This window comes from Pedobacter sp. KBW06, assembly GCF_003852525.1.
Taxonomy (GTDB): domain Bacteria; phylum Bacteroidota; class Bacteroidia; order Sphingobacteriales; family Sphingobacteriaceae; genus Pedobacter.
On sequence record NZ_QAJL01000003.1, the window covers coordinates 244,304 to 301,974 of the forward strand.

Sequence of the window (57,671 nt, forward strand, 5' to 3'; positions counted from 1 at the left end):
ACATTGTTTGGTATATCTACCGTTCTTTAAGAACCTTTTATAACAGTAGCCGACGGATCACTGTTTTTAAGATCTTCTTCCTTTTGCTGGGTTATACCATTTTGGTTTCTATCACTTTTCTGATCGGAATTGCTTTTTCAGTAGTTATGATGTAGAGAAGATAAATATATTGGTAAAAAGAGCAGAAAAAGTGTATATTTTTTCTGCTCTTTTTATATACAACATACGCCCGTTACCGTCTTTATCGAATCCTCAGAGCAACTGAATTTAGCGCCATCGGTAAATTAGATTCATTTGCCTGAAACGGTACAAAAAAAATAATTTCAATGGGAACGAATTCCTCCCTTCATAAAACAGAAGAAAAATATATTAAAATAACAGCCTGATATTTCTTTAAAAATTGCTGTATTTCAATTATAGTCCTATTTATTTTCAATAATATACTTATGTATTTTAAAAGTTAAATCAAATAACTATATTAGTAATACATTATTACATCATTAAAAGGAAGTATATTATATGAAACAATTAACGAAACTCTCATTTCTTCTGGTCTGCTGCACTGCTCTTCTCATACAGTCCTGTAAGAAAGACGATCTTGTTCAAGACCAACCTGCTCAAACCAGTCAAAAAAAAGTAGAATTAATTAACATCAATGCTGATTTTAAAGTCCTGGAAGGGATTGAGAATGATACTGCGATAACCAGGTTTTTAGCACAGTACGAAAGTAATCCTGTTTTACGTAAAAAATTCAATATCCAAAAAAGTCAATTGATGAATAACTTTAAAGGGATAGAAAAATGAAAAATATCAGCTCTCTAAATTTAAAGCCCTTCGTTATCACATTGCTCCTGCTGGTAACAATAAACTTAGCAAAAGCCCAAATCGTCTTGTCCGTTAGTCCCGGAGGTCAGAATGGTGCTGCAAATTGTGGAGCCAGAACAATTGAAGTTAATGCTTCAGGCGGTTCCGGAAACTACATGTATATATATAGCAGTAATACTGCAAGTGTAATTTCAAACAGTACTCCCAATTATACAATTAATCCTCAACCGTCAAGTCTAACGACTTACACTGTGACAGTTCTGGACCTCAACACAAATATGTTTGCAAGAAAAGATGTTGTCGTTGGCGGTGCTTTAATTGGCGAGCCAAACGTATGGATTACAAATATAATTACCCCTAACGGAGACGGAGTTAATGACCTCTGGGTTGTAGCAGATGCTGCGCGTAACCCATATGGAGAACAATATCCGATTAATGTATATAGATATCAACTTTCTGTAATATCGGCAGACAATAGGGTGATGTATTCCGAAGATGCTACTGCCGGACAAGGTGGGATAGTTTTTGGTGGCACCGGATTTGTTAGCAGGTCGATTTCCTGGGACGGCATAGATCGTTCGGGAAGCTTTCCAACTCCTGCTCCTACGGGTACATACAGGGTTAATCTCAGATTGTATAATTGTTCGTATCCCGGAGGTAAAGACTACAGTTTGTACATCACTTTATTAAGATAAATAGCTATGAAAAATGAAAAACAATCGATTTTAGTTCATACAACAGGTATCTTTTTTGGCATATTATTAATCACTACAATTTTCGGTTCCTGTACAAAAGATAAGGACATTATGGTTTTGGTGCCAATTATCGACAGCATTACGCCAAAGTACTACGCTGGCAGGCCTGAAGCAACCGTACATGGCAAAAATTTAGGCCAATCTGCTAAAGACATTACCGTAACGATAAACGGCATCCGGATACAACCAACTCCTGTAAGTGTAGGTTTGGTACTTCCGTATGCTAATGAGCTGGTATTCAACGATACGACAAAAGTAGCCAAAGTAAAAATACTGACTAATGGTTATGACCTGGAGGGAGTTTTCTTTTCAAACACCTATCCTAAAATACAATCCTTTTCCCCGGAAATAGCCAAAGAAGGACAAGAAATTACAATTTCCGGCGAGTATTTTAATGCTGATATGAATAAAAATCTTGTTGTATTTCCTGGAGCAAAGGAGTCGGTTATATCCGGCGTAATTACTTATGCAAACCATGAAACGATAAAAGTTATAGTACCAAAAAATGCGGTAACCGGACGTTTCTATCTGGTAACGGCATTTGGCCAGACGCTTAAGAATTCAGCAAAATTAGATCCTTCAAAACCAATAGCTATACAGTAAAAACGCTGTAATTAAAGGCTTATAAAATCATTAGGAAACAAAAAAGCGACCGGGTAAAANNTTTTACCCGGTCGCTTTTTTATTATGACTCCTTATCAGAGATTATCTTTCGCTGATGTCTGTAAAGTCTCTGTTGGTATGACCTACGTACACCTGACGTGGACGACCGATAGGTTCTTTATTCTCATGCATTTCTTTCCATTGTGCAATCCATCCTGGCAGACGGCCTAAGGCAAACAGTACTGTGAACATATCTGTAGGGAAACCTAAAGCTCTGTAAATGATTCCTGAGTAGAAATCTACGTTAGGATACAATTTACGTTCTACAAAGTAAGGATCGCTTAATGCAGTTTCTTCCAGTTTTTTGGCAATTTCCAAAACAGGATCATTGATACCTAATTTCTCCAGGATCTCATCACAAGCTTTCTTGATGATTTTTGCTCTTGGATCAAAGTTTTTATAAACACGGTGACCAAAGCCCATCATACGGAAAGGATCGTTTTTATCTTTTGCTTTGTTGATCCATTTCTCTGTATCTCCGCCATCTTCTTTAATTCTTTCCAGCATTTCGATTACAGCCTGGTTTGCACCACCATGAAGCGGGCCCCAAAGTGCAGCAATACCTGCAGAAACTGATGCGTAAAGGTTACAATCCGAAGAACCGACCATTCTTACAGTTGAAGCAGAGCAGTTCTGCTCATGATCAGCATGAAGGATCAGTAAAGTATTCATTGCTTTCACAACTACCGGATCAATTTCCACTTCTTCTGTACGCTGACCGAAGATCATGTTTAGGAAATTGCTAACGTAGTCGTATTTATTTTTTGGATAGATCAGTGGATGACCTAATGATTTTTTATAAATGAAAGATACAATGGTTGGGAACTTCGCCAATAATTTGATCATGGTCAGGTCCATCGTTTCCGGAGCAGAATTTGCATTTAAAGATTCCGGATAGAATGTTGACAATGAACACACCAAAGAAGCCAGTTGCGCCATTGGATGAGATTTAGAAGGATATCCATCCAAAAACTTCTTCATGTCTTCATGAATCAGTGTATGACGACTGATTGAAGCCTGAAAATCATCAAGTTGTTCTTGTTTAGGTAAATCGCCATATATAAGCAGGTAGGCAACTTCCAGAAAGGTTGATTTTTCTGCAAGCACCTCGATTGGGTAACCGCGGTATTTTAAAATTCCTTTTTCACCATCTAAAAAGGTAATTGCACTTTTTGTGGATCCCGTATTTTTGTAACCAAGGTCTAAGGTAATGTGACCTGTTAAATCTCTAAGCTTTGAAATATCTATAGACTTCTCCCCTTCGGTACCTGTAATAACGGGAAATTCATAGACTTTTCCGTCAATCTTAATTTCTGCAATATCTGACATATATATATCTTAAATTTATAATAAACAAAACTAACTAATCCATTTTGATTAGCCTTTAATCAGCTATAACAAAGCTGTTAAATAATTATTAAATGTGAGTCAAATCCAAGTAAGAATCCGAGATTCTATTTGGCAGGTTTTAGTTCTTCGAGAACCGCACCACATTCCATCATTTCATCTCCATAGTATGGATTCTGGATTTTCTTTTCTGAAGCCAGCCAGTCGCCTCCATTTCCGTTATTTGCCATTGGACAATGCTGAACGTAAATGGCTCCTTTTTCAATATCCGCATGTTTAAACAAGGCAATCAAATCGGAACTAAGGGCAGTAAAATCTTTTCTTTGGGCAGCAAGATCTTTAGCAGCGGCAATTTTCCCCGCAGTAACCGCGGTATTTTCACATCCCTTATAACCGGCCAGACTGGTTTTAAGGACGGCTGCTGTTTTTTGGGCATCTTCAAACTTTGAGCTGACCAGCGCATTCTTTAAAGAGATATAGCCATTGTAAATGGACTGTACACTGGCATCTTTGAGCTGAACACTAACCGTCGCCGTTTCGGCTTCTTTGCTTTTAGCAGTGCTGTCTGCGCTTAAAGCCACTTTTTGATTAGTGTTTGTACAGGATGTAGCAATCATAATTGCTGCTACAGCGAGGTATCTTTTCATATAAGTGTATTAGTTTTTATGAATAACAGATCTATGATATTCTGTTTTTTGGTTAAATTACCATTTTAAATTTAAATAAATAAAAAAGCCCCCGAAAAAATCGGAGGCTTAGTGTAATTAAGTCTTTTCCAGACCTATAATTTAAAGCCATAAGCCAGACGTAATGCCACCTGCCCCGTGTTCAAACCATCTTTAGGCAAACCTTCGTACTTTACACCAAGGTCCAGGCCATTACTCCAGGCATAACCTATTGCAGGAGAATAAAGGAAGGATGTGCCAGAGTTTTTAGTCACCCCAAAGGCTGCACCGACCTCTGCCATACCATAAAGGCCAGATCCGCTGGGATCAAAAAATACCTTTACACCACCTTTCAATGGAATATATCCGTAATCAGGGATATCTATATTGTTAATTGTTTTGCCAATAAAGTGTGTGTAACCCGTGGTTACCGGAATAGACACCTGTTTGGAAACGTCAAATTGCATTCTTGCATCGGCACCAATTGCGAAACTGTAACCGTCGCTGGTTGGAACACCTAAATTAACACCTACACCGAGTTTTTGCGCATTAACATCCGTACTTAAAAATAAGGCTACCGCAGCTACTGCTGAAGCCATAAAGGTTGTAGACTTTTTCATACCATGATCTTTACAAAATGCATGCCATGGACTCATTTATGCCGTTTAAGAGGTCTTCCAGCGGATATAAGCCTCCATCACCTCCTTAAATAACCGATCGGAATCCTGATCAGTATCAAACCAGTGAATCTCTACCCCATCCTTTTCCATTTTTCTAAAAAAGGTCATTTGACGTTTTGCAAACTGACATATCGCTATTCCCAGCTGTAGTTTTAGTTCAGTGTAATCCAGCTTTCCGGACAGATAAGCAACGATAAATTTATATTCCAGTCCATAAAAAGTAAGCACTTCAGGATCCACTCCATTATCCAGCAAGCCTTTAACTTCCCCGATCATCCCCTCATCCAGTCTCGCTTCCATTCTGCGAAGGATTTTCTTCCTGCGCAGACTCACATCGGAAGTCAGCCCTACTACAAATGGCTTGATCAAAGGCCTCTTTACAGCGATCAGTTCATGATGACTTAAATATTCTGCAATCTCTATGGCACGAATCAGCCTCTTGAAGGAAGACAGGTCTGCATGTTGCGTCAGCTCCGAAGGATAGCTTTTCAGAATCGTTCTTAAACCTTCAATGTCCTTTAATCTTAAATCTCCCCTCAGCGGCTCGTTTACGGGAATGGCCGTGTACTCATGGTCCTGAAAGATACTGTGCATATACATTCCTGTTCCACCGCAAAGGATGGGCAGTACTTTCCTGGTATTCAAATCTTCAAAGACACGGTAAAAATCTTCTTTGAACTCATTTACGTTGTATTTCCCTCCGGCTTCCCGGATGTTGATCAGGTGATAAGGAATCTGCTGACCATTCAGTTCGTATTCCTTCAGGTCTTTTCCCGTACCAATGTCCATATCTTTGAATACCTGTCTGCTGTCTGCGCTGATCAGTTCTCCCTGAAGCGCCTCAGCCAACCGTACTGCGAGTTTCGTTTTTCCGGATGCTGTAGGGCCTAACACGACCAATAGTGGGTATTCCTGCTCCATTTACAAGTATAATATGTATTTTAAATTTCCGGTATTAAAAACCGGTATATAATCATTTTCCAGAAGGTATTCTTCCTGTTCTTCCTTATTCAGTTCTTTCATCCCGGCCAGAAGCGCTGCCGGCAACCGATGCGTAAATGTCCTTTTGAACGATGTTCGGTTCAGCCAGATGGCTACAGCCGGAGATTCTTTCACAAGTTTAAAGCCTGATAAATCGTAGGCATTCCCCAAAGACCAGTCTTTGTCGGCATAACTCATCAGGTCATTCGGATGGACCAGGTTAATAAAGTATTTTAGCAGTTTACTGAAACCACCGGTAACCGTAAAACCAATGAGGCTGGCAAAGCGGACCAGTTCATAGGAGCGATAATCCGGGCCAATCCTGTTCATCGGTCTTCCGCCGCTGAATAAAGCCACAGCGACCATCTCACCATCTATATGTAAGGCGAATTTATATTTAGCTTTTGCTGAGGCTTGCAAATGGTTCTCCCGGAGAAAATGATCAGCCTCTGCCTGATTGATCACGAGCACCTTTGCTTTACGCCCGTGAAGTGTTTTATTTAATCCGAGAATAGAACCGATTCTGCCCAATACCTGATGTCGTCTGGTTTTCCAGATGTCTTCCCATAAATGAACGAGGTAAATGTTTTTCTTTTGATAATCCGTTTGAAGAGCGATCAGCTTTTCAGGATCAATATCCCTTTGTAAAGAAACCAAGTTGACTGCTACCTGCCCTTTATCCAGCAAAACCAGCGTTTGCCGGCTGTCTTCTTTAAAGGTAATGCCCTTTTCTTCCAATGCGGCAAAAAAATCCAATTGCCAGTCTGCTGTTATGCTACCCAATCCTTTTCCTTATATAATTTATATCCCTCTGCCAATGCACTTTCGATCATCGACAAAAGTTCTTCATCCAGCTTTTTAATATGAAAGCAGGATTTTCCTTTTAATAGCTTCAACAACTTCGGATCAAAAACCTTTTTCATATCAGGTTCCGCATACACAGGCATGTAGTAAAATCCAACATGCCCCTTCTGAATGACCACGCTGGCAAAAAACACTTCTGTTCTTTTACGGCCTTCGATCACTACATTTTTATCACTCCACAACTCGTATACGGTTTCACTATTCACGCGGTTACTAAATCCTAAAGTTGCATAAGGCTGTAATGCCGCCCTGATCGTTTGAAATATTTCTACAAAATCCGTTTTCATGAGCATAAGTTTTATTTGAATAACAGGTTTTTTCAGATATTGTTTAGCACTCCTCAACAGAAAAAATAAAATCAGGGCTTCCTGAAGCAATGGAGTAAAAATACAGAAAATAAGGGAAAGATGAAGATCGTCTAAGCCCTATCCTGTTCTCCTTCGGTCCTTGTTCGACCGTCACAGTTAACTGGAACGTCCCACGGACGTATCAGGAACGTACCAGGAACGTCTTTTTGGACGAAAAGACGTTCCTGACATATTTCAGGGAGATCTCCGTGACGTTCCAGTTAACTGTGATATACCAAGGAAGACAGTAGGAGAAAAGGTTAGTCAAGATACCATTTACCCGATGGATAAGACTTGTCTAAGATTAAAGGTTCCCCCAACATCGGTGTGCTGAGCTGAACTCCCTCTTCTTCTGCCTTTTTAACAGCCCTCATGATCGGTTCGTTCCAGTCGTGCGTTGCCAATGTAAACTTACCCCAATGTACCGGAAGCAAAACTTTCGCTTTCAGATCTATGGCTGCCTGCACCGTTTGTTCCGGAAACATGTGAATGAGTGGCCAATGAACATTGTACTGCCCACACTCCAGAATCGCAAGATCAAAAGGACCGTACTGTTCCCCATCTGCTTTGAAATGAGTGTCATAACCGGAATCGCCACCCAGGTATAATTTATGATGAGGGGTCTGAAGGATGAAAGCAGACCATAATGATTGATTTCGCTTAAATTTCCTTCCGGAAAAATGACGGGCAGTTCTTGCCAGAAACTTCAATCCATTGATTTCTTTTTCCTCTCCCCAGGCCAGCTCAGTAATTTTATCTGCAGGAATTCCCCAGCGCTCCAAATGCGCACCCACTCCTATTGAAGTGATGAAATGTTTCGTCTTACCCTTTAACATAAGTATGCTTTGGTAATCCAGATGGTCATAATGGTCGTGACTGATCAATACCAGATCGAGCTCAGGAAAGTCTTCCACTTTTACAAAGTCCGTACCCTCATAATTCTTTGTTCCGATAAAGGAAAACGGAGAAGTTCTTGCACTGAATACCGGATCCACCAGAATCCGGATGCCATCCACCTGCAGCAGGTAAGAGGAATGCCCAAACCAGGTAATCTTTATTCCTTCAACTGCCGAAAAATCAGGTACCAGATGAGGAAGTGCCTTTTTAGGCCTTGCATTTTTATTTCCCCTGAGCATCCCAAGGATGATGTCCCAGTAAGTGACTCCATCCGGTAACATGGGAGTTAAAGAACGGTTGGTCAGTTCTCCATGCCCATAATTCTGAAGGGTCTTAATTTTTATCAGCCGTTCCTGCTCAGGCAAACTTCCAAAGACCGGCAAGTTTAGCGTCCAAACGCTAAACAGGATCAATGCAACAATAATGATAACCACATACATAAGCCCTTTCTATTAAATTTTAGGTTGCAGCCGGTGTTTCCGCTGGTTTTTCTTCCTTCGGCGGACTTAATTTCGCAGCCAGACCATTCCCCGCCAGCAACATCTCGTGGGTAATCGCTTTGGTATATTCTGTAATCTCTGCTTTAAAATCTGCCACAGAGGCACCCGATCGAATTTCTTCCAGGCGTTTCTCCCACTGTCCGGTTAATTCTGCCTGTGCAATTTTCTGGTCTTTCACCACATCATATACTGCAAGTCCCTTTGGAGTTGGTACCAGATTTCTCTTTTCACGAAGGATATATTCCCTGTTGATCAGCGTTTCGATAATGGAAGCCCTGGTAGCCGGAGTTCCCAGCCCGCTGTCTTTCATCGCATAACGCAGTTCCTCATCCTCAATGTCCTTACCTGAAGTTTCCAGCGCTTTAAGCAGCGAAGCCTCATTGTACATTGGTTTCGGCTTGGTCTGTTTTTCCATAAAGGCTTTATTGACCACCGGTAATTCCTCTCCTGCTTTTACTTTAGGTAAAGAAGGATTTTCCTCGTCTTTTTTCTCTTCGTCATTCTCATTGAACACAGACCTCCAGCCAGCAGAACGGATTACCGTTCCATTCGCAATGAATACAGAACCGGATTCCACAGATATTTTGGTGATTTCTTTCACACATTCCTGATGAAATGCTTCCAGCATGCGGCCTACAACCATGTCATAGATCGCCTGTTTATCCCCACTCAACTGATAAGCCGATTCTCCGGTAGGAAGAATCGCATGGTGATCCGTTACTTTTTTAGCATTTACACTTCTCTTGCTCAGTTTTGCGGTACTCAGGAATTCTGCCTGTTTACCGAAATCTTTATGTTCTTTTAATTTATCAATCAGATTGGGTACGCCGGCAAAAACATCGTCGCCGATATACCTGCTCCCCGTACGGGGATAAGTCACGAGTTTACTCTCATACAAGCCCTGTAACAAGCTAAGTGTCTGATCGGCAGTAAAACCCTTGCGTTTATTTGCCTCCTGCTGTAAGCTACTTAAATCATGCAACAGCGGAGGTGGCTCTTTTCTTGGTTTGGCCTCCACGCTGAGGATTTTACCTCCGTTAGGGAAACCACCCGCCACATCCTGAATCTGATCAAATAAGCCCTGCGCCTCTTCCTTGTTGTTAAAGTTACTTACAGAAATGGCTTTAAAAAGCTGCCCGTCTTTATCCAGCTGGATGGCCAGCTGGTAATAGGTCTGCGGAACAAAGTTCTTAATTTCCAGAAAACGGGAGCAAATCATCGCCAATGTAGGTGTTTGCACCCTGCCCAGCGACAATACAGAACGGTTGCCCGCAGAAATACTCAAAGCCTGAGTGGCGTTCATTCCAACCAGCCAATCGGATTCCGACCTGCAATGTGCCGAGTTAAATAAAGTATCATAATCTGTCCCCGGTTTAAGGTTACGGAAGCCCTCTTTTATCGCCTCATCAGTTTGGGAAGAGATCCAGAGCCGCTTAAAAGGCTTTTTACATTTCAGAAAATAATAGATATAACGGAAGATCAATTCACCTTCCCTCCCGGCATCCGTCGCAACAATGATCTCTGTCGCCTCATCAAAAAGCATTTTTATGATGTCCAGCTGCTTTCTTACTCCCGGATCTTCCACCAGACCGTCTTTCGTCTTGATCTTGCGGATCGCCAGTTTAAATTTCCTGGGCAGCATCGGCAAATGTTGCCTTCTCCATCCTATAAAACCATATTCCTGTGGCGGAGCCAATTGAAGTAAATGCCCAAAGGCCCAGGTAAAAGAATACCCGTTTCCTTCTATATATCCATCCTTTCTAGTGGTAGCACCGAAGACTTTCGCCAACTCACGCCCTACAGAGGGTTTTTCTGCAATTACAATCTTCATAATTATTCAAAAATATCTAAACCAATCTTAAATGTATTACAATGTGCATCCACAATGTCTTTTATGTTTGGAGAATAACCTCCGCCCATGCTTACCTGTACCGGCAAGTTGTGGTCTTTGCAAAATTGCAATACTTTCCTGTCCCGTTCTTTACAACCTTCTTTCGACAAAGCCAGCTTGCCAAGCTTGTCGCTTTCCAATACATCTACGCCCGACAGGTAGAATACGAAATCCGGCTGATGTGCCAAAAGCAAAGGAAGTGTTTCTTCCAGTTTCGCCAGGAACGCTTCATCTGTAATCCCGTCATCCAAAGGAATGTCCAGGTCTGACCTTTCTTTTCTGAAAGGGAAATTCTTATCCCCATGCATAGAAAACGTAAACAGCCGGGCTTCATTATAAAAAATTTCTGCCGTTCCATTTCCCTGATGAACATCTAAATCTATGATTAAGATTCTTGATGCCAATCCGGCATTCAGCAGGTAATTTGCCGCAATCGCCTGATCATTCAGCAAACAAAATCCTTCTCCCCAATTGCTCCCCGCATGATGCGTCCCTCCGGCCACATTAAAGGCAATCCCATTTGCTTTCGCATAGAGCGCCCCATCAATAGTCCCCTGGGCAATTCTCATCTCCCTTTCCAGCAGCTGTGCCGTTAAGGGAAAACCGATTCGCCTTTGCTCCCTCGCCGGAAGGGTTAAATCCCTGAGCTGTTCCCAGTACCCCTGCTCATGACTTAACAAAATGACCGCTTCTGAGACCCGCTCAGGCGCAAACAAATGGGAAGCACTAATGACACCTTCGTACAACAACTGCTCCGGGATCAATTCATATTTGATCATCGGAAAGCGGTGTCCCTCAGGTAAAGGATGTGCAAATAAATGATGCCAGGCAATCTTAACCATTTAATTTAAGATCTCCCCTACATGTTTTTCAATGTTGTTGCAGATCTCATCCACCGGCAAATCATTCGCATCCAAACCAAATGGATCCTCAATCTCTTCTGCAATCAGCTCTAAACTCGCCAGTACATACAAGATAAAAGGCACAATAGGAATGACAAAATAACCCAGGCTAAACACCCATCCAAAAGGAAGCGTAATCACATAAATGAAAAGGAATTTCTTAATAAAAGCACTATACGAATAAGGAATAGGTGTTCTCTTAATCCGCTCACATCCACCACAGATATCTGTAAATTGATGAACATCTGCATTAAGTATAATCAATTGCTCCTGGCTGATCTTTCCTGCCGCCTGCAAATCAAAGATCCGGCTGGAAATACTCGTGGCAACCTGGTTTGGAATGTGTTTTCCGGCATCTACTTCGATCAGTAAACTGTTCTTACCGAAGTACTGTTTTTCCCTTAAATGCTCCTTCAATGCGAAAGCATATTTTGGGATGGCATAGTCAAAAAACTCATTATCTTCCTTGCTCATTCTTAATGCCTTGATCTTTATCGCGAAGTTACGGCTGATATTGGTCAGGGCACCAAGCAGTCGGCGGCCTTCCCACCACCTGTCGTAAGAGGTATTGGTCCGGAACACCAGTAACATGGAGATCACAAAGCCAAGCAGGCTATGCATCATTCCGATATTCTTCACATAGGAGCTCTCCGAAAGCTTCAGGTAATTGAGTTCCAGATAAGCGATGGCACCGGAGAATATGGCTACACTGATCATCAGCGGCCATAATTTTCTGAAGGTATCTGCTTTATCAAAATGAAAGATAAAGGTGATCCAGTCTTTGGGATTATAATTGATCATCGGCGCAGCTCCTTACTTATTTTAAGCATCAGCTCCGCGCAAAGAAATACATCTTCAAAAGAGTTGTACATCGGAACCGGACTTAAACGGATCACATTAGGTTCCCTCCAATCGCCCAGCACATTGTGTGCAACCAGCTGCTGAAAGATTTCCTTTCCATCCTCTTTCGCGATGATGGAAACCTGTGCACCGCGGTCTTTCTCTTCCGCAGGCGTAATCACCTTAAACTGCTCTTCTCCCAGCGCGCTATTCACTTCATTTATAAGGTAAATCAGATAAGAAGTTAAAGTTTTACTTTTAGCTCTTAAAGGCGCTATAAAGCCTGCTTTTTCAAAATTCAAAAGTGAGGCATGGTAGAGCGCCATGGGCATCACCTGCGTACAGCTGATCTGCCAGCCATCCGCACCTGCTTCAGGAACAAAACCCTTCTCCATCTTAAATCGCTGCTCTTCCTGATAACCCCACCATCCCGCAAAGCGCTGAAGTGTCTGATCTCCGAAATGCTTGTCGTGCACAAAGATTCCGCTGATACCGCCGGGACCTGAATTCTGGTATTTATAAGAACACCAGCAGGCAAAATCTATGTTCCAGTCGTGCAGTTTCAAAGGCACATTCCCAGCCGCATGTGCCAGGTCAAACCCGACAACTGCACCTGCTGCATGACCAGCTTTAGTGATCGCTTCCATATCAAACCATTGTCCGGTGAAATAATTTACACCACCAAACAACACAAGGGCAATCTCTGCCCCATTTGCTTCAATCTCCGCAATAATATCTTCCGTTCTAAGCGTATACTCACCCGCCCTCGGGCTCACTTCAATTATGGCATCTTTAGGATCAAAGCCATGAAAGCGAACCTGACTTTCGATCGCATACTGATCAGAAGGAAAAGCGCCGGCCTCCATGATAATTTTGAAGCGACTGCCTTCAGGTTTATAGAAACTGACCATCAAAAGATGAAGATTTACCGTCAATGTGTTCATTGGACAAACCTCCAATGGAGTCGCACCAACGATAGGTGCCATCAACTTTTTAAGCTCCTTATGGTAAAACATCCAGGGGCTTTTTCCTTCAAACCAACCCTCCACGGCAAGGTTCTCCCAGTTACTCAATTGCAGTTCCAGCACTTCACGTGCTGCTTTAGGCTGCAAACCTAAAGAGTTACCACACAAATAGATAAAAGGTTTTCCATTTTGTTGAGGAAACAAGAAATCGTTTCTTCGATCAGAAAGCAAATCTGCCTGATCCAGGCTTTGCGCAAAAGCTAAAGTGTTCTCAAATTTCATTGTTTCAAATATCAATAAAAAAGGCAGATAAATAAACTTACCTGCCCTTTTGTTATCCACAACCTGTTTTTATCCAGGCGGATCAGCTCCTTGGTTTGCTCACATATTTATTGCCTTTGACATAATACCTCCAGGGCAACAATGCATGATCTCCGGCATAATCTACGCCGATTCTCGGCCCGGAAACGGTTTCGTTAATGTTCCAGCCGGGAACGGCATCTTCAATCCAGATCTCCTCTCCGGTAAGGTCTTTGGCATTCAGGAGACGATCGATCCCCATGGCTTTAGCCAGGGCCCCCGGTCCGGCGGTGATATTAGGCTTCAGCACCGACATCCCCCTTCTTTCCATCATCAGCTCCAAACCCGTCAGCGGCTCCAGTCCCCGGATCAACACCGCATGCGGCGTCTTCTCCGGCCCCGTCACCACATTAAACAGGTAATGAATTCCATAACAAAGGTACACATAAGACAACCCTCCGTTCTCATACATCACCTTGGTGCGGTCCGTAAAACGTCCGCCATAAGCATGGGATGCTTTGTCCTCTACTCCTTTATACGCTTCAGTTTCCACGATGATTCCGGCAGTCACCTGTCCGTCGATACGGGTATACAACCGTTTCCCCAACAGCTGCAGTGCAAGCGCATTTACATCATCATTCTGGTAAAAAGAAAAAGGCAGTTTAGGCATCCAGCAAACTAATTATTTCCTTTAAGTATTTCGCATCAACCTCATCAAAATGAGCCAGATGTTCACTATCTACATCTAAAACACCGATTACCTCCCCATCCTTAAACAAGGGCAGGACAATCTCCGAACGGGATGCTGCTGCGCAGGCAATATGACCGGGGAACGCTTCCACATCAGGAACGATTAAGGTCTCTTCCTGTAACCAGGAAGCCCCGCAAACTCCTTTTCCCTTTTGAATTCGGGTACAGGCAACAGGCCCCTGAAACGGTCCCAAAACCAGTACTTCATTCTTCACCAGGTAAAAGCCTACCCAGAACCACCCGAACTGCTCTTTCAGCGCCGCGGCAATATTTGCCAGATTCGCAATCTGATCGGGCTCCCCCTCAATCAAAGCCGCGATCTGAGGAATTAAGGAACGGTACTGCTCCTCCTTACTGATATCTGTAACAATCTTTAAATCTTCGGCCATATCAAATTTCATTATTTTTTAATACCCAAAGATACAAAAGCCCGATCCTAAATGTTGCCAAAATTTTATCTAAGTTTGGGGTTTCATAAATAAACACACCATCGAAATGAATAAGAAAACCTTATTATTTACTTCACTATTGGCACTCGGAATCCTCCAGTCAGGCTACAAACCCTGGGACGAAGGAATGTTTCCGTTAAGCGAAATTCACAAACTAGACTTAAAGAAAGCAGGCCTGAAGATAGACCAGAATGAAATCTATAATCCCAAAGGTACTAGCCTTGTAGATGCCCTTGTTAACGTAGGCGGATGCACAGGATCATTCGTATCCAGTGAAGGTCTGATCATCACCAATCACCATTGCGCATTCAGCGCGGTACAGCTGGCGAGCACTCCGGAACATGATTACCTGACCAATGGATTTGTAGCCAAATCACATGAACAGGAAATTGAAGCAAAAGGCTTAACCTGCCGTATTACCGACAGTTATGAAGATGTGTCTGACAGGATTCTGGGTGCAGTAGCTCAGATCGAAGATCCCGCTTCCAGGTTAAAACTCATCAACGATGCCATGAAAAACATCGCAGTAGATGCAGAGAAAAAAGACCCAGGCATTAAGGCTGAAGTATCAGAAATGTTTATCGGAAAGACTTATGTGCTATTCCGCTACAAGACCATCCAGGATGTCAGACTGGTTTATGTACCTAATCGTCAAATCGGTGAATATGGCGGCGAAACAGACAACTGGGTATGGCCACGCCACACAGGAGACTTCTCTTTCATGCGTGCCTATGTGGCAAAAGACGGTTCTCCTGCAAAATATTCAAAAGACAACGTTCCATATACGCCTAAGAAGTTCTTAAAAGTAAACCCAAGCGGCACCAATGAAGAAGATTTTGTATTTATCTTAGGATATCCTGGAAAAACCTTCCGCCACCGCCCTGCTGAATTCATCCAGTATCAGCAACAATACGTTTTGCCATATGTATCTGAATTGTACGACTTCCAAAACAGCACGATGGAAAACGCAGGTAAGAAAAACAAAACCACGGAAATCAAACTGGCCACCAGAATCAAGAGAAATGCCAATGTATTGAAAAACTACAGAGGAAAACTTCAGGGATTAAAAGGCATCGACCTCATTTCACAAAAGAAAGAAGAAGACGCTTCATTGGCGCAGTTCATCAATAACAACGTTGATGTAAAAGCAAAATACGGCAACCTGATGAACGACATTGATAATTTATATAAACTCATCAATGGAGACGCACAGAGAGATTTATGGTTTGCCCAAATCTACAACTCCACCAGTTTATTATCTGTATCAAGAAACATCAACAACTTCAAAGCAGCTCTGGATGCACAACCTGCAGCAGAGAAACAAAACTTCTTTGACCAGAACATCAGTAGCTTAAAACAATCATTGAGCAACACTTATGAAGCTTACGAAATAGAGGTAGACAGAAAGATCTTCAAAAGAATGTTGACAGATGCCGCAGCGTTTAATCCGAACCAAAAGGTAACTGCAGTAAATAAAGTCAGCAGCAAGGGAGCAAACAGCAATGCAGTGATAGATCAGTTCATTGAAAACACCCTTGGCCTCAGTAAACTAAAAGATGAATCGTACGTCATGAATACGCTTTTAAAATCTCCTAAAGCCATTGCCGACTATAACGACGGGCTATTGTTGTTCGAAAAAGACATCGCCAGACAAATCGCGGAGATCAAACCTGAAAAAGACCGTAGGGAAGGCTTATTAAACAAGTTAATGGGCGACTACGTGAATGTAAAAGAGAAATTCAAGAAAAAGGACTTTATCCCGGATGCCAACAGCACTTTACGCCTTACTTACGGCTACGTAAGAGGATATTGGCCTGCAGACGCCTCTTATATGAGACCATATACCACCATCAAAGGAATTCTTGAAAAAGGGACAAGTGGAAACCCGGAATTCGATTACCCTGCCCAAATCAAGGCCCTATGGAACGCTAAAGACTTTGGTCCTTTTGCTAAAAAAGACCTGAATGATGTTCCGGTATCCTTCCTTTACAATATGGATACTACCGGTGGAAACTCCGGTTCTCCAATCATGAATGCTAAAGGTGAGCTGATTGGTGTCAACTTTGACCGCGCTTATGGAGCAACCATTAACGATTATGCATGGAACGAAAGTTACAGCAGATCAATAGGTGTTGACATCCGTTACGTGCTATGGGTAGCCTCCAAAATCGACAAAGCAGATTTCCTGATCAAGGAAATGGGCGTTAAATTATAACAAGAAACAAAACCTGAAAGCCGTCGTTCATATAGAAAACGACGGCTTTTTATTAAAGAAAAAATATGAGAGTAATAGCAGAACTACCACATCCGGAATTCAAAATCACCCTATTCAATATGAACCAGAAATACATTGTAAAATTTGAACAGGGAACACTGGAACAGAGTTATAAATTATCTGAATTAGACCTGAGTGGAGGAGGGGCAAATGAAATATTTCAGATGCTGGACGAGGCATTTATTGCCACTGTAGTAGAGCGGTTCAAGACAATGAGAGCCGATTTTTCAGCCGCCTACAACAGACAACAATACTAGTTGAAAGAAACAAACATAACACACTGTATTACAGATAAAATAACAACAAAACAAAATATTATTCTGCAAAAAATAGCGAAAACAAACCCAAAATTAAACTAAACCTACAGTAATATATAAACAAAACAGCATCAACAACACTGACAAACAGAGAATTAAAAAATAAAACAAAACATTATATGGCTATCATTTAATGCCAAATATTATAGATGTTTTGTGATTTAAGGCAGAAAAAAGAAGAGAAAAGAGGCTAATCAAAACTAGGAATTTAAAGGTAAAAAACAACAAATACAGCAAGATACTTTATAGACAAATCTGCCGGTTAATATGTACTTTTACATCGGCATTTTTTATCATCCGGCAATAAGTGATCACAACTATGAAAACGAACTTACTATTTATAACGGCAGCACTCTTACTCGCTTTTTCCGCCTGTAACAAAGTTACTGAGAGCATCCAGCGCGACATCATTACCAAGACAGACAGTATCCCTTTTGAACTTGCCATCAGTTCAAATACCAGCAATCCGAATAACAGCATCAAAGATCTGCCGGGACTATTAAATCTGACAGAAGAAATAAAGAAGGCCGGAGGATTTGAACTGAAAGACATTGTCAGCATTAAACTATCCAGCTTTATCATTGCCCTGGATTCTGTACCACGCAAAACCTCAGATGGCAAAAGAGACAGCAATTATGTGGACACCCTAAATAACATTAGAAATTTCTCCAGCATAAAAGTACTCATCAAAAGTGGCAGTAAAACAGACAGTCTTGCTAAGGCAATCAACATCTCCCCTGATGCCAGGGCTGCAAAGGCAACCTTATCCCCCCTCATTGTTTCGGATTCATTGAAATTTTTCGTGAATGCCGGCAATATCAAATACGACCTCAGCATACAGCAGAGACTTCCAACAACCAAGATCGTCAAGGGGAAGGTACTCACCAATTACACACTGACCCTTCGCAAATAAAAAAGTAAGGCCTAACGTCAATTGACATCAGGCCTTACTTTTTCTATACAAACAACGCTTATACTATACCTTTTTTGGAGGAAGCTCAAATGCAATCGCATCGTGCTCAAAATGTCCACGGTGTGCACCATCACAAAAAGGCTTATTGGCAGATAAACCGCAGCGACAGATAGACAACACTGTTCTTCCCTGCAGACCGTATTCATTACCTTGAGCATCGACAATTTCGAAGTCGCCATCAATCTTCACAGAGCCGTTGCTATTTATTGTTAGTTTAGTTTTTGACATGTTTAATTTTTTTTACAAAAATAGAGATTGAATCTTCAGACAAAAGCGCTCTTTGCAATTTAGATTCATTCACATTAACGCCTCAGAAAACATTTAAACAGATCCCCCTCCTGCTTTTCCCGATTTAAAACTGCGCCGGAATTGATTATGAACATAAAATTGCTTATATTTGCATCAAACGGGATATCATTACAACTATTCTCTTACTACTTACTTGCTGATCAATCCATTTGATCAGGTTTCAATTTCTCCAGGTTGCTGATCCGTTGCCTCCCGAGAATTAAATTACATTCTAGCCAGATTGATCTATAATGGAATCAACAAAAGCAGGCTTATAGAATAGGTAAAACCAGAGGAGAGAGTTATTTTTTAACTAATACATTGAATTTATGGCTAAATCTCAGGCTACCTTCATGAAGAAGCAACTAGAAAAAAACAGGCAGAAGAAAAAAGAAGATAAAGAACAACGCAAGCAGGAACGCCAGCAGAATTCTACAGGCGGTGACCTGGAAAGCATGATGGCTTATGTGAATGAATTCGGAGAGATCGTATCCACTCCACCGGAAAAGAAATAGATCCAACAAGAGAAGCTGCTTTTTAAGCGGCTTTTTTTATGCCCGATACTGGGTAAAGATTACCTCAATACCGGACAACATGTCCAGTTTACGCTTCAACTGAAGGCCATTCACATTCAGTTACAACAACTATTTTACAGAAAAAATGTAACCGAAACTCCACAGTCTCAACACCTGCCACTTTGGAAGAAAAGCCGAGTCACAGCCACTAAAAATCCACAAAAAACTAATAAAAAGGCAGTTACTAACTATGTCCCTACTGAGATTTCAGTATTAGCCATTTTTTTTTCCATACAACCTCTTCTTATTTTAGTATTTTAGAAAAATGTATAATTAGATTATAATAAAATCTCTAAAATAAGGAGAGCTATTTGAAATAGGTTAGCTAATGTTTCCAGGCTTCCAGGTAGAAGTCTATAAATAACTAATATTTTTTATCATCAATAAAGAACTTGAGATCATCGTTTTTCTAAAACTTTAACTTGGTATGCCAAATTTTCAATCTTTTCCCTTATGTCCGTAGCACCGTTCACATTAAGCCATAACAAAGAAAGCCATGTTCAACAGTTGTTTGAAATTACTGCATTGCAACATCCGGAACTTAATGCAGTGGTTTTTAACGACAAGAAACTAAGCTATAAGGAATTAGACGCCAAATCGGAGGCCTTAAAGCAGGTTTTATTAAGCATTGCCCTTGATCAGGAAATTATCGGAGTCAGTGCCAGCCGCTCCCTGGAAATGATTATTTCTTTACTGGCCATATTAAAAGCGGGTAAAGCTTACCTCCCATTGGATCCCAGCTATCCCGAAAATAGGCTTCATCAAATTATAACAGACTCAGGAGTTAAAACATGTATCGCCTTAAGCAGTGAATCCGTCTTTTTTTCCAATCTTGGACTACAGCCTGTTCATGCAGCGCAAACTGCATCAGAAATAGATCTTGCCCCAATAAAATCCGGCCTAAATGGCTGTGTGCTTTACACTTCCGGTTCTACAGGAAAACCCAAAGGTGTCTGCCTGGGGCATCAAGGTTTAACCAACTTTCTAAATTGGCAGAAAGAGCACTCCCTGAGCGAAGTGGGTACCAGATCATTGCAGTTCTGTCATTTGAGTTTCGACGCTTCTTTTCAGGAAATCTTTGTCCCATTAACAACAGGAGGAACACTATACCTGATTGGAGACGATGACCGCCTCGACGGAGGTAGGTTATTGAGCTTCCTGATTCAACATCAGATCAACAAAGCATTTTTTCCATATGTGACCTTGCAATATCTCACAGAGGCTTCCGTTGCAGAAAACAAATATCCACTCCAGCTAAAGGAAGTCACCACCGGGGGTGAACTTTTAAAAATCAGCGCTACGATAAAAGCTTTCTTCTCTGCATTAACCGGCAGTAGCTTTCTAAATATTTATGGCCCAACAGAAGCCACGGTTTGTGTCACGACACTGAAATTATCAGGAGATCCTGAAGAATGGCCTGCAATTCCCACCATTGGCAGTCCGATGGCGGGTTCCTCTGTATTTATCCTGGATGAAAACCTCCAGTTGCTGGAAAACGGAAATGAAGGTGAATTATGCATTTCAGGGGTATGTCTCGCAGATGGATACCTAAACCAGAAAGAATTAACCACTGAAAAATTCATGGACTGGGTTCACCCTGTACTCGGTAAAATAAAGATTTACAGAACCGGGGATCTTGGGAAATACCTGGAAAATGGAGAGATAGAATTTCATGGACGAAAAGATGGTCAAATCAAAATACGCGGTAACAGGGTTGAACTTGGAGAGATAGAAGTTGCATTAATGCAGCACGAAAGTGTAGAACAAGCGGTAGTCCTGTTAAGGGAAGATCAGCCGGGAAGAAAAAACCTTGTGGCTTATGTGGTTGGAAACAAGCAGACTTTCGATGCCAAAATCCTGCGTGACCAGATCATGAACCTACTGCCTGACTATATGATTCCTTCAAGTTTCATCTGGCTGGAACAATTTCCAAAAACCGTTAGCGGAAAGATAGATAAAAAACTACTGCCAAAACCGGATGCTAAAAGACCGGAGTTGAACGTGCTTTATAAAAAACCGGGGACAAGGCTGGAAAAAGAAATCGCTTATCTCCTATCGGATATCCTTCAATATGACAAAATAGGAATAGATGATAATTTCTTTGAACTCGGCGGAAATTCACTACTGGCCCAAAAGGTGGTATCGGAATTAAAATACAAGCTGGATTATCATTTACCAATCACCAAATTATATCAATTCCCAAACGTTGCTGCGATAGCAAAATTTCTGGACAAGAATACCTCTGCAAGGGATAAGGAATTCAAAAAAGGAACTGCAAAAAATCAATCTGCCGACATTGCGGTAATTGGAATGGCAGGCAGATTTCCGGGAGCCAATACCATAGATGGCTTATGGAACCTGCTCACAGAGGGAAGAGAAACCACCACATTCTTTACACTGGCTGAACTGGACACCAGTATTCCAGCGCATATCAGGCAAGATCCATCCTATGTAAGTGCAAGAGGAATTATAAAAGATGCCGATCAGTTTGATCCGGTCTTTTTTGGAATTAATCCCAAACTGGCACAGCTTATGGATCCTCAACAGCGAATTTTTCTTGAAATCGCGCAGGAAGTATTGGAACAAACTGGTCATTCTGCCTCAAAAAACGATCAGAAAACAGGGGTTTTTGCTGGTAGTGGCAGCAATACCTATTATGAATATAATGTATTGCCACATCCTGATCTTATTGAAAACCAGGGAAAATTACAAGTGCTCACCGTTAATGAAAAGGATTATATTGCTTCCAGAACGGCTTATCACCTGGACTTAAAAGGCCCGGCAGTTAGTGTTAACTCAGCTTGTTCGACGTCTTTACTTGCCATTGCCCAGGCGGTAAATAGCCTCCGTTCCGGACAATGTGATGTTGCATTAGCCGGCGGCGCAAGTATCACTTCACCCATCAATAGTGGTCACCTTTATCAGGAAGGAAGTATGCTTAGTGTCGATGGACATTGTCGTCCTTTCGATGATGCAGCAACCGGAACTGTATTTAGTGACGGTGCAGGTGTGGTCCTCTTAAAAAGACTGGAAGATGCCCAAAGAGATGGCGATACGATTTATGGGCTGATCAAAGGCGTAGGCATAAATAATGACGGCTCTGGTAAAGGAAGCTTCACCGCTCCAAGTACAGAAGGACAAGCAGATGCCATCGCTCAGGCGATCGAAGATGCTGGAATTGAAGCTTCGGAAATCAGCTATATCGAAACGCATGGAACAGGCACCCCAATTGGTGACCCCATAGAATTTGAAGGACTCCAGACCGCCTTTGGAGCACAAAAAAAGCATCAGTTCTGTGCAATTGGTTCTATCAAGAGTAATTTTGGTCATTTAACACAGGCTGCCGGTGTAGCGGGTCTGATAAAAACCTGCCTGGCATTACATCATAAAAAAATCCCGGCCTCTCTTGGTTATGTCAGCCCCAACCGAAATATTGATTTTGCCAATAGCCCGTTTTATGTTAACCATTCCTTATCGAAATGGGATGCAGACAGGAAAATTGCCGGAGTCAGCTCTTTTGGTGTTGGCGGAACCAATGTCCATGTGATCCTTGAAGGCTATGAAAACAAACCTTCCCGCTCATCAGCGGGCAGGTCTTCCGAATTGATTGCCTGGTCCGCAAATTCAGAATATAGCAGGGATCAATATGCCAAAGCCCTTTCTGCAGATCTGAAAGATCGTGGAGAAGTCAATATTTCCGATATCGCCTATACCCTGCAAAAGTCAAGGACGGATCTTCGTTTCAGAAGGTTTCAGGTCTCAGGTGATGCAACGCAGCTACAACAGGCACTTTCTGAAGAGAAACCAAGTCCCACCGGTGCCCACCAGCTGATAGAGCTACCGGGAGAAGTGGTATTTACATTTCCTGGTCAAGGTGCACAGTATTTGAATATGGGAAGGGAACTTTACCTGGAAGAGCCGGTATATAAAGCCGCAGTAGACCAATGTGCAACATTACTTACTCCATACATTCAGCTGGACATCAGAGACATTATCTTCCCACCTGAGCCATCTGACTCAGCCTCTGAAAAACTGAAAGACACGAGATATACCCAACCTGCATTATTTGTAACGGAATATGCTTTAGCAAAACTCTGGATGCACTGGGGAATCCTTCCAACACTATTTTGTGGACACAGTATTGGAGAATATGTTGCAGCACACCTGTCGGGTGTATTTTCACTGGAAGAGGCATTAAAGCTAATTGCAATCAGAGGTGCAATGGTAAGCACGCTTCCTTCAGGAAGTATGCTCTCCGTAAGAAATGAGGCCGAATCCGTTTCTGAATTGTTAACCGGCGACTTATCCATCGCAGCAATCAATAGTCCAAAACTCTGTGTGGTTGCAGGCCCGGATGATCAGGTGATGTCATTCGCAAGGTTACTGGACACCAGAGAAATTGCCAATAAATTATTATTTACCAGTCATGCTTTCCACTCTTCAATGATGGATCCTATTGTGGATGAATTCAGAAAGGTGGTTTCTGGTGTGGCCCTTAAAGCCCCGGAAATCGCAATCGTTTCCACGGTTACAGGAAATATTCTGACGGCTGCTGAAGCTACAGACCCTGATTATTGGGCAGGGCATCTTAGAAAAACAGTGCGGTTTAGCGATGCAATTGAGACGATTCTTGAGCGGGAACTTCCACTTTTTCTGGAGATTGGTCCGGGAAACGTAACCAGTACCCTGATTAAACAGATTGCGGGTTTTAAAGCGAAACAGGTTAAAGCCCTCTCTAGTTTAAGTAATAAAGAGAAGGAGAATTCCTCCATATTAAATGCATTAGGCCAGCTATGGCTTCATGGCTTAACTCCAGCCTGGAGTAATTATTTCGAAGGACAGGAAAGAACTTTCCTTAACCTTCCAACGTATCAATTTGACAGAAAAAAATACTGGGTCGACGCAACAATGGCGATACATCAAACTATTGCTCCTAACGAAGCCGAAAACCCAGCAGTAAATGAGCAAGAATTAATGAATACTCTTATGATGAGAAAAGACAACCTAGCAGCAAAGATCAAACAAGTATTAGAAGATGCCTCCGGGATAGAAATGAATGGCATTCCAACGGACAGCAATTTTCTGGAAATCGGACTGGACTCGCTATTGCTTACCCAGGTTGCAATTTCCTTAAAGAGAGCATTCAATCTGCCAATTACCTTTAGAAAATTAAATGAAGAATACCCCAGCATAGACGCACTGGTTGATTACCTGGATAAAAACACTGCTCCTGACGAAGTAAGTACACCACGGATTCAATCACAGCCTTCCCATGCCTCAAATCATCAACCGGTAGCACTACATCCTACAGCGCCTGTTAATGACAGCGCATTGGGACTCATTGCCCAACAATTGGAGATCCTGTCGAAACAAGTGATGTTAATGCAGGGGAACCAACCTTTGGCAGCCTCGAATACGGTTCCGCTGGTACATGCAGCGCCCGCTTTTGTCCGTTCTGAATCCTCCGAAAATCAGGAGTTAAGTCCTCAGGAAAAAGCAGAGATCCAGAAACCCTTTGGAGCAACACCTAAAATAGAGCGCAATTCCTCAGACCTGAATCCAAAACAACTCCATTTTCTTCAGGAACTGACCCGTAGTTATACCGCTAAAACATCAAAAAGTAAGGCTTATGCTGCAGAAAGCAGGTCGTTTATGGCTGATCCACGTGTGGTCTCAGGTTTTAGGCCACAAACTAAAGAACTCATTTACCCGGTGGTAATCAATAAATCAAGTGGCAGTAAAATGTGGGACCTTGATGGAAATGAATACATTGATGTTTTAAATGGCTTTGGATCTAACCTCCTGGGATATCAGCCGGAAGTGATCAGGAAAGCAATGCATGATCAGATAGAAAGCGGTTATGAGGTAGGCCCACAGCATGAACTCGCTGCAGAAGTCAGCAAGCTGGTTTGTGAGTTTACCGGTTTTGACCGTGCCGCGTTATGCAGTACAGGTTCAGAAGCCGTCCTTGGCTGCATCAGAATTGCCCGCACGGTAACCGGACGCTCCTTGATTGTCGCATTTACCGGTTCGTATCATGGCATTATTGATGAAGTGCTGGTTCGTGGAACGAAAAAATTAAAATCCTTTCCTGCAGCCGCAGGAATCATGCCCGAAGCGGTACAAAACATCCTGGTGCTGGATTATGGTACAGAAGAAGCATTGGCCATCATTAAAGAACGTGCCGATGAAATTGCGGCGGTACTGATTGAACCAATCCAAAGCCGGAGACCAGAATTCGTGCCGATAGAATTTATAAAACAAGTAAGAGAGATTACCACAGCTTCCGGAACGGCTTTGATTTTCGATGAAGTGATTACCGGATTCAGAATGCATCCTGGCGGTGCACAAGCGTTATTTGATATCCGCGTTGACCTTGCTTCTTATGGAAAAGTCGTAGGTGCAGGGATTCCAATCGGAGTCATCGCAGGAAAAAAAGAATTCATGGATGCCCTGGATGGCGGAACCTGGGAGTACGGTGACCAGTCTTATCCAGAGGTTGGAGTAACTTATTTTGCGGGTACTTTTGTCCGTCACCCTTTAGCTTTAGCTTCGGCAAAAGCATCTCTGAACTATATGAAAGAAAAGGGACCTTCTCTTCAACAACAGTTAAATGAAAAGGGAAATTACATTGCCGCCAGTCTAAATACAGAAATATCAAGAAGAAAACTTCCGTTTTTTGTTGCAAATTATGGTTCCCTATGGAAAGTAAAATTTAATGAAGAGGTTCCCTACAGCGAATTAATGTTTACCTTGATGAGAGAAAAAGGCATTCACATCTTAGATGGATTTCCTTGCTTCATTACTGAAGCTACCTCCGATGCGGACATCGCTCAGGTGATTAAATGTTTTACGGAAAGTATGGACGCCATGATTGAGGCTGATTTTTTCCCGGCTGCCATAGAAAAAAACGAACCCGTTAAGGAAAATGCAATTGTCATCAATGGAGATCAGCCTCCCGTTACAGGGGCCAGGTTAGGAAAAGATGAAAACGGCAATCCGGCATGGTTTGTAAAAGACCCTAATCAGGATGGAAAATATCTTCAGATTGAAATTAACTAATTATTATGATTGATCAGAAATCAGACCTTAGTTTTAACGAAATCGCCTTCAATCCCTTTGAAGATCAGAAAGATATTGAAAAAATTGTAGCCATTAACGAATCGCAGCGTGAAATTTGGCTATCCTGTGTCATAGGCGGTGATGAAGCCAGCCTTGCCTATAATGAATCGGTTTCATTAGACTTTGCAGGAACTTTTCAGTTCAATGCCTTCAAACAATCCCTTGAAATCATTGTAAGACGCCACGAAGCACTAAGATCTTCTGTGAGTGCAAATGGAGAGAATTTCATCATTTACAAAGACTTCCCCTTCAATTTTGAAATGGAAGACCTGAGCAGCTATGATCACCTTGAACAGCAACAACAGCTCCGGGACTTTGTAACCGATCAGATGAACCTTACGTTCGACCTGCAAAATGGTCCTTTATTCCGCGTACACCTTCACAAACTGGAAAAAAATCACCATTATTTCACATTGGTCATCCATCATATTATTGGGGATGGATGGTCTATAGGCATCATCTTAGAAAACCTGAGTAAACTTTATAATGCGCATTTGAAGGGTTTACCTGCAGTTCTGGACGAGGGACCTCAAATCAGCACTTATGCTTTAGAACAACACCACTTTCTTCAAAGTGAAGATTTCAGGAAAGTAGAAAACTATTGGCTGGACCTTTATAAAGGCAATATCCCCGTGTTAGACCTGCCAACGGACTATGCAAGACCAGCAATGCGTACTTACAAAGCCCATCGCATCGATCATCCTCTTTCTGTTTCGCTCATTAGCCAGCTGAAAGCAATGGGAGCGAAAGCCGGATGCAGCCTTGTCAACACAATGCTGACTGCCTTTGAGGTTTTTCTATACCAGCAAACAAGACAAAGAGATATCGTTGTTGGCCTGCCTACGGCCGCGCAATCTGCTACAGAAAACTTTGAATTGGTTGGACATTGTGTGAACCTCCTGCCTTTAAGAAGTATTATTGATCCGGAACTCTCCTTCCTGCAATACCTGAAACTCAGAAAATCAGCTTTTTTCGATGCTTATGAACACCAGCAGTTTAGCTTTGGACAGCTGGTAAAAAAACTAAACGTAAAAAGAGATACTTCCAGAATCCCCCTGGTTCCCGTAGTTTTCAATATGGATATGGGCATGGATAACGCAGTGTTTTTTGATACCCTTCAACACCATCTCGTTTCAAATCCCAGGGCCTACGAAACTTTCGAAATCTTTCTTAATCTAACCGGATCGAAAGACAGTTTTATATTGGAATGGACTTACAATACCCAGCTTTTCAAAGCCGCTACCATAGAGCGGATGACAAAGGAGTTCGAAATCCTTCTTGAAAAGTTGGCACAGCAACCTGAACTTCAGCTGAAGCAATTCTCCAAGGCAGATAAAAGGGGACCATCTGAAACATTGAAGTCTGCTGAATCTGCTTTTAAAAACACGATCGAACTGATCAATGAGGCTGCTGACCGTTATCCGGATAAAACTGCTGTTTCCTTCAGGAAGGAACAGCTGACCTATAGGCAGCTGATGGAGAAATCCAATCAACTGGCCTCCTGCTTAATTGAAAAGGGAGTCCGTGTTGGCGATATAGTTGGATTGTCAACAGAACGGTCCATGGAAATGATGATCTCCCTGCTGGCCATTTTAAAGGCTGGAGCAGTTTATATCCCCCTGGATCCGGAATATCCCCATGAGCGGATAGAATTTATGCTAACGGATTCTGCAGCAAAAACATTACTAACCTCGCGACAAAATAAAGGCAGGTTCCATACGGATGCCCTGGAAATTGTAATAGAGGAAATCTGGCAGGACCTTAGCAATTATCCGGTTCATCAACCTCAGGTACAAACAGGTCCAAATGACCTCGCTTATATACTCTATACTTCAGGCTCCACCGGAAAACCCAAAGGAGTAAAAATTACTCATAGGAACCTCTCTAACTTTTTATTGAGCATGCAGGTTGCTCCCGGTATGACTTCAGAGGACCGCCTGCTTGCCATTACCACGATTTCTTTTGACATCGCTGGTCTTGAGCTTTACCTGCCCCTCATTTCTGCTGCAGAGCTAATCATTGCGGATACAGAAGAAACAAAAGACGGAAGACTGTTACTCGGCATAATCGAGGAAAGAACGATCAGCATGATGCAGGCCACGCCTTCAACATGGCAAATGATGATCGACTCTGATTGGCAAAAAGCGTATCCGATAAAAATACTTTCGGGAGGAGAAGCCTTAAAAAAGGAACTTGCAGATCAATTGCTCAGACGATGTGCTGCCCTATGGAATATGTACGGTCCAACGGAAACTACCATTTGGTCAACCATCAAAAAAGTAAGCCCGGGGGATCAGCAACTCAGCATCGGTCATCCGATTAACCAGACAGAGGTCTATATCATGGATGAATTGGGAAGGCCTCTGCCTCCCGGTATGCCCGGAGAAATATATATTGGAGGAGATGGTGTGGCTGATGGCTATTTAAACAGGCCTGAACTGACCAATGAGAAATTTGTACAAGGGGATGAACCCGGTCAGGTATTATATAAAACCGGGGATCTCGGTAAATTATTAGAAAATGGCGAATACCTCTGTCTGGGAAGAATTGATCAACAGGTTAAAATTCGTGGACACCGGATCGAATTAGGAGAAATTGAAACCATCATTACTGCCCAGGAAGAAATTAAGCAGGCAGTCGTTCTGGCAAGAGAAGATACGCCTTCAGATAAGCGGTTGATTGCTTATGTCCTTCTTGATGACAAAACTGATCAGGATAACCTTTCCTGGAAAGATCGCTGGGATGCGCTTTACGATATGGGGGCAGCGTCCAAACAAGACCTGGCACTTTCCGGGAAGAATCTGGACGATAGTCTACTGGAGCATTATGAAAATAGTGCTGATTTAGCTTTGCAGGCCGCCGAATGGCTTCATTCCTCCGCAGAAAGGATTAAGCTGCTCGGTTCAAAAAAAATCTTTGAAATCGGCAGTGGTGCAGGGCAGCTCCTCTTTGAACTTGCCCCTGGAACCGAATACTATATGGCCACAGATTATGCACAGACGGCCATTCATAATTTAAACGAAAAATTGGCTGAGGCTCCTGATCAATGGCGCCATGTGAAGGCGAAAACAGCTGCAGCAGATGACTTTACGGACATTGTAGATACCTCATTTGATCTGGTCTTAATTCATAGCGTGGCCCAATACTTTGCCAATGCAGATTACCTGATTAAAGTGATAAAAGAAGCCGTTAAATCGCTCAGATCAGGTGGATGTATTTTTATCGGTGATATGCAGGGTAAGAATTCACTCAAAATGTGTCATGCGATGGATCACCTCCCCCATGCTGCTGATTCAAATACCTTGTCTTCATTTATCGAAGCTGTTCTCAACAGAGTCCGCATAGAGGATGAACTTGTTGCAGATCCGGGATTCTTCTATAGCCTGCCGGGGATTATCCCGGAAATTACCGGGGTAGATGTACAGCTTCGGAAAGGCCGGTCTTTAAATGAGACTACAAAATATCATTATGACATCTGGCTATATGTTGGAGTTCCATCACATACTACAGGCCCTGACCACCAGGTCGTCTGGAAAAATGAAGATTCTATACTTGAAACAGAGCGTCTGCTCTCTGCCAATCCATCACAGGTCCTGGAATTAAAAAATATTTTAAACGAACGTACCGCCAGGGACTACCGGTTATTGCAGCTCATGCAGAGCGGAGATCCCAATAGCCTTTTGAAAGAAATCAAAACTGAAGTGGCACAGGTAAACGAGGGTTGTGCTCCGGATTTTTTCTGGGACCTGGGAGAACGTTTAAACTTCAATGCACATGTCAGGTGGACCAGCGATGGAACAGATGGCCTGTTTGATGTGGTTTTTATTCCTTCCTCTCGTAAAGCAACGCTCCCTTATTTTTCTGCTGCTGAATCCTTAAAATCAAACTTGTATCATTACGCCAGGCTACCCTTCTCGAAGAATGAAATCATCATCTCTAAAGAGCTGATAGGAAAATGGAAAGAAAAGCTTTACAAAGCCCTGCCTGCCTATATGGTTCCTGAAGATTTCATAGCCCTCAAAAGCTTTCCTTTAACCGCCAATCTAAAAATCGATAGAAATGCATTTCCGAAACCTTACGCCAAAAGGTCGGATGATGGCAGCAATAAACAGAGCGGCGTAGTACTCACAAAAAATGAGCAGCTGGTTACAGATATCTGGTCAGCTGCACTGGGCCTGGAACACCTCAGTCTTACAGATGATTTTTTTGAACTTGGCGGACATTCCCTGCTGGCTGTAAAGGTGATGATAGCGATAGAAAAAGAAACAGGAAAGCGCCTTCCTTTAGCTACGCTATTTAACAATTCAACCATCCAAAAACTGGCCGCACAACTCTCTGCAGGCGAAGCTAATGAACTCTGGGAATCACTGGTTCCCATTAAAACTACAGGCAAAAAGGACCCTTTATTTATGGTTCATGGAGGAGGCTTAAATGTTCTGGTGTTTAAATCCATCAGTACTTATGTAAGTGAGGACCAACCTGTTTATGGTTTGCAAGCTCTGGGATTAAACCAGGAAACCCAGCTTTATGCCAGTATTGAAGAGATTGCAGCGGTGTATGTTTCAGAAATTATTAAAGTAAATCCGAATGGCCCTTTTTGTCTGTGCGGTTATTCTCTGGGAGGTTTTATTGTTTATGAAATGGCAAAACAACTGAAGGATATGGGAAAAGAGGTGAAATTTTTAGGAATTTTGGATACTTATGCCGGAGACGCAGGCGCTTCTACAGAAACATCGGTTAAATTAATCAAGAAGATCAAACGTCAGTTCTATAAGCTTCCCTTTTTTATAAGTTCTTTTTTCAAAAATCCCGGCGAAGCCATCCAATATCAGATCTATAGACTGAGGCTAAGACTGGACCGGATTTTTTGCAACCAGGCGAAAGATTACACCATTCATTTCAGTCCCTATGAAAAAGAGATTTACCATCACTACGACAAAGCCCATGACAACTACAAAATGGAACCTTCGGATATTAAGATCAGTCTTTTCAGAGTGAAAAAGAGACTCTATTATCTGGATGACCTGGTTTATCTTGGTTGGAATAAATTTGCAAAGCAGGGAGTAGAAACTCATGATGTTCCCGGAGATCATGAAACCTTTTTATATCCGCCAAATGACGAGGAATTTGCCAGGATTCTGCAAAACACATTGGACAAAATTTAATTTAATGGAACAGGTAGAAAAAAGCTTATTGACAGGGAACCTGAATTGGGTCCCTTATTCAGGACAAGGGCTGTCGGCAACAGACTTTGTCCAGGTTTTTAAAATCAGCGCTGGCAATTACTTTCGGCATATTGACGCAGCAGCCACGCTTTCAGCAACTGAGTCGGCTAAAGCTTCCCGGTTCCCGCATCAACAGAGCAGAGAGAACTACACGGTCCGCAAGTACCTTCTGCGACAGCTCCTCTCCCGTTTTCTTCAGGTTCCTGCGGCCGAAATTGTTTTTCAAATGCAGGGTAATAAAAAACCCATTGTTGATGGGGTTTCGTTTAATGTTAGCCATACTAAAGATCATATTGTAATGGCCTTCAGTGAAAGCGCTGTGGGAATTGATGTTGAATACATCGACGCTCATTTCCAATATCGGGAGGTCATAGATACTTGCTTCAGTCCTGCTGAAGCAGATTACATAGAAAATTCAGATACTCCGCTCCTCAACTTTTATACCCTCTGGACCAGAAAAGAAGCTTTATTAAAAGCAAGTGCAGAAGGTCTGGTGGATGAACTTAACAAAGTCCCTTCCCTAGCCCCTTATGTACTTAGGAACGCAGCGCAATACAAAATCGATAGCCATATGGCCACAAAAGAATCCCTCCTTAGCATTGCTGTATCCGGCCGGCCTAAAGAGATCAGATACTGGGATTTAGCAGATCCACTTATTTTCTTTTAGATTTCTCCCAGGCGGCGCTTTGATTCTTTTGATAATACCTGAAAATCCCTGCGATGACCGCATAATTCATTACACAAAAATAGTAAGGAACAAATAAGGCCTTTATACGGATATTCCTGTTTTCGAAATAAAGTCCGATGAGGCTGAGCAGGTAGAACAAAATCTGGAAAACAAATAAAGTCTGGTAAAACAAAGATCCGGTATCCAACGCAATCCATGCATTCATGATCAAGGCAAGAATCAGTAAAAAGGGGGTAATCGTCCAGCGTAAAACCCTATGGCTAATGTATTGAAAAGTAAAAACAGGATAGTGGAATGGGTTTGCTGCTTTTTTTAACCGCAATATAGATTGAATCCCGCCGGCGGCAATTCTTATCTTGCGTTTCAATTCTTCCTTCACATCTGCTGAGGCCGTTTCCATGGCATATGCCGCAGGTTCATAGGCAATGATATACCCGTTTTCTGCAATTCGCATAGCAATCATATGATCATCAATAATCGTATCAGATTCTACAGGCTGATACAATGCTTTACGGATGCTGAACAGTTCACCCGCAGCACCCACACCAGAGTACAAAGCATAGTCCCACTTTTTCAAAAGAGATTCATACTTCCAGTAAAACCCTTCTCCTGCAGAACTGGCATCAGCGGTTTCCTCAACCAGAATTCGCTTTTCTCCTGCAACGGCCCCTACTTTAGGATTCTGATAGTGTTTTACCAATTCCAGAAGTGCATCTTTATTCAAAAAGGTATTGGCATCCGTGAAAACGATGATCTCCATTTCCAGAAATGGAATGGCTCGTTTAATGGCCGCCATCTTTCCTTCCCTCGCGTCACTATGGAGCAGGGTAACCTCAGAATAAGCGCTTACCTTCTCAGCGGTATGGTCCGTAGATCCATCGGTAACAAAAATAACCTGGACTTTATCCTTGGGGTAATTCAGTGCCAGCGTATTCTTGATCTTTTCCTCAATAATATCTTCTTCATTATAAGCGGCAACCAATACCGATATGCCCGGCAAAGCGGTATCGTTTTTGAAGGCAAAAGGGGTAGAAAACAAGTTTTTAACCTTGACCAGGAGATACAATACAAAACCATACCCAACAAAGGTATATACAATCAGAAAAATGCTGATCCAAAACGCTATTATCATCAATATTTATATTTTAAAACCTAAATCGGCACTTTGATTTGAATGACTGAAATTCCAGATTAAGCCTTTCATTACCCACTTAATTAAATCTGTCCGGCCTTTTTTCAGGTAAACAAGCATTTGTTTTGGACAGGCAATGAAAATGTAAAACAAACTAAATAGTAGGGTATTTAGCCAACCCGTGTTGCGACGGATAAAAAGCATCCGGTTCCGGGTCATGAAATAGGTCTTGATACTACTTTCCTTTCCTACACTTACAGACTCTTTGTGATATACTTTTGTCCGCCCGCTGAACCAGATTTTCATGCCTGCTCTTTTAAATTTTTCGCACCAGTCCAGTTCTTCATAATACAGGAAATAATGTGCTTCCATCAAACCTACCCTTTCCAGGTCGGTCCTCCGGCACATCATTGCTGCACCATGACAAAATGCAGTTTCCCTGCTGGCCTGATCGTATTGTCCGGAGTTATGCTCCATATTACCTATTCCTTTATTTCGGCAGGTCAGGTAGTTCATCTCTGTAAATCCCGCATACTGAATCAGGTCAGGCTGATCATAATAAAGCAGTAAAGGCGAAATCAGACCTATTTCAGGATTCCGGTCCAATTCCTCACTGAGTACAGGTATCAAATTGGGTGTAATTTCCGTATCGTTATTTAACAAAAGGAGAAAATCTCCCGTTGCCCGCTCAATCCCTATATTATTACCACCTGCAAATCCAAGATTCTCTGCTGACCGGAGGTAGATAAGCCCCGGAAAAGTGGCTAGAAACTCGGGTCCATGATCAACTTTGCTGCCATTATCAACCAGAATTACTTCAAGCGGAATCTCTCCCGCGTGTTCCTTAACAGACTTTAAAAAAGCAATGGTTACTTCAGGTTGGTTAAAGTTGACAGAGATTATGGAGGTCATTTTCATGTTTTGTAAAAGTAATACTTTGATTTATCTTTTTTGTCTCAATATGACGATCAAAAAAGCTATAATTGTACCAGTCTTTTATTGAACCATCAATAACTGGATTTCCGGGGAATAATTCTATTGATTTGATACCTAATATTGATAGGATTGGTCATATGTGCAGAGAAATAAAAAAATGTCAATGTTAAGTATAATATCCACCTTATTAAAATATGTTGGAATACTCATCAGTATGTCATTTCCGCAACGCCAGCGTCCGGTTAACACCAACAGAGAAATTAATCCGACCTTCATTGCAGTTTCCGTTAAAGAGTTCGGAGATAGCACGAAACTTGTCCGCAACGATCTTCCTGCCACCATCTGTTATGTCTCCCGTAAATCGTCTCATCAGCTTTTAAAAACCAGATCTAAAAAGAGCATCGTTACCTCTTCTTACCAGCAATATAAGCATGATGGTAAAAAAGGACATTCAGATCTCTGCGGAAGCCGGAGTTATGGCTTTCCTGAGCAACTGAAAATATGGCAAATGCTGAAGCGGAATGAGCTGAGGCCTGTTAGGACGCACCATCATCGCATGCAGCGCGGTGATGTCGATAAGTCTGATGACCCCTTGTTTAGCCTGTATATCTAGGAGACAGGATCCACCGCGTTAATTGCCTGGAACCTCGTCTTCTGATGAATACACAGAATAAAAAATTTGTTAATATTCCAGAAAAAAACCACCCATTAATGGAACATTTGGAATATTGGCACCATATTTTCACTGCTAAACATTTATTGTAAACATGCGCATTGCCCATCTGATCTTAACTTATACCAATCCACAACAAACCGAAAGGATGATCAGGAACTTATATCATGAAAATTTTGACTTTTACATTCACGTAGATAGAAAATTCGATATCAATCCTCATCTTTTTTTAAAAACACTGCCTAATGTCTATTTCATAAATAACCGGGTTGACGTAAAATGGGCCGGTTTTAGTACAGTTATTGCTACTTTTGAGTGTATCAAGGAAATTGTAGCTACAGGAATCCCTTATGGCTTTATTAATTTTCTAAGCGGACAGGATTATCCGCTTAAACCTGCATCGACTATTTATGAATTCTTTGAAAATAGCGCAGGTAAAGAGTACCTTAGCTACCGGGATATAAAAAATGACTGGAAAGAAGGTCTGATCCGTATGGAGAATTATTTCCTGTCGGGCTATCACTTTCCCGGAAAACACAGGCTCGAAAAAGTGATCAATAAAATCCTTCCGAGAAGGAAACTGCCTTATAAATTACACCCATATGGGAAATCAATGTTTTGGATGCTCAGTCCGGAGGTAGCGATGTATGTAGTCAATAAAGTAGAAGGAGATAGAAAACTGAAGCAGTTCTTTTCTTTTACCTGGGCCAGTGATGAATTTGTTTTCCAGACCATCATCCTCAATTCCAGGTATAAAAATAAAGTGACTAATAACAACTATAGATATATCGACTGGTCTGCGGGAGGAGCAAATCCTAAAGTACTGGACGAAACAGATTTTGAACATTTAAAGAAAACAGAAATGTTGTTTGCGAGGAAATTTGACATGGTCAACAGCCCTGAAATTTTAGATTTAATCGACAACAACTTATTACAACATGGCACATATAATTAACATTCAGACATTTAAAGACAGCAGAGGTATTCTAACCGTATTGGACCAGGTGGTTCCATTTGAAATTAAACGGTTATTTTACATCTATGCTGTTGACGATACTGACCGCGGAGGTCACAGACATCACGAAACCCATCAGGCCGCCATTTGTATCAAAGGTTCTTGTAAAATCACCAACAATAACGGTAAGACAACTGAAATTTTCGACCTTGATAGTCCTGAAAAGTGTCTTTTTTTATTACCCGAGGATTGGCATGTTATGCACGATTTCTCTGCAGATGCAATTTTACTTGTACTAGCTTCTACCGCATTCGATCCTAAAGATTATATCTATGAGCCTTATGATACCGTATGAAAATCTAAAAACTTTAAATAAATCATTTGAAGAACAACTCAAACACAAATTTGATCTCTTTTTAGATAAAGGCTGGTATATACTGGGAGAAGAAGTATCCTCATTTGAGAAGGAATTTGCACAGTATCATGATGAAAAATACGTGGTCGGGGTAGCGAATGGTCTTGATGCATTGATCCTTTCTTTAAAGTGCTGTAAATTTAATGATGGAGATGAAGTTATTGTTCCTTCCAATACTTATATCGCCACCATTCTGGCAATTATACATTGCGGACTAAACCCTGTATTGGTAGAGCCTGATCCTGAAACCTATAATATAGATCCGGAGCAGATTAAAAAATCTATTACCGGCAAAACCAGGGCAATTATGGTAGTACACCTCTACGGTCAATGCTGTGATATGGATCCGATCCTGGAAACAGCCAGACTGCACCAGTTGAAAGTAATAGAAGATTGTGCACAGGCCCACGGCGCGAAATACAAGAACCGTCTTGCGGGAACTTTTGGTGATTTTGGTGCTTTTAGTTTTTATCCTACAAAAAATCTGGGGGCGCTGGGCGATGCAGGTGCAGTGATCTGCAAATCCGAAGCCGATTATGAGCAGTTAAGGCAACTAAGAAATTATGGTTCTGAGAAGAAATACCATAACGGTGTGATTGGCTACAACTCCAGACTCGATGAGCTGCAGGCTTCATTTCTAAGAATTAAACTCCCCCGTCTGAATGAGATTAATGAACATAAAAGGGAACTTGCAGAGATTTATTTTGAGGGCTTAAATCCCTCTTTTGTGAAACCGAAGATTCATCCTGATTTTCATAACGTATATCATATCTACAACATTCTACATCCGGAAAGAGACAGACTTAAACAGTATTTGCTGGATCATGCCATTGGAACAGAAATACATTATCCGGTTGCCCCTCAGGATCAGATTGCTTTAAAGGGGTATTTAATGAATTTCGATTACCCCATTTCTACGCATATTCATCAGCATACCTTGAGTCTGCCTTGCTCTTTTGCACATACGAAGGAAGATATTTATAAAGTAGTTGATGTTTTAAATAAATTTAACTTCTAATTTTTTCAACGCTTATGTTTTACCTGATAAAAGAGCTGATCCCTCCTGTTGCGCATAGTTTAAGATGGTATAGTTTTAAATACGGCTGGAAGGGTGACTACAAAAATTATCAGGAGGCCCAGGAAAAATGTACTGGTTATGATGAAGAACACATCCTGAACAGGATCATTGAAAGTACCTTAAAGGTTAAAAACAAAGAAGTTCCATATGAAAGGGATGGCATTGCCTATGATACCGTTCAAATGAACTTCCCCTTGTTAAAAACCTTACTGTATGTCGCTTCAAAAAACGACAACGGACTGACCATCATTGACTTTGGAGGATCGCTTGGGACTACTTATTATCAGAATTATCCTTACCTGAAGCATTTAAAAAGGTTGAGGTGGTGCATTATAGAGCAGCCGAGATTTGTGGATGTTGGAAAAGCACAGTTTGAAAACGAACATGTCCGTTTTTACCATACCATAGCAGAATGCATGGCAGAAAACGATCCCCAGCTTTTCCTGATCTGTAATGTCCTTCAATATCTGGAAAAACCATATCAGTTACTGGAAGAAGTAAAAAGTACAGGCATTCCACATCTGCTGCTCGATTTTATAGGCTATAATAATGAACAGCGTGACAGAATTACGATACAGCACGTTCCTCCGGTATTTTATGGGATAAAAGCATCCTATCCATGCCATTTCCCTGATCGTAAAAAAATCGAAAATACCCTAAATGAGAAATATAAAAAAGAATATGACTTTATCTCTGCAACTGAAAAATACTATCTCCAGCTGAAACCATTCAGGTATGAAGGTTCATTTTGGGAAATCATAAAATAAAGAATCACTCCACCATTATATCTGTTATTTTTGTGACGATGATTAAATCATTTACCGGTAAACTCCATAAGTTAAGTACCAATCTGAATCTGCTGAGGATCCTGAAACTGATCTGGTCAGCGTCAAAAACATGGACTACGGTATCCGTGATTTTCATTATTATAGAAAGTGCTTTGTTCTTTTCCTCACTATACATGCTGAAGGTATTGATTGACACCATTTCAAAGCATGGCATCAATAACCTTCAAAATGAATCGGAAGTAATTAAGTACCTGATCCTTGCAGCCTTATCGGCTACACTGTATGCTGGAATAAAAGCAATTTCAGGATACATTACAGAAAAACAATCCGGAGAAGTTGGAGAATATATTGACAGCAAAATCCATGAAAGTGCCATCGGACTTGATCTGTCTTTTTACGAAAGCCCGGAATATTTCGACATTCTTAAACGGGCCAGAGATATGGGTACCGACCGTCCTAATCTTATTGTATTCACGATTGTTGATATCGCCAGGAACACGATCAGCCTGGCCGTCATTGGCTCTATGCTGGTTTCTATCGACTGGCGGCTATTTCCGATCCTTGCTGTCTTTGTGATTCCTACTTTATGGGTGCGTATTAATTTCGCCAATAGTCAAAATGCACTTCGTATTGCCCAAACTGCACTGGAGAGAAAATCCGGTTATATGAGTACCTTACTGACGTCCGATGTCCATGCAAAAGAAATCAGGAGCTTCGGACTTGGTGCCCATTTAAGAAAAATATACACCAGCATCCGCCTGGACCTGTTGGCTGGAAAACTTAAGATCAGTAAACATCGTACCTATAAAGAGTTGATGACGTCCACGATTGCCGCAATGGGCTTTTTTGCATGTATTGCTTATATCGCAATCGGTAGCATCCACGGAACAACAAGTGTTGGAGATATCACCCTGTTTCTTGTTGCCTTTCCTCAGTCTTTTAATGTCTTACAGGGCTTGTCGACCAGCATCTCCACGCTCTATCAGAACAATATTTTTGTAAAAAGCATTTTTGAACTCTTTGACCTGAAGAGCAGTTTACCGGAAAGCCATGCCCCACTGACAATTCCCGATGATCCGAAAATAGACCTGGAATTGAAAGATCTCGGCTTTAGTTACCCTCATGCTGATCGTCCAACATTGTCCGACATCAATATTAAAATGCCCGCAGGTAAAATCATTGCCGTAGTTGGAATGAATGGGGCCGGAAAATCAACGTTAATCAAATTGATGTGCAGACTTTATGACCCGACTTCAGGACAAATTACTTTAAACGGGACTGACATCAGAAATTTTGAAAGTGCCGACTACCGGAAACAAATCTGTGCAGTTTTTCAAGATTTTGGAAAATACAATGTGACTGTGGCAGATAACATCAAATTCGGGGATATTTATGGAAACAGACATCCTGATGAAATCGCTGAAGCAGCAAAAAACTCAGGCGCTGATTTATTTATCGATACATTTCCTGCGGGATATCAAACCGTTATGGGCAGAATTTTTGAAGATGGCCATGAAGTTAGCATCGGTCAATGGCAGAAACTGGCAATCGCAAGGGCTTTTTACAGCAGTTCCCGATTTATCATTCTGGATGAGGCCACGAGTGCACTGGATGCCAATGCGGAGAAAATATTATTCGACTCTTTCCGCGAAAGAATAGGCAACCGCGCGGCTTTGATCATTAGCCACAGACAATCGGCAGTTAAACATGCGGACTATATATACATGCTTTCCGATGGAAGAATCGTAGAATCAGGAACACATGAAGAACTTATTGCCCTGGCTGGACACTATTATAAGCTGTTCAATAAAAATGCTTCACGACATCATATATAAAAAAATTACCCGCGATGAAAGAGCAATCCGGTGCCGAACAAAGCATGCTTAAAGGTGTAAAATATCTTTATGATCACCAATACCCAAATGGGGAGTTTTGCTGCTATATCGGTGATGAAGACGAAATGAAAATGTGCATTACCCACAGTAATGTTTTTCCTACTTCCCTCATTTCTCAATCCCTTCTGCATTTAAGGCACCTCCCTGAAGTAAATCAGATTTTGGAAATGGCAGGGGCTTTCCTGCAGTATCAGTCGATGAGGGCCGGGGTATGGAACAATTTCACGATATTAAATCCGCTGTTCCCGATCTGTCCGCCAGATGTAGACAATACGGCATGTGCTTCAAAGGTACTTCAGGCCTTAAATAAAGGATATCAACCCAATGAAGAAATACTATTGGCCAACAGAAATAAATCCGGCCTGTTTTATACCTGGTTCACTTTCAGGCCAAGCCTGGTTCCGATCAAAGACTTCTGGTTGCTGAACCTAAGGGCCTTAAAGCATCCGGTCAGCTATCTGCTCTTCTGGAGAAATACAGAAGCAGGACGTTATGATATTGACGGAGCAGTGAATGCAAATGTAATGTTCTACCTCGGCCTGAATGAAAAAACAGCTCCTATAGTCCCCTATTTACTGGATATTATTGACAAAGAAAAAGAAGGAGATTGTGACCTTTGGTACCGCAATCCATTTACAATTTATTACTTTATTTCCAGGAATTACGAAGCAGGTATTCAGCAATTGGAGCCCGCTAAAGAGAAAATGATAACAAGAGTGGTCAAAACAGCAAAAAACAATGGCGCATTTGGAGATGGTGTGCTGGACACCGCTTTAGGCATCATTACCCTGATTAATTGTGGTTACTATTCGCCTCTGCTGGACTCAGCTGTTCAATACCTGATCAGTGAGCAACAGTCCTCCGGCGGATGGATCAGATGGGCTGTTTATTATGGAGGGCCAAAAAAAAGATTGTGTTATGGTTCTGAAGAAATGACAACCGGTTTCTGCCTGGAAGCACTCTCCCTATATGATAAAAAAATCCCTGATCCTCATTCTCAGATTTAAATCCGGAATAAAGACCAGGGAATTATTCATCCTTTGTAGAAGGATGATTTAAGGTTTAGCCTCCACAAACACCGGCGTTTCAGTCACGTCCATTTCAATTACCCCATTAGCAGTTTTCACCTCTTTAACAGACATCGTATCAGATCCCGGTGTTAAAGTATAAACCAAAGCAGACTTCGCGTTTTGTAAGTCAAGCGTATACTTTTCTTTCCGGTCTACCTCATCAGGCACCAACAGGATATACATTCTTTTATTACCATACTGGTAAATGTCCACTACAGGATCCTGATTAATCGTATTCAAATAAGAATAATCTCCCATCAGCTTCGTCACCTGACGAATGTAATCCGATGCAGGTCTGCGCTTAGTCCGGTCCACCAATCCTGAAAATCCAAAAACACCACCTGCATCTGTTCCAGGATCATTATTATCATAGAGCTGGTAATAAAACACCTTGTCGATGCCAAGTCTGGCATATAGCAGTCCTAACCTCAATAACCAGTCTGCCTGAGTAATTTCATTCGACTTTGAACCAATAGGTATTGCCCTTTGAGGGCTACGGTCGCTCAGGTCATAGCCGGTTTCTGTTGACCATACCGGGATACCGCCCAATTCAGCACTATATGAAGTAAAGCTGTTCGCAATATCGGTCATATCATTCGTTTCCGGTGCAACGCCTCTTTTTTTACTTCTGAATTTAGCAAACCATCCTGTATAATCATTTGAATACATATGGTAATTGATTATATCAAAGCATAAATCCACCTTACCGTCTTTTTTAACTCCCCTGTTTGTCCGGCACCATTCTACCATTCTTTTTACAAACTCTACATTCGGCTTCGCAATTCCTCCCATCACTACAACCATCGTCGGATCAGCCGTTTTCACACCTACCCCTTTTCCAAGTGAACCTTTGTGTCCATCATAAAATGCAGACAGCTGAGCAGCATATTCTTCAGGGCTTTGTTCGGCATCTTTGCCCCTCCACCATTTATCCGGCTCATTGCTGCTTTCGATATATTTTACATAACCAAGTCCAATAACGGGATCAGTTTCTTTCGGAACGAGGATCAGATTTCTACTTATATTTCTGTTTCTTCCATATCTTGCAGCAAGCTGGAATCCGGCCTTTGCAATCTCTATATAAGAAGCAGGAAGGTCCCTTTTCGCTCCATGCGCTATTGGAATCAGGTCTCTTTGTCTTTTGCTTGCCGGATAAGTATTTACAAGCCAGCTTGGTGTCACCTGTAAATCCACAAGAACGGTCATACTATCGCGGAAACATTTCTGATAAATCTCATCGTAACTCCATCCGCCTTCGGGCTTATGGTTGAATCTGAACACGCCTTTTTCAGGTTCTATACGTTCCCAGTCAAGAAAATGTCTAAATCCGCTAAAATTTCTAATCAGGTTAAATTTGGTCGTATCAAAATTGTAATGAGCATCATAAAAATCCCATTCAAAACCATTGATCCCAAACATGTCCTTAATCTTTACCTTCTTATCTCTCAGCGCTTTAACTTCGATATATTCTTTCTTATCCTGCGTACAACCAACCAGAGAGCTAAGGGCCATTAATACTATACTACTGAGGAGTATATGAGTTCTTTTCATACCAGATTATATTTGTTACTAATATAGCACCAATATCTAAAACCAAGCCAATAATTTAGCTCGCCGGTAAGATTGTATTTCAGACCGCTATAAATAACAGGAATAAGCATTTCAGCTTCATTCTGAAGAAAAATAGTTTAAGCCCCAAGTTAATATTCAAACTTTGAAACAATTAAGTTCTTTTTCTTTAGATTTGTTAGATTCAAAGGGCTACTCATTCATTAACAAATCTAAAAGGTGTTTTTTTCATCTCCACATTTCAAATGGCTATTTGGTTGTTCAGGCATCAAAATGCATTCAATCAGCCAAATGATCAGGAGAATGAGATATTTATGGCTTCTGCCGGAGAACTGATATTGTTTCGTTTTCTCCCGGCTATCGACCTGATATCAATAACACGACTGTAGAAATTCTGGAAGATATTTGCCCTGATGAAATTGAAACTGTGCTTAATATTAAAAGATCAACATCGTTAAAAGTTGAAGAACGAAGATTATAAAAAGATTGCAATCATTACCTGTTGTATAGACGACTGGGGCGGCAGTGAAGAATTATGGGCAAAAAGTATCCCAATGCTGAAAAAGGGAACGGAAATTACGCTGTATAAAAATAGCATCAACCGTTCACACCCTGAATTTATCAAACTGGCCAGTCAACATATTAAATTGATCGCACTGGAACCGGAATTATCTTTCAGTCAGCGCCTGAGCCGAAAGTTCAGGCAACTGATCAAAAGAATCCGTACAAAAGATTACAGTGAAAATTACGGAATAGCCAGGTTTTATGAGGAGATAAAAACGACGAATCCTGATTTGGTCATCGTCGCTCAGGGAATCAATTTTGACGGATTAATTTATGCATGGCAATGCAAACTGCTAAATATTCCTTATGTGATCATTGCTCAAAAGGCAGTCGACTTTTACTGGCCCTATCCTACCGATAGAGCATATATGAAAGAAACATTAGCGCATGCGAAGAGGTGTTTCTTTGTATCTCAACACAACTTGCAACTGACGGAAGAACAATTTGGGCTCAGGTTAAAAAACAGCATGGTCGTGTACAATCCCATCAAAACAAAAGTAAATGCACTTCCTTTTCCCGATACAGAACATGGATATAAACTGGCCTGTGTAGCCCGTTTGTTTGTTATAGATAAAGGTCAGGACATCTTACTGCGGATCTTAAACAAAGAAAAATGGAGAGCACGCCCCATTACTGTCTCTTTCATAGGAACAGGTCTTGATGAACAAGGAATAAAGGAAATGGCAACACTTTTTAAGCTGGATAACGTTGAATTTATTGGCTTTCATGAAGACATTGAAAATGTATGGAAAAATTACCATGCGCTGTTGCTGCCTTCCAGAAGCGAGGGTCTTCCTTTATCTATGATCGAAGCCATGTCAGTTGGCCGGACAGTGATTGTGAGCAATGCAGGAGGCAACTCAGATCTCATTACTGATGGTGTGAACGGATTCATTTCCGAAGCCACTGAAAAGGATTTTGAATCTGCGATGGAACGTGCCTGGGAAATGCGAAAGCAGTGGCAAAACATTGGAACATCAGCTTCTTTATATATAACTAATCACTTCCCTTTATCTCCGGAAACGGATTTCGCGAATCACCTAAACAACTTATTAGATGAGTTATAACCCATTAGTTTCGATTATCATCCCCACTTACAACAGAGCAGATAAATTGACTGATGCAATTGAAAGCGCATTAAACCAAAGCTATAAGAATATCCAGGTAATTGTAATTGATGACGGGTCAACGGACCATACCCGGGATCTTGTCAAAAAATACCCTGAAATAGAATATCACTGGCAGAAAAACGGCGGACAGGCAGCTGCAAGAAATGCAGGGTTAAAAAGAGCAAAAGGTGCTGTTGTCGCCTCTCTGGATTCAGATGACATCTGGTATCCCGATTTTTTAACACGATGCGTTGAAAAACTGGAAACAGAAGAACTTGATTTTGTCTTTGCAAATTGGGACCAGGATGTGAAAGTGGGTGAAAGTTGGGATTTCCTGTCCAATGATCCTTTCTTAAAACCTCATCATAAAAATATTAAAAATCATTGGGCAAATCTGGACGACAAAGAATTGAGAAACCTTTTCATCAAGTCCTGCCCATCTCCTTCATCAGCTGTTGTGATTCGTAAATCATCTATTGTTTCCGGCTGGGATGAACAAATTAATATAGGTGACGACTGGTGTATGTATCTTGAAATGATCCTGTCAAAAAAATGCCATGCTGCTTATACGCTCGACAGGCTCTGGAGGAAACGAATAGACGAAATCAATATCTATGATGGCAGAAAATGGAGTGAAATTCTGGAATTCCTCTACATCGCTGATTTAAAAATCAAAATGGATAAATTCAAACACCTCCTGACCAGCGATGAGCTGAAAATATTGCAGCAAAGGTATATGGCTAGTCTGGTAGAATTGTCGAAACACAATCTCCTGCGTGAGTTCAACATTCCACATTCTTACCATTTGCTTAAACGGTCTTTTGCAATTGATGTTTCATTTACCCTTAGAACAATTCCCAATATCTTTATGAAGGGACTGGAAGGCAAGATGAAAAAATTTTTCCGTAGAAAAGCTAAACTAAATCATTAAAAATTAAGCGATTGAAATTTTTAAGAATTATAAGATCTGCAGAGTGGTGGGAGTATAAATTACCTCCTTTACTTGCTATCGGTTATGCCACAGCCCTTAATTCGGACGCTCCCTTAACCGCCACTCTCCCACATCTTTTATTTCTGCTGTTATCCTTAATCGTTGGTGCAATCTATGTGAGTATCATTAACGATGTTACCGATATAAAAGTTGATGCCGCAAGTAATAAAAAAAACAGAATGGCCGCGGTAAATCCAGCGATCAGGTGGATATTTCCAGCCATCAGCCTGTTTGCCGGCGGACTTTGTGCTTACCATCTCTATCCTGACCAGTTGTCTGTTGTCCTCTATCTCATACCCTGGATTAGTTTCAGTCTTTACTCTATTCCTCCGGTAAGACTAAAAAACAGGGGAATATGGGGAGTCTTTGCAGATGCCTGCGGCTCACATGTTTTCACCAGTCTGTTGATGATCAGCAGCATCAGCTTCGTAACACAACAAAACATAGATTGGCTTTGGTTCATCAGTACAGGGATATGGGCTTTGTGCTATGGAATGAGGGGAATTTTATGGCATCAGTTCTACGACAGAAAAAATGATATTCAGGCAAACATGAATACTTACGCGGTAAAAATTGAGCCCGAAGATTTCAGAAAAAAAGAGATCCTGATCTTTCTAACAGAGATACTGGCGATTGTCACTATGCTGTTTGCGATTCAGCAAATACTCGCTGTGGCGTTTTTATTGCTCTACCTGCTTGTCGCCTTTAGCAGATCTAAACGTCTTTTCTATACCCCAGTCCTGATCATTGCCCCCGAAGGAAAACCCTATCATATACTCATGGCAGACTTTTACCAGGTATTTCTTCCACTTTCCCTGTTAATTACCGCCGCAGCCACGCAGCCCTATGCCTGGATCATATTGATCGTTCATTTCATTCTGTTTCCCCAAAAAACACTAACGGCACTAAAGGATTTAAAGCCTTTATTTCTCTCAGCTAAATAGCAATATCAAGGCTCGCCGACCTGATCTGCAGGATAAAGTGCAAAAGAAAAGGGATTAGGCACAGGACTTTTATAAGGGCTGTACAAACCCAGATAATGAACGGTCTTGCGCTCATCTGTTTTATTTATAAAAAAATCACTGGACAAAAGATAATATTTTATCAATTCAAGAATCTGATCCGATTTTTCCCAATTGAAATTCAAATAATACATTGTTTTCCACTTAAGCCTTGATACCAGGTTATTTCCAGTTGCATTAAAGTAATCCTCTACATATCGGGACACACTTCCAGGCTCCAGTTTCAGATAATTCAGTTCCCGTTCAATGAGCAATCGGGCATACTCCTTTACGCCCGGAGAAAGGACATATAAAGATGCCGGAACCATCACACTCCCCGCTGCAAGTCCTGTTAACAATAAAAATTTCCTGCGTTTCATAATTTAAAATGCTTTATCCGCGGCAAATAATGACAATGCAGATAAGGTTAATGTTGGATTGGAAGCACTAAATGTAGTAAATGCCCCCGCCCCCAAAACAAATAAGTTCCGATACTGATGATGAATCAGGTGCTTGTCCACCACCCCAAGTTTAGGGTCATTGCTCATCCTTGTTCCTCCAATAATGTGACCTTCATTGGGAAAAGGTGCTAAATATTTCAGTTTTTCAACCGGCAGACAAGATAAAATTCCCGGAAGTTCCTTCTTCATATTTTCTATTGCTTTCAAAGTATATGACGACCTTTCCGTAAAATGAACCTCGGGCACCAATTTATCAGCAGAGTTGGTAATGTAGTTCTTATCTAAAGGCAGGTCTTCAAATAATAAGCGAAAACTCGCAATATTCAGCCACTTGCCCCGCTCCAGTCTGATGTAATAAGGAGCATTGCTGACTTCCATCAAACAGGCGGCAAAATCCTTTCTATGGTCACCATCATAAAGCATATAACCATTTGCATTCACCCAGGTGCTTCCACCAACATTCTTCATGTTGTCCAGGTAAATCAGGACCTGCATTCCCAGTTGTTCTCCAAATCCACGGCCTGTTAAAGGATTTTTGTCTCCGGCATTCAGAAGAATATTAGTGTTAAAAAAAGGATTTGCACCCAGCACAATTATTTCAGCTGAAGCTTCTTCTTCTTTCCCCTCTCTGATATAAAAGACCTTTCTGACAATATCCCCCTGTAATTCAAGACTATACACCTGAGCTCCATAAACAATGGTTATCCGCGGGTCGTTATATACGTTTAAGTTGGCATTCTCTATGGTAAATTTTGCATTGACCGGACAGGTATCACAAGTACTGGATGCCATGCAGGCATTTCTCCCGGTGGTTGACCGGCTTGCTCTTGCAGTAGGCTGACTGATGTATTTATTCCCATAGGTCTTATGCAATATTTTGTCTACCAAACTAAAGGAATGCGCTGGCAGCGGATATTTGCCTGTTCTCGGAAATGGTGTTCCCTCAGGCCCGGAAACCGCCATCAGGTCCTCTGCTTCATAGTAATAGGGATCCAGGTCATCGTAATCAACCGGCCAATCTTCTCCGACACCAAAAAGGCTTTTCATTTTAAAATCAGAGGGCATAAACCTGGGGGTACAACCCCACCAGCAATTGGAACAACCGCCATAGCCGGTAGTAAAAGGCCACCGCTTCTCCGGATTGATATTCTTAATTGCCTGCTCCCAGGGCTCTTCAAATTTCTGATAGGGCGAGAACTCTCCCTTTTTCACTTTAAGGCGCTCAGCATGAGGATAGAAGTGTCCACGCTCTAACACCAGCACCTTATGGTCTTCTTTTACTTTTGAAAGGTATTTTTTCAGAAAGAAACTTGAGGCAAAGCCCGTCCCTACCACGATTAAATCATAACTGCTATGCTTCATTTATTTTAATACAATTAATAATTATTCGCATTCTTCAGGAACCAATACAACCATGGCACATCAACAAACATCAATACGCAAAGCATGATGGTAAACAAAACCAGATAGAGCATAAACCACTTTCTGGTATAAAGTTTTTCGGAACCCTGAACAGGTGAGTCATTCAATAAACCTATACGAAGATACCAGGAGAATAATAAAGCAAAAAAGGGAAAGCTCAACAAAAGCTCAATTCTGTCTTTGATCAGAAAGATTCCCATAAAAAAGGCACAGGTAATGGCGTAGAAGAACATAGACACCAGTAAACTGTTTTCTGTATAAAACCGGAAAGACATGCGGTATTGACCCGCAATTTCAGGATTTGCGATCAGTCTGTACTCTGCGAAACGTTTGGTAGCCATTAAAAATGCCCCACCCATCCAATACGCAATAATAATACTGACCGGTGGAAGCGTATTGATCCACTCAAGATCCCATTTGCTGTCCGGACTGCCCAATGCAGGGCTAAAAATAAACCATCCTGCAGCAAACCTTAAAGGATTGTTGACCGATTCACTTAATACATCCAGAAATACCCGGTCTTTACTCCTGAAAGGCTTAACATTATAGATCAGGCCCATAAACAATAGTAAAGCAGCAGTACAAAGAAATTTAAGTGAGATACAATAAGCGAGTGTCAGTCCTAGAAGAGCCAGAACAACATACTCTAAATAAACAATAACAGGATTAATGGACTTGACCACCGAAGACCTTCGCTTTTTCAAAGGGTGATACTTGTCAAAACCGGCATCCAGGTATTCATTAATCACGTAATTTGCTGAAGCAACCAGGCAGATGCTGAAAATACCAATAATGATGCGGATAACCAGGTCAGCATTAAAAGGAGTATGAAAGATCGATAAGGCAAAAAACATTCCCGGTGCCATAAAAAGATTTTTCACCCAGTTGTCTGGTCTGGCAATGGCAATATAATCTTTCAAAGTAGCCCCTTCCCGGACTTGATCATTCGTCATAACTTATAAATTTATATTCCTGAGTTTTTAAGTTTTTCTAAAAGCCGGGGATAGAAATACCGGCTTGTCTTTTTATCCAAAAATAAAAATGGAATTCCGGCAGCTCTGGAACACTCGCCGTCCAGCTCCTCCCGATCTCCGATAAACAGACAATTCGCTTTGTTTTCAATTTTCATTTCAGATAGGATATAGGTTAAGCCATTTGGAAGAGGTTTTAAAGCGTTTATATCCGTGTGGGTAGAACTGACTACTAAATTCACCCGAATATTCATTTTTTCCAACTTATTTTTCGCCTCATAGTCTGAATAAACTGCCGTCGAAATCCCCTGCTTTTCTAGTTCTTCAAAAAAAGAATGGATACCAGGGTAACTGCATTTCTGCAGGTAACGGTTTGGGAAATCAAAAATCCATTTATCGACTACGCTTTTTACCTCAGTTAAAGAAGTGTTTACCTTCTTTAAACACCATTGATATTGCGCTTCCTGGAGATTTTTCAGTTCTGAACCGGCATTTTTTTCGCGCTCTTTCCTAAAATGATACAGAATCAGGAGATCCTTATATTTCCAGGGCCTGAGCGTATAATAACCTATGAGCGCTAGAAGCATTTTCGTTCTTAACTTCAACTGATCATAAAGGGTTCCATCCACGTCAAAAATCACGAGTTCCAAGGTTTTCCATGGTATTTTCTCCACAATCACTTTATTTTGGAGTAAAATTATTAAAAAAATCGATATTGCAAACGTTATCTGCTATAAATGAACATGCAACACAACACCTACTTCAGTGAAGAAAAGAAAAAATGGTTTTTTATACTAAAAATCTTTCTGTTCGCGGGACTTGTGATCAGATTTTATCATTTTTTTTACGACCGTTCTTTGTGGATGGATGAAGTTTATCTTTCCAGCAGTTTATTGAAAACAAGTTACCTTGATCTGGCAACCAAACCACTCTACTATCAACAAAAAGCCCCCATTGGCTTTTTATGGCTGGTCAGGTTTATGGTGGAGACATTTGGAAATACAGAATTGTGTCTGAGAACAATACCGCTGATTTCAGGGATTGTCTCGATGTTTTTATTTGTTCCCGTATCCAGGTATTTCCTCTCAAAACCAGGAGCTGTACTTGCCACAGGAATATTGTGTATTTCCCCTGCTCTGGTTTACCATAGCGTAGAGATCAAACAATATTCAACAGAATTACTGGCGACCATTCTTTCTCTCTATCTCTTTATAAAATACAGTCAGAAAAACGATATCAAGAATATGTTGGTCTGGGGCATCTGCGGCGCGTTGATCCTCTGGTTTTCTTACTCGGCAATCTTTATACTGGCAGGAATAGCCATAGGACTAAGCGCTTTTTATCTGGTTACCAAAAATATAAAACAGTTTTCCATAAGCATCATTCCATTCGGATTCTGGCTCATTAGCTTCGCCATCAATTATTTCCTGTTTACCCATAAACATGCTGAATCTCAATGGATCGCTTACTGGTTTAGGTCATATCATAATTTTATGCCCTTTCCTCCTACTTCATTTACAGACACAAAATGGTTTTTCATCAATGTCTACCGAATGATGGATTACCCCCTTGGCTTATTATGGAATTTCAACAGCACTCCCTCTGTCTTCGGCATCATAGTTAAATTACCATTTATACCTATTGCCTTATTATTAGCAGGAGCCTACGCCTTTATCAAAGGAAGTAAAACCAACGCCCTGACAATTTTTGTTCCGGTCATATTGACATTCATCGCATCAGGACTGGAACTTTATCCCCTAACGGAGCGATTCTGGGTATTTATTTCTCCTGTATTTATACTGATGATTGCCAATGGCTTTAGTTATATCGCTGAAAAATTCCGGTTTGGAAAATGGACCGTACTGTTCTTTTTACTGGTGATCGCTCCGGCACTCATACAATCTGCCGCTTTTATGATGAATCCTGAACAGTTTTATGTCCATAAAAAGTCCTTTCAAAGAGAAGCATTGCTATTTGTAAACCGCAATTACAGCCCGGGTGACGCAGTCTATGTATACTGGAACAATTTACCCGGCTACAAATTATACAAGCTGATGTATCCCTTAAAATACACGGCGATTGAAGGAGAAGACCAACGTAAATTTGCGCAAAGCTATGGTGATTACGATCAGCGGTTGAACGCAGACTTTAGTAAATTTTCTAAGGGCAAAAGAGTTTGGTTAATTTACAATACCCGGTTCTTAACGGATATCGGCGATCGTATAGACGAACCATTCTGGTATTATAAAGACCGGCAGAATCCTACAGATCATCTTTTCAAAGAATTTATGAAAATGGGCAGGCCAGTCAGAAAGTTTGTGAGCGCTGATGTTACCGTTTACTTATTTGAGTTACATAAAACCAATTGATCATCTGGTATGCTGATCGATCTGATCCAGAAGCTCATCGCTAACAGGTGTATCAAACTTCCTGGCAAAGAACATATTTGAGTTAAGCATCAATTTCAGGTCTTCCAGTTCGAGTATTTTAGGATTCGCTTTTCCTTCAGGAAAATGGATGTATCTTAAATTATCATTTACAATCTGATCTTTTAAAGGCGAATTCAGCAGAATAGTAGGAATGACAAACTCGTCTGTTCCCCAACAAAATTTCAGGAATTTATTCAGTCCGCTTTTTTGGTTAAAAAAGTCAGCGAGATAGGTTGCGCATTCATGGTTAAGTGTCCACCAGCTGGCTTTGCTCCCACCGTACAACTTAAGTGACAATGGAAACTTCCGGAGGGGAAGAACCTTGTTCATCACTCTTTCCATTAAATATCTTCCAAAAAAATTGAAGTCGGTCAGGTGATACTTTTGATACCGCTGAATGGCATTACTCCACCAGTCGGACTGCTCTTCGGTCTCGTAAAACACAAATGACTTCTCGCTGTTATTTGCAAGAAACGCATAAAGTTCTTCATTCTTTTTCAGTGGGTAATCCTGAGCACTCAGTAGATTATAAAAAGAATATTTCTGATCATTTGACAATACCTCTTTCAAAGAATTCAGCATTGCTTCTAAGGTGCTATGTCCACCCCAATTACAAATAACCCGATGCTCTATAAAATGAACCCCCTTAAATTGCTTTAAATACAGAAAGCTCTCAATATTAATTTTCTTATCAATGTGGATGTAGAAATCAAACATCTCATGTTGCATTTTCCTGATCAAGCGTTCCAGCTGTGATGGATTCTTATGCGCGATTATAATATTGGCTATACGCATGAAAATTTAAATTAAAGTAACTTCTAAATTGAATAACATCCTGTTTTATTTTTATAACAACGCTTTTTTAACTCCTAAATTTCAAAAAGACCAAAGCTCGGTCAAGATTCCGGTTTTACTGCAGACAACAACTCCTTATAGGAAGTCAAGCGCACAGGGTTGCGTAAAATGACCTGCAAACTCTTCCTCAACCCATACTTCCAGTGTTTCTGAGATAAAGCAAGTACCGCCTGTTCCAGAACCAAATCATCTTCTACATTCTTCTTTAGTTTATAAGTTAAAGACCTAAAATAGCTTTTTTCTTTCAATTCGTTTATTTGATCAGGAAACAGATCACCAATAAATGCATCCATCAACACCTTTTGCCTTTTGCCCCAATAATGCAGCACCAGTTCTTCCGTTGGGACGATTGCAGTCGTTTTTTGTAATACCAATGCAAAGGCCAGCTGCTCACTGATAAACCACTGAGAATTCACATAAAACTCATCTGTAAGCTTAAATACATCGGGAATACAGGCCGAGAATGCAGCATTTAAACCTAAAACTCCTGAATTCCAGCTATAATCATGTTTACTAAAACGTTCGGTTTTCCCGTTTACAACAAAGTCCCGGTCAGAAATATAGTTAATAAATGCCTTGGGATACTTCCCTTGATTAAAAGCGCTGAAAAACTGAAGCCCTTCTTCAAAATTATACTCCCTTTTGTGCATAAAGCTGGTTCCTGTTGAAAATCCGTTCAGAATTTTTGCGGGATTCCCTATAAAAAAAGTATCGGAATCAATAAACAACAAATGACCGGCGGGGTATTTTTTAAAGGTCAGGTCTATAACACCTACCTTACGGCGGTGAATATAGTCTGAATCCCCTAACATTTCCATCAGTAATTCGTTGGTCAGCATTACATATTCGATTTCAATATGACTCAGATGTTTCCTGAAAAATGAAGGATCATCTGTATAAACGATAGTCCTGACCTTCTTTAAATCTGCTTCATCAGACCAGGAATAAAAACTTAAAATTGAAAATATTGCTCTTTGATACTCTGATATTCTTCCATAGGAAAGTAGTACTAAATTCTTTTTTAACATAATAGAGAGCGGCGCTTAGTCATTAAATGGGTTGTCTAAATAAGTAGTCAAATTATAAGCCAAAATTACAGCCCACCACTTCTCAGCTGACGGGATGCGAACTCGCAGGCTCTAGCAGTGAGTGCCATATAAGTTAAAGATGGATTTTGACAGCTCGAAGAGGTCATACAACTTCCATCCGTAATGAAAACATTTTTTGCCGCATGCATCTGATTAAACTTATTTAAGACAGAGGTTTTCGGGTCATGTCCCATACGGGCAGTTCCCATTTCATGAACCGTGGTTCCCCCTGGCTTTTTGTAATTAAAGACTTCGACTCCTTTAAAACCTGCATTTTCTAACATTTCAGCAGAAGTATCTTGTATATCTGCCATCATTTTGTTTTCATTCTCTTTAAATGAGAAATCGATTTTGAGAAGCGGTTGTCCCCATTTATCTTTTTTCAGATCATCAAGTGCAACCCGATTCTCATAATAGGGCAGACATTCTCCCCAGCCAGCCATCCACACCGTCCAGTCGCCAGGAGTAGTCAGCTGAGCTTTAAAGTCTTTTCCAAATCCATTCAGGTTATGAGACCTGTCTGTCCACTCCTGTCGTTCACCATGCCCCTGAATATTGTATCCCCGCTTAAAATTAAGCCCCTCACCTTCCTTCAGGTTTCTATACCTTGGAATCAGAAAACCACAAGGTCTCCTTCCTTTATAATACAGGTCTTTAAACTGGTCATGAAGGCCGTAAGCACCCGCAGAAGAATGATGGTCCATCAGGTTGTGTCCGATCTGATTGCTGTCATTTCCAAAACCATTTGGAAAACGCGACGACACAGAATTTAACAAGAGTCCTGCAGTAGCAATCGTTGAGGCATTTACAAACAGGATTTTTGAATAAAATTCATAAACTTCATTGCTCAATGTATCAATAACCCTTACCCCTTTGGCTTTTTGATTTTCCGGATCAAACAAGATTTCAGTAACAATTGAAAAAGGTCTTAAAGTAAGGTTTCCAGTTGCTGCCGCTGCCGGTATCGTTGAGCTGTTACTGCTGAAATACCCCCCAAACGGACAACCTCTGTGACACAAATTTCTGTTTTGACAAGGTCCGCGGTGATCCCAGCCCCTGGTTAAATTGGCCACTCTGCCAATCGTCAGTAATCGGTTATATTCATTTTTTTTCAGCGATTCAGCCAGATGTTTCTCGATACAGTTTAACTCCATAGGGGGCAAAAATTCCCCATCTGGTAAATGTGCCAGATTTTCCTTCTGACCGCTCACCCCAATATGGGATTCTACATAACTGTACCAGGGTGCAATATCATTATACCTGATGGGCCAGTCTACTGCAACGTTTTCTTTAAGGTTAGCCGCGAAATCAAGATCGCTCATGCGGTAACATTGTCTGCCCCAGACCAATGAGCGTCCACCCACCTGATAACCTCTTAACCAATTAAAAGGCTGCTCCTGAATATAAGGATGATCGGCATCACTTACATAAAAATGCTTGGTAGAAGGGTCATAAGAATTACTTTGGACGGGATCAATTTCCCGGTCCTTCAAGGTATTATTAAGGCCAAATTTGAAATCCCATGGATTGAGGTTCGCAGTTGGATAATCTTTGATGTGTTCCACATCCCTTCCCCGCTCCAGAAGCAGGGTTTTAAGCCCTTTCCTGCAAAGTTCCATCGCTGCCCAGCCACCGCTGATACCTGAGCCTATGACGATCGCGTCGTAGGTGTTTAGTTCTTTTATATTCCCGCTTATATACATAGTTTACTTGGTCGCCCAGGATTTTTGATTTGGTTGTAAAGGAATGCAGGCATTGTAATTAACGGGAATATAATCATAAGCCAGCCCCAGGGTCGCCCCCTTTTGCGACATACAATATCCTTCAATAGTTAAATCTCTCAGCGTTAAATAGAAAGGCTCCCCAAAAAACTTATTGTTAATTCTGTTTAGAATTCTATAGGAAAAACCAGCATGACGTGCAAAATAGTCAAACACTTCCAGTCGCTCTGTAGCACTGCAATCCAGGAATTTCTTCCCGTAATTATTGACCGAGTATGCTTCCAGAGCCTTAATACCAGCACAGAATTTATTTTGCTTTTTGATGTCCATACAATTAAGCAGCACATTGATAATATAATCCGGCACAGATGCAGACTTTGCTCCCGGCGTATCTGTTTCCGGAATAATCATTTCCGCCAGCTCTGCAATAATATCCTTTTTGCTCCATAAAAGCGCAGGATTGACTGGTTTAGTGAGGTCTATCCATTTAAAAATAGAAAGCGAGGTCAAGCCTAGCGCCCCTAAAATTAAGGTGCTTTTTAAATACGTTCTTCGGTTCACTGAACTTCTTCAATTATAATTAATCTTTACGCCGGCCGGTCCCCCCACCCGGGTCTTATTTAAAGAACATTTTAATCTTCTCTAAGATATTATTTATTTTCTTCAGGTACCTGGTTGTTTCACCGATAGGCTGAAAGTTCTTCCATTCTGTGCGGTGCAGGTAATAAAAAAATTCGTCTTTATAGTTATTGGCATAAGTCTTATAAATAGGCTTCCTATGAAAATAATGAATCAGCTTCGGATGAGGATCCGTACAAATGGAGAAACAATTCCACATGCGATCGATCTCTTTCCAGTTTCCTATTAATGCAATATTCAGGCCGTACTGATCTCCAAATACATACTTCTTATTGTTATTGATGGCATCAAAAGTCTTTTGTGTAATGTCCTGCTCACGCCATTTGTCAATATTGATCACCAGCATACCGGAATTAAAAAACTTCTCCTCAGGATCGAGGCCTAATTCCTTATAGTTCTCTATTCCTTCAGCAATTGTTTTAACCTGGTCCCCGAAGGTATCGTTAACTGCAGCAACAACTTTACCTTCTGTTTCTATTTTCCACAAATTACTGATGTCATCAAGCATAATCATATCGACATCCATATAGATAATTTTGCTGACTTCTTTCGGAATGAAATAAGGGATCAGGATCCTGATATAGATATTTAAAGGATAAGTACTATTCGCAACTAATGGTAACGTTACTCCTTCAGGAATAATCTCCTCCATTTTCAACCAGATCAGGTTCATCTTATCCAGTGTCAAAGAAGCAGTTAATTTTTGTTTATTTGTCTTTGAGATTTGATCATCAACAATATAAACATCTATCAACTCATCTGTATGATGGTTCATTTCCACAGACTTCAACAATGCAGAAAGCAATGTTACGTAATGATTATCACAAGCTAATATTACAGAGATCTTATTACTCATTATTTTGTATTTGTTTTATATATGAACTTTCCAGGTTACCTCATTTTTATCAGCCCTTACTTAAAAGCGTCTTGTTCATCTGCTTTAAAAATACAATTATTTCTTTATAGCCAATGCTAAACATGCTCCAAAAGCTAAATTTTGAATATTTATATAAGGGATAATAGGTCATTAAAATCGCGATCAGCGTTGGGAATATAGAGGCAATCGCAATGGAATAAATAGAATGATAAATAGAAATGCCCAGAAACACCGTAACAATATTCACCACCAGCATCACAATGATCTTATAGAAATTCACTTTCGGTTGATGAATAACATCCAGAGCAAGCGCAAAAAAGCGGTCTGCTGGATAAAGAAGTGCGATGATCATGAACATCCTGAAAAGGTTTGGCGTCTCATTATGAACGTAACCTTTTCCCGCAATGAGGCTAATAATAGGTTCGGCAAAAATAACAGCTATAACCACTACAGGAACCAGCGCGATGGTCATCATTCCTATTAACTTCTTAAGCGTATACATCATTTCTTCTTTTTGTCCGCGGTTATAATGCGAAGAAAGGATCGGCATTCCGCTGGCAGCAAAACTGGAAAGCGGAATTTCAATCAGCTGAATAAGTTTTCCGCCAAGATTATACATTGCCAATGCCGCTGGTCCTATCAGAAAATTAATGATAAAAGTGTTCGTCACGCCAAAAAGGTTGGACCCGATATTCGTTCCCATACTGTATTTACCAAAATGAAACAGCTCTAAAACCGTTGGTCGGTCTGCATTCTTCAGCGACCGGATCATCGTCCACTTCAGTATAAAAACCAAAATCCCGGATACAAAGAAGGAAAGACAATAACCACCTATAACGGTATCAATCGTTAATTTCCCCAATAAGGCCAAGATAAAAACAATTAAGGTGAAAGAGCCCTGAGTCATTACCCTTAGCCACAACAAACGGTCAAACCGTTTATCGGCCT

49 protein-coding genes (2 of these 49 running past the window's edge) are annotated in these 57,671 nt (G+C 41.2%); 22 read left to right on the forward strand and 27 right to left on the reverse strand.

Going from position 1 to position 57,671, the window contains the following annotated elements; translation table 11 throughout:
* From DBR43_RS15865 to DBR43_RS15880, 4 genes are all read left to right on the forward strand, one after another.
* Positions 1-155: the 3' end of a DUF3667 domain-containing protein gene (locus DBR43_RS15865; RefSeq protein ID WP_124582511.1), read on the forward strand. Its footprint begins 916 nt before the window's first position; only the last 155 of its 1,071 coding nucleotides appear in the window; its start codon lies off the left edge, out of view; its stop codon occupies positions 153-155.
* Between the two features lie 364 nt (positions 156-519).
* The gene (locus tag DBR43_RS15870) at positions 520-804 is read left to right on the forward strand and encodes a hypothetical protein (protein WP_124582512.1); all 285 of its coding nucleotides are present in this window, start codon (positions 520-522) and stop codon (positions 802-804) included.
* Entirely contained in the window at positions 801-1,520 is a 720-nt protein-coding gene (locus DBR43_RS15875; RefSeq protein WP_124582514.1) for a hypothetical protein, read from the forward strand. The genes DBR43_RS15870 and DBR43_RS15875 overlap by 4 nt, the downstream gene beginning before the upstream one ends.
* Before the next feature lie 6 nt (positions 1,521-1,526).
* On the forward strand, positions 1,527-2,183 hold the full coding sequence (locus DBR43_RS15880; protein ID WP_124582516.1) for an IPT/TIG domain-containing protein: 657 nt from the start codon (positions 1,527-1,529) through the stop codon (positions 2,181-2,183).
* Positions 2,184-2,285: 102 nt separating this feature from the next.
* Here the strand turns inward: DBR43_RS15880 and DBR43_RS15885 are convergent, their stop codons facing one another.
* From DBR43_RS15885 to DBR43_RS15945, 13 genes are all read right to left on the reverse strand, one after another.
* The gene (locus tag DBR43_RS15885) at positions 2,286-3,572 is read right to left on the reverse strand and encodes a citrate synthase (RefSeq protein ID WP_124582518.1); all 1,287 of its coding nucleotides are present in this window, start codon (positions 3,570-3,572) and stop codon (positions 2,286-2,288) included.
* A gap of 125 nt (positions 3,573-3,697) precedes the next feature.
* Complete coding sequence (locus DBR43_RS15890; protein ID WP_124582520.1) at positions 3,698-4,237, reverse strand: DUF3347 domain-containing protein; 540 nt, start codon at positions 4,235-4,237, stop codon at positions 3,698-3,700.
* A gap of 134 nt (positions 4,238-4,371) precedes the next feature.
* Positions 4,372-4,875 (reverse strand): hypothetical protein, encoded by a 504-nt coding sequence (locus tag DBR43_RS15895; RefSeq protein WP_124582522.1) that lies wholly within the window; start codon positions 4,873-4,875, stop codon positions 4,372-4,374.
* A gap of 45 nt (positions 4,876-4,920) precedes the next feature.
* Positions 4,921-5,856: a tRNA (adenosine(37)-N6)-dimethylallyltransferase MiaA gene (gene miaA / locus DBR43_RS15900; RefSeq protein WP_124582524.1), complete on the reverse strand. Its 936-nt coding sequence runs from the start codon at positions 5,854-5,856 to the stop codon at positions 4,921-4,923.
* Positions 5,857-6,699, reverse strand: a complete 843-nt coding sequence (locus DBR43_RS15905; protein ID WP_124582526.1) for a hypothetical protein — start codon at positions 6,697-6,699, stop codon at positions 5,857-5,859.
* Positions 6,687-7,067, reverse strand: a complete 381-nt coding sequence (locus tag DBR43_RS15910) for a DUF1801 domain-containing protein (protein WP_124582528.1) — start codon at positions 7,065-7,067, stop codon at positions 6,687-6,689. Before DBR43_RS15910 ends, DBR43_RS15905 begins: the two co-directional genes overlap by 13 nt.
* A 320-nt stretch (positions 7,068-7,387) precedes the next feature.
* Positions 7,388-8,464 carry an MBL fold metallo-hydrolase gene (locus tag DBR43_RS15915; protein WP_124582530.1) on the reverse strand — a complete coding sequence of 359 codons (1,077 nt, stop codon included), beginning with the start codon at positions 8,462-8,464 and terminating at the stop codon, positions 7,388-7,390.
* 19 nt (positions 8,465-8,483) lie between these two features.
* Positions 8,484-10,355, reverse strand: coding sequence for a DNA topoisomerase III (topB, locus tag DBR43_RS15920; protein ID WP_124582532.1), 1,872 nt, complete (start codon positions 10,353-10,355; stop codon positions 8,484-8,486).
* A 2-nt stretch (positions 10,356-10,357) separates the two neighbouring features.
* Entirely contained in the window at positions 10,358-11,257 is a 900-nt protein-coding gene (locus tag DBR43_RS15925; protein ID WP_124582534.1) for a histone deacetylase, read from the reverse strand.
* On the reverse strand, positions 11,258-12,118 hold the full coding sequence (locus tag DBR43_RS15930; protein WP_124582536.1) for a bestrophin family protein: 861 nt from the start codon (positions 12,116-12,118) through the stop codon (positions 11,258-11,260).
* Positions 12,115-13,404 (reverse strand): kynureninase, encoded by a 1,290-nt coding sequence (kynU, locus tag DBR43_RS15935; protein ID WP_199757067.1) that lies wholly within the window; start codon positions 13,402-13,404, stop codon positions 12,115-12,117. Before kynU ends, DBR43_RS15930 begins: the two co-directional genes overlap by 4 nt.
* Positions 13,405-13,486: 82 nt before the next feature.
* Positions 13,487-14,092, reverse strand: coding sequence for a DNA-3-methyladenine glycosylase (locus DBR43_RS15940; protein WP_124582540.1), 606 nt, complete (start codon positions 14,090-14,092; stop codon positions 13,487-13,489).
* A complete protein-coding gene (locus DBR43_RS15945) occupies positions 14,085-14,561 on the reverse strand; it encodes a GAF domain-containing protein (RefSeq protein WP_124584852.1) in 477 nt (158 codons plus the stop codon). The genes DBR43_RS15940 and DBR43_RS15945 overlap by 8 nt, the downstream gene beginning before the upstream one ends.
* 106 nt (positions 14,562-14,667) lie before the next feature.
* Between DBR43_RS15945 and DBR43_RS15950 the strand changes: the two genes are divergently transcribed.
* The 3 genes from DBR43_RS15950 to DBR43_RS15960 all read left to right on the forward strand — a co-directional run bounded on the left by DBR43_RS15950 (position 14,668) and on the right by DBR43_RS15960 (position 18,126).
* A complete protein-coding gene (locus tag DBR43_RS15950; protein ID WP_124582542.1) occupies positions 14,668-16,836 on the forward strand; it encodes a S46 family peptidase in 2,169 nt (722 codons plus the stop codon).
* A 65-nt stretch (positions 16,837-16,901) separates the two neighbouring features.
* Positions 16,902-17,153, forward strand: coding sequence for a hypothetical protein (locus tag DBR43_RS15955; RefSeq protein WP_124582544.1), 252 nt, complete (start codon positions 16,902-16,904; stop codon positions 17,151-17,153).
* 379 nt (positions 17,154-17,532) lie between these two features.
* Positions 17,533-18,126, forward strand: a complete 594-nt coding sequence (locus tag DBR43_RS15960) for a hypothetical protein (protein ID WP_124582546.1) — start codon at positions 17,533-17,535, stop codon at positions 18,124-18,126.
* Positions 18,127-18,189: 63 nt separating this feature from the next.
* Here the strand turns inward: DBR43_RS15960 and DBR43_RS15965 are convergent, their stop codons facing one another.
* Positions 18,190-18,414, reverse strand: a complete 225-nt coding sequence (locus DBR43_RS15965; protein WP_074604627.1) for a CDGSH iron-sulfur domain-containing protein — start codon at positions 18,412-18,414, stop codon at positions 18,190-18,192.
* Between the two features lie 413 nt (positions 18,415-18,827).
* Between DBR43_RS15965 and DBR43_RS15970 the strand changes: the two genes are divergently transcribed.
* The 4 genes from DBR43_RS15970 (at position 18,828) to DBR43_RS15985 (ending at position 32,063) form a co-directional block, all read left to right on the forward strand.
* Positions 18,828-18,989, forward strand: coding sequence for a hypothetical protein (locus DBR43_RS15970; RefSeq protein WP_233602992.1), 162 nt, complete (start codon positions 18,828-18,830; stop codon positions 18,987-18,989).
* Between the two features lie 513 nt (positions 18,990-19,502).
* Positions 19,503-26,111 (forward strand): polyketide synthase, encoded by a 6,609-nt coding sequence (locus DBR43_RS15975; RefSeq protein ID WP_124582548.1) that lies wholly within the window; start codon positions 19,503-19,505, stop codon positions 26,109-26,111.
* 5 nt (positions 26,112-26,116) lie between these two features.
* Positions 26,117-31,336, forward strand: a complete 5,220-nt coding sequence (locus DBR43_RS15980) for a non-ribosomal peptide synthetase (protein WP_124582550.1) — start codon at positions 26,117-26,119, stop codon at positions 31,334-31,336.
* A 4-nt stretch (positions 31,337-31,340) separates the two neighbouring features.
* On the forward strand, positions 31,341-32,063 hold the full coding sequence (locus DBR43_RS15985) for a 4'-phosphopantetheinyl transferase family protein (RefSeq protein WP_158622513.1): 723 nt from the start codon (positions 31,341-31,343) through the stop codon (positions 32,061-32,063).
* On the opposite strand, the gene DBR43_RS15990 is transcribed toward DBR43_RS15985, so the two are convergent.
* Positions 32,050-33,216: a glycosyltransferase family 2 protein gene (locus DBR43_RS15990; RefSeq protein ID WP_124582554.1), complete on the reverse strand. Its 1,167-nt coding sequence runs from the start codon at positions 33,214-33,216 to the stop codon at positions 32,050-32,052. The two genes, DBR43_RS15985 and DBR43_RS15990, sit on opposite strands and share 14 nt — an antisense overlap.
* Positions 33,217-33,222: 6 nt before the next feature.
* Positions 33,223-34,128 (reverse strand): glycosyltransferase family 2 protein, encoded by a 906-nt coding sequence (locus DBR43_RS15995; RefSeq protein ID WP_233602993.1) that lies wholly within the window; start codon positions 34,126-34,128, stop codon positions 33,223-33,225.
* 187 nt (positions 34,129-34,315) lie between these two features.
* Between DBR43_RS15995 and DBR43_RS16000 the strand changes: the two genes are divergently transcribed.
* From DBR43_RS16000 to DBR43_RS16030, 7 genes are all read left to right on the forward strand, one after another.
* Positions 34,316-34,765: a hypothetical protein gene (locus DBR43_RS16000; protein WP_124582558.1), complete on the forward strand. Its 450-nt coding sequence runs from the start codon at positions 34,316-34,318 to the stop codon at positions 34,763-34,765.
* Between the two features lie 154 nt (positions 34,766-34,919).
* Positions 34,920-35,780 (forward strand): beta-1,6-N-acetylglucosaminyltransferase, encoded by an 861-nt coding sequence (locus DBR43_RS16005; RefSeq protein ID WP_124582560.1) that lies wholly within the window; start codon positions 34,920-34,922, stop codon positions 35,778-35,780.
* On the forward strand, positions 35,764-36,135 hold the full coding sequence (locus tag DBR43_RS16010) for a sugar 3,4-ketoisomerase (RefSeq protein WP_124582562.1): 372 nt from the start codon (positions 35,764-35,766) through the stop codon (positions 36,133-36,135). The genes DBR43_RS16005 and DBR43_RS16010 overlap by 17 nt, the downstream gene beginning before the upstream one ends.
* Positions 36,113-37,213, forward strand: coding sequence for a DegT/DnrJ/EryC1/StrS family aminotransferase (locus tag DBR43_RS16015; RefSeq protein ID WP_199757068.1), 1,101 nt, complete (start codon positions 36,113-36,115; stop codon positions 37,211-37,213). The genes DBR43_RS16010 and DBR43_RS16015 overlap by 23 nt, the downstream gene beginning before the upstream one ends.
* A gap of 14 nt (positions 37,214-37,227) precedes the next feature.
* Complete coding sequence (locus tag DBR43_RS16020; RefSeq protein WP_124582564.1) at positions 37,228-38,040, forward strand: methyltransferase, TIGR04325 family; 813 nt, start codon at positions 37,228-37,230, stop codon at positions 38,038-38,040.
* Positions 38,041-38,078: 38 nt separating this feature from the next.
* Positions 38,079-39,896, forward strand: a complete 1,818-nt coding sequence (locus DBR43_RS16025) for an ABC transporter ATP-binding protein (protein WP_124582566.1) — start codon at positions 38,079-38,081, stop codon at positions 39,894-39,896.
* Positions 39,897-39,910: 14 nt separating this feature from the next.
* Complete coding sequence (locus tag DBR43_RS16030) at positions 39,911-40,963, forward strand: hypothetical protein (RefSeq protein WP_124582568.1); 1,053 nt, start codon at positions 39,911-39,913, stop codon at positions 40,961-40,963.
* A 48-nt stretch (positions 40,964-41,011) separates the two neighbouring features.
* Here DBR43_RS16030 and DBR43_RS16035 read toward each other — a convergent pair whose 3' ends face one another.
* Entirely contained in the window at positions 41,012-42,577 is a 1,566-nt protein-coding gene (locus DBR43_RS16035) for a hypothetical protein (protein WP_124582570.1), read from the reverse strand.
* A 479-nt stretch (positions 42,578-43,056) separates the two neighbouring features.
* Between DBR43_RS16035 and DBR43_RS16040 the strand changes: the two genes are divergently transcribed.
* The 3 genes from DBR43_RS16040 to DBR43_RS16050 are packed head-to-tail and all read left to right on the forward strand — an operon-like array spanning position 43,057 to position 46,203.
* The gene (locus tag DBR43_RS16040) at positions 43,057-44,226 is read left to right on the forward strand and encodes a glycosyltransferase family 4 protein (protein ID WP_124582572.1); all 1,170 of its coding nucleotides are present in this window, start codon (positions 43,057-43,059) and stop codon (positions 44,224-44,226) included.
* Positions 44,216-45,199, forward strand: coding sequence for a glycosyltransferase family 2 protein (locus DBR43_RS16045; protein WP_124582574.1), 984 nt, complete (start codon positions 44,216-44,218; stop codon positions 45,197-45,199). Before DBR43_RS16040 ends, DBR43_RS16045 begins: the two co-directional genes overlap by 11 nt.
* A gap of 11 nt (positions 45,200-45,210) precedes the next feature.
* Positions 45,211-46,203 carry a UbiA family prenyltransferase gene (locus DBR43_RS16050; protein ID WP_158622514.1) on the forward strand — a complete coding sequence of 331 codons (993 nt, stop codon included), beginning with the start codon at positions 45,211-45,213 and terminating at the stop codon, positions 46,201-46,203.
* A gap of 5 nt (positions 46,204-46,208) precedes the next feature.
* On the opposite strand, the gene DBR43_RS16055 is transcribed toward DBR43_RS16050, so the two are convergent.
* Genes DBR43_RS16055 through DBR43_RS16070 form a run of 4 tightly spaced genes read right to left on the reverse strand, consistent with a single transcriptional unit; the run spans position 46,209 to position 49,788 of the window.
* On the reverse strand, positions 46,209-46,640 hold the full coding sequence (locus DBR43_RS16055; RefSeq protein WP_124582577.1) for a hypothetical protein: 432 nt from the start codon (positions 46,638-46,640) through the stop codon (positions 46,209-46,211).
* A gap of 3 nt (positions 46,641-46,643) precedes the next feature.
* Complete coding sequence (locus tag DBR43_RS16060; RefSeq protein ID WP_124582579.1) at positions 46,644-48,083, reverse strand: GMC oxidoreductase; 1,440 nt, start codon at positions 48,081-48,083, stop codon at positions 46,644-46,646.
* A 14-nt stretch (positions 48,084-48,097) separates the two neighbouring features.
* Complete coding sequence (locus DBR43_RS16065; protein WP_124582581.1) at positions 48,098-49,096, reverse strand: UbiA prenyltransferase family protein; 999 nt, start codon at positions 49,094-49,096, stop codon at positions 48,098-48,100.
* An 11-nt stretch (positions 49,097-49,107) separates the two neighbouring features.
* Positions 49,108-49,788 (reverse strand): HAD family hydrolase, encoded by a 681-nt coding sequence (locus tag DBR43_RS16070; protein ID WP_158622515.1) that lies wholly within the window; start codon positions 49,786-49,788, stop codon positions 49,108-49,110.
* Positions 49,789-49,857: 69 nt separating this feature from the next.
* Between DBR43_RS16070 and DBR43_RS16075 the strand changes: the two genes are divergently transcribed.
* On the forward strand, positions 49,858-51,483 hold the full coding sequence (locus tag DBR43_RS16075) for a glycosyltransferase family 39 protein (RefSeq protein ID WP_233602994.1): 1,626 nt from the start codon (positions 49,858-49,860) through the stop codon (positions 51,481-51,483).
* Here DBR43_RS16075 and DBR43_RS16080 read toward each other — a convergent pair whose 3' ends face one another.
* From DBR43_RS16080 to DBR43_RS16105, 6 genes are all read right to left on the reverse strand, one after another.
* A complete protein-coding gene (locus DBR43_RS16080; protein WP_124582587.1) occupies positions 51,484-52,338 on the reverse strand; it encodes a beta-1,6-N-acetylglucosaminyltransferase in 855 nt (284 codons plus the stop codon).
* A 101-nt stretch (positions 52,339-52,439) separates the two neighbouring features.
* Positions 52,440-53,426 (reverse strand): hypothetical protein, encoded by a 987-nt coding sequence (locus DBR43_RS16085; RefSeq protein ID WP_124582589.1) that lies wholly within the window; start codon positions 53,424-53,426, stop codon positions 52,440-52,442.
* A gap of 65 nt (positions 53,427-53,491) precedes the next feature.
* Complete coding sequence (locus DBR43_RS16090) at positions 53,492-55,189, reverse strand: GMC oxidoreductase (RefSeq protein WP_124582591.1); 1,698 nt, start codon at positions 55,187-55,189, stop codon at positions 53,492-53,494.
* Between the two features lie 3 nt (positions 55,190-55,192).
* Positions 55,193-55,768 (reverse strand): gluconate 2-dehydrogenase subunit 3 family protein, encoded by a 576-nt coding sequence (locus tag DBR43_RS16095; RefSeq protein WP_124582593.1) that lies wholly within the window; start codon positions 55,766-55,768, stop codon positions 55,193-55,195.
* Positions 55,769-55,823: 55 nt separating this feature from the next.
* A complete protein-coding gene (locus tag DBR43_RS16100) occupies positions 55,824-56,702 on the reverse strand; it encodes a glycosyltransferase family 8 protein (protein WP_124582595.1) in 879 nt (292 codons plus the stop codon).
* 49 nt (positions 56,703-56,751) lie between these two features.
* A protein-coding gene (locus DBR43_RS16105) for a lipopolysaccharide biosynthesis protein (RefSeq protein WP_158622516.1) crosses the window boundary here: on the reverse strand, positions 56,752-57,671 show its 3' portion. 391 nt of this gene lie beyond the right edge of the window; only the last 920 of its 1,311 coding nucleotides appear in the window; the start codon falls outside the window, past its right edge; its stop codon occupies positions 56,752-56,754.

Excerpts from the sequence above, each read along its gene's own strand:
- DBR43_RS16020 (WP_124582564.1), top strand. The coding sequence starts at position 37,228 with ATGTTTTACCTGATAAAAGAGCTGATCCCTCCTGTTGCGCATAGTTTA.
- DBR43_RS16100 (WP_124582595.1), bottom strand. The coding sequence starts at position 56,702 with ATGAGTAATAAGATCTCTGTAATATTAGCTTGTGATAATCATTACGTA.
- DBR43_RS15940 (WP_124582540.1), bottom strand. The coding sequence starts at position 14,092 with ATGCCTAAACTGCCTTTTTCTTTTTACCAGAATGATGATGTAAATGCG.
- DBR43_RS15885 (WP_124582518.1), bottom strand. The coding sequence starts at position 3,572 with ATGTCAGATATTGCAGAAATTAAGATTGACGGAAAAGTCTATGAATTT.
- miaA (WP_124582524.1), bottom strand. The coding sequence starts at position 5,856 with ATGGAGCAGGAATACCCACTATTGGTCGTGTTAGGCCCTACAGCATCC.
- DBR43_RS16080 (WP_124582587.1), bottom strand. The coding sequence starts at position 52,338 with ATGCGTATAGCCAATATTATAATCGCGCATAAGAATCCATCACAGCTG.
- DBR43_RS16025 (WP_124582566.1), top strand. The coding sequence starts at position 38,079 with ATGATTAAATCATTTACCGGTAAACTCCATAAGTTAAGTACCAATCTG.
- DBR43_RS15945 (WP_124584852.1), bottom strand. The coding sequence starts at position 14,561 with ATGGCCGAAGATTTAAAGATTGTTACAGATATCAGTAAGGAGGAGCAG.
- DBR43_RS15870 (WP_124582512.1), top strand. The coding sequence starts at position 520 with ATGAAACAATTAACGAAACTCTCATTTCTTCTGGTCTGCTGCACTGCT.
- DBR43_RS16005 (WP_124582560.1), top strand. The coding sequence starts at position 34,920 with ATGCGCATTGCCCATCTGATCTTAACTTATACCAATCCACAACAAACC.
- DBR43_RS15890 (WP_124582520.1), bottom strand. The coding sequence starts at position 4,237 with ATGAAAAGATACCTCGCTGTAGCAGCAATTATGATTGCTACATCCTGT.
- DBR43_RS15975 (WP_124582548.1), top strand. The coding sequence starts at position 19,503 with ATGTCCGTAGCACCGTTCACATTAAGCCATAACAAAGAAAGCCATGTT.
- DBR43_RS15990 (WP_124582554.1), bottom strand. The coding sequence starts at position 33,216 with ATGATAATAGCGTTTTGGATCAGCATTTTTCTGATTGTATATACCTTT.
- DBR43_RS16060 (WP_124582579.1), bottom strand. The coding sequence starts at position 48,083 with ATGAAGCATAGCAGTTATGATTTAATCGTGGTAGGGACGGGCTTTGCC.
- DBR43_RS15980 (WP_124582550.1), top strand. The coding sequence starts at position 26,117 with ATGATTGATCAGAAATCAGACCTTAGTTTTAACGAAATCGCCTTCAAT.
- DBR43_RS16000 (WP_124582558.1), top strand. The coding sequence starts at position 34,316 with ATGTTAAGTATAATATCCACCTTATTAAAATATGTTGGAATACTCATC.
- DBR43_RS15965 (WP_074604627.1), bottom strand. The coding sequence starts at position 18,414 with ATGTCAAAAACTAAACTAACAATAAATAGCAACGGCTCTGTGAAGATT.
- DBR43_RS15955 (WP_124582544.1), top strand. The coding sequence starts at position 16,902 with ATGAGAGTAATAGCAGAACTACCACATCCGGAATTCAAAATCACCCTA.
- DBR43_RS15910 (WP_124582528.1), bottom strand. The coding sequence starts at position 7,067 with ATGAAAACGGATTTTGTAGAAATATTTCAAACGATCAGGGCGGCATTA.
- DBR43_RS15925 (WP_124582534.1), bottom strand. The coding sequence starts at position 11,257 with ATGGTTAAGATTGCCTGGCATCATTTATTTGCACATCCTTTACCTGAG.
- DBR43_RS16090 (WP_124582591.1), bottom strand. The coding sequence starts at position 55,189 with ATGTATATAAGCGGGAATATAAAAGAACTAAACACCTACGACGCGATC.
- DBR43_RS16045 (WP_124582574.1), top strand. The coding sequence starts at position 44,216 with ATGAGTTATAACCCATTAGTTTCGATTATCATCCCCACTTACAACAGA.
- DBR43_RS16085 (WP_124582589.1), bottom strand. The coding sequence starts at position 53,426 with ATGTTAAAAAAGAATTTAGTACTACTTTCCTATGGAAGAATATCAGAG.
- DBR43_RS15960 (WP_124582546.1), top strand. The coding sequence starts at position 17,533 with ATGAAAACGAACTTACTATTTATAACGGCAGCACTCTTACTCGCTTTT.
- DBR43_RS16035 (WP_124582570.1), bottom strand. The coding sequence starts at position 42,577 with ATGAAAAGAACTCATATACTCCTCAGTAGTATAGTATTAATGGCCCTT.
- DBR43_RS15970 (WP_233602992.1), top strand. The coding sequence starts at position 18,828 with ATGAAGAAGCAACTAGAAAAAAACAGGCAGAAGAAAAAAGAAGATAAA.
- DBR43_RS16015 (WP_199757068.1), top strand. The coding sequence starts at position 36,113 with ATGAGCCTTATGATACCGTATGAAAATCTAAAAACTTTAAATAAATCA.
- DBR43_RS15985 (WP_158622513.1), top strand. The coding sequence starts at position 31,341 with ATGGAACAGGTAGAAAAAAGCTTATTGACAGGGAACCTGAATTGGGTC.
- kynU (WP_199757067.1), bottom strand. The coding sequence starts at position 13,404 with ATGAAATTTGAGAACACTTTAGCTTTTGCGCAAAGCCTGGATCAGGCA.
- DBR43_RS16065 (WP_124582581.1), bottom strand. The coding sequence starts at position 49,096 with ATGACGAATGATCAAGTCCGGGAAGGGGCTACTTTGAAAGATTATATT.
- DBR43_RS15895 (WP_124582522.1), bottom strand. The coding sequence starts at position 4,875 with ATGAAAAAGTCTACAACCTTTATGGCTTCAGCAGTAGCTGCGGTAGCC.
- DBR43_RS16075 (WP_233602994.1), top strand. The coding sequence starts at position 49,858 with ATGCAACACAACACCTACTTCAGTGAAGAAAAGAAAAAATGGTTTTTT.
- DBR43_RS16030 (WP_124582568.1), top strand. The coding sequence starts at position 39,911 with ATGAAAGAGCAATCCGGTGCCGAACAAAGCATGCTTAAAGGTGTAAAA.
- DBR43_RS15875 (WP_124582514.1), top strand. The coding sequence starts at position 801 with ATGAAAAATATCAGCTCTCTAAATTTAAAGCCCTTCGTTATCACATTG.
- DBR43_RS15915 (WP_124582530.1), bottom strand. The coding sequence starts at position 8,464 with ATGTATGTGGTTATCATTATTGTTGCATTGATCCTGTTTAGCGTTTGG.
- DBR43_RS15995 (WP_233602993.1), bottom strand. The coding sequence starts at position 34,128 with ATGACCTCCATAATCTCTGTCAACTTTAACCAACCTGAAGTAACCATT.
- DBR43_RS15930 (WP_124582536.1), bottom strand. The coding sequence starts at position 12,118 with ATGATCAATTATAATCCCAAAGACTGGATCACCTTTATCTTTCATTTT.
- DBR43_RS15950 (WP_124582542.1), top strand. The coding sequence starts at position 14,668 with ATGAATAAGAAAACCTTATTATTTACTTCACTATTGGCACTCGGAATC.
- topB (WP_124582532.1), bottom strand. The coding sequence starts at position 10,355 with ATGAAGATTGTAATTGCAGAAAAACCCTCTGTAGGGCGTGAGTTGGCG.
- DBR43_RS16010 (WP_124582562.1), top strand. The coding sequence starts at position 35,764 with ATGGCACATATAATTAACATTCAGACATTTAAAGACAGCAGAGGTATT.
- DBR43_RS16055 (WP_124582577.1), bottom strand. The coding sequence starts at position 46,640 with ATGAAACGCAGGAAATTTTTATTGTTAACAGGACTTGCAGCGGGGAGT.
- DBR43_RS15880 (WP_124582516.1), top strand. The coding sequence starts at position 1,527 with ATGAAAAATGAAAAACAATCGATTTTAGTTCATACAACAGGTATCTTT.